Genomic DNA, 57,671 nt, shown 5'->3' on the forward strand with positions numbered 1-57,671 from the left:
TCCTCAAAACAGATAAGAAATGCGGGTTATTAGTTAGGAGGAGTGCATTCGTTACTTATACCTTTGGATACTATCCATTGCCTCAGTTATACGATACCAATGTTGTTAGAGATACTTACCCAAACAATGAGAAAACCCATAAATATGATGATCCCAAGACTCGTCAAGCCTTTTTGCTCAAATACTACAAGACTTTTTCTAGCCAATTACGCAAACGCGGTAGTTACCATCCCCTAAAAACTGAATTTCGCCATGGATGTATGAGTGCTTTAGATGCAGAGCTCGATTACCCACGCCACACTATTTACAATCCTATAAACAATGTAGAATTTTGATGGCTCTGCAAGCACCAACCCTTTTAAGGCACGGGATCAGGCATTCCATACTTGTTATTTTTAGAGGAGTAACTCTCTAACTCCTTATCCCTGTCCTTATAATTAACCATCTTGGTTTTGTTAACACCACTCATTCCGATTTGTATTCCCTTCTGTGGATGTCAGTCACTAACGCAGAGTGCATCGCCATCGTTTTATTTAAAAACAATAGTTGGTTAGTGATTTCTCGCAGATAAGCAAGGGTAAGAATTTTAATCTTCTGATTATAGTCTGCTAGCACTTGGGATTGAGCATCCTTGTCTTTAGCAGCAGCTAAGGCTTCCTGAAACTCTTTGGTAGTTTGATCTAACTCATTAGAGAGCTTGTCTTTAGCGAGTAAAATAGGTTCACAGGTATTAGTGTCTGGATTCTCTTTACAATACTGGATTTGTTGTTTGTTATCATTGGCATTCTTATCTATGACACCTAATTCTGCCTTGAGTTTGTCCAATCTTGCTATTAGGGGCTGGATTTTTTCATTGAGCTGTTGTTCTTGTTTGATTTTCTTTTTGAACTTAGCTACAGCCCTTCTTAGTCTTTCTTGATTGGCTGCTGTATAATCCCCCTCTAAGATTGCCTTAGCCTCTGTGGTGTAGGAGTTATCCATGTCAATTTCATCGCGCACTTCATTGAGACTCTGGCACACCATTAAGCCATAGACCTCCCCGTGATTTCATCCCTCAAATTCTGATAAGTGGAAAAGGTGCTATCATCACTCAAAGCGTGCAACAGAGCTTTAGCGTCTTTGACAAGCATTGTCTCTGCACCTGTGCCTACAATGGCTTTGCTCAAATCAGTTGCCTTGTAGCTTAGTTTGTTAACATCCAGCCACGGACACTCTTTTTGCAGATACTTGTCTCTGAGCTTGTCTCTAGTCAAAGTTCTCTACAGCCTGTTTCAAGTCTTCATAATTAGCCTGAATGCTAGCAATTTGGCTTTTGAACTGATCGAGCAATCTCATAGGATTGGCAATGGTGATCGCAGAACCACTAATAAGGGCGTTTGCCTTGTTCATAAGATCATTGACTTTGTTTAATTGAGCGATTTGCTCTTGGGCTTTAGAAATCATCTCCTCGTATTTTCTAATCCCATCTACCATCTTGCCTATCATCGTGCTCTGTTGGCTATTAGTGGTGGCTAAATGCGCATTCGCTTCTGCATCATAGGTGAGCATACCAGCAGCTAGAGCATTAGAGACAAGAGTGCTAGAGAGAATAAGGGAAAAGAGAGGTTTGTGTGTCCATTGCATTATCTTGGCATTATAGCCTAGCTTTTCTTAGATTGTTGAGCTTGTAAAAGCGTGTCAAACACGCAAGCGACCTTTTTGTTGTGTTCTTGGGTGGTGTGGATATAGACTTTCGTAGAGAGGAGGGATTTATGCCCTAGAGCTCTGCTAGTTAGGACCAAATCCTGTGTTTCTTGATAGATGAGCGTAGCAAAGCTATGCCTAAAGAGGTGTAAGCCCGTGCCGTATGTCTGATAATGCTCAATCTGAGAGCACTTGAAAATCTTAGTAATGAAGTTTTTGAGTTGGCAAGTCCTTTGGGATTGTGTGGCTTTTTTAAAAAGAAACACCCCATTGAAGTATTGTAGTCTCTTGGGGTCATTCATCCAAGCGTGCAAAGCTTGCTCTAAGATGGATTTTCTAATGTAGGCTTTTCTCTCTTGCTTGTTCTTGCCCAGCACGAGAATAGAGTAGTTTTGCTCTTCAGGCTTGATATTTTTGAGCTCCAAATTAAACACTTCACTTTTTCTCAGTCCGCCCAGTATCACAAGCAACAAGATACATTTGTTGCGTTTTTCATAGCTAGAGCGGGGTTGGTATTCTAGTAGTGTTTGGATAAAGTTTCTTAAGTCTTGGGCATTCAAGTGTTTGGGCAAGGTCTGGGTTGTTTGCGCAAAAGCAAGGTTTTTTAGCGGAAAATCAAAGTTGTATCCGCGTTTTCTATCCAAATAGTCAAAGAATTGTCTAAGATACATCACATACTTAGCCATAGAACTGGGTTTTCTGGTCTGGGCTAGTCCAAAGAGAAAGCTAATCACTTGCTCTTCTGTAAGGCTTTTCAAGCTCTTTAGCTTGATGTGGGCTTTGAAGTGTGTGAAAAACAAGAACAAGATGCGCATCATCAATATATGCTTGATTCCTTGATTGTAAAGAGCGTGGCACAGACTCTCTAATGTGCTGATGTGTTGGCATTTCAACATTTCCTCTTGGTAACAGATCACCTTAGCCATATCTTCTAAAGCCTGCACGGGTGTGAAGCTTTTGATCTTGTAATGTAAGAACGCCTTGATATTCTCAAAGAGCTCTCTTTGTGTCTTGCTCAAGCGTAAAGCTGGATTAGTTGTTATTTTTGCCATTTTCATCTCCCTTATGTTGGTTTTATTGTGTTACTCTTCCCAAGTCTATCTTTTAGGGATGGATGGGCGTTCCTGAGTCCCTAAAATTCTCCTTTTGTTTACCCTGTATTAAAAGAGTTCTTTTAATACTCCGCAAGCAACTTTAGTTGCTTATTTTATTCACAAGGAGTTTTTATGGGTAGCATTGGAAGTATGGGTAAACCCATTGAGGGGTTTTTGGTAGCGGCCATCCAGTTCCCCGTCCCCGTGGTTAACAGCCGAGCAGACATTGACAAAAACATTGAAAGCATCATTAGGACCCTGCATGCCACTAAAGCGGGTTATCCGGGCGTAGAGCTCATCATTTTCCCTGAATACAGCACACAGGGTTTGAATACCGCCAAATGGCTGAGTGAAGAATTCTTGCTAGATGTGCCCGGCAAAGAAACCCAAATGTATGCCCAAGCGTGTAAAGAAGCCGGAGTCTTTGGGGTCTTTTCTGTGATGGAGCGCAATCCTGATCCCAACAAAAACCCCTATAACACCGCCATCATCATCAACCCTAAGGGTGAAATTGTGTTGAAATACCGCAAACTCTTCCCTTGGAATCCTATTGAACCTTGGTATCCCGGAGATTTAGGTATGCCTGTGTGCGAAGGACCCGGAGGCTCTAAACTTGCCGTGTGCATCTGCCATGATGGCATGATCCCAGAGTTAGCCAGAGAGGCGGCTTATAAGGGATGCAATGTCTACATCCGCATTTCTGGCTACAGTACTCAAGTCAACGATCAATGGATTTTAACGAATCGCTCCAACGCGTGGCACAATTTGATGTACACCGTGAGTGTGAACTTGGCTGGTTATGACAATGTCTTCTACTACTTTGGAGAGGGGCAAATCTGCAACTTTGATGGCACCACTTTAGTGCAGGGGCATCGCAATCCTTGGGAGATCGTTACAGGCGAAATCTATCCAAAAATGGCGGACAACGCGCGCCTAAGCTGGGGTCTAGAGAATAACATTTACAATCTAGGTCACCGCGGGTATGTAGCAAAACCCGGAGGTGAAAGCGATGCGGGCTTGACTTATATCAAAGATTTGGCTGCGGGCAAATACAAATTGCCTTGGGAAGATCACATGAAAATCAAAGATGGCTCTATCTATGGCTATCCCACCACTGGCGGGCGTTTTGGCAAATAGATTTTAGGGGGGGTTTGGAGGGGTTGCCCCTTGCAGGGGCGTTTTTATCTCAGAGAACACCACACCCTAAACACGCGGGCGCGTTTATCAATCCATGCTAGCATGGAGGCTATTTCTTGGAGAGTGTTTTGTGTGTTGCCAGAATCGAATCTAAATGTGCGCTTGGGGGTGTTTTACATGGCTTTGGGGGCATTGAGCTTTGGTTTGCTCAACGCGCTCATTAAGATGCTAGGTTCTTATTATTCGCCCCTAGAGAATGTCTTTTATCGCTCCTTTTTCATGCTTTTCTTTCTATGGGGGCTTTATTACATCAAACCCTTTTCCTTTAGGGCGCACAAGCCCGGGGGGCTTTTTTTATTGATCTCTAGAGTGTTTGTGGGGCAGGTGGGTATGATCTTGATCTTTTACAATATTGCCAACATGGATTTAGGCAGTGCGATCGCCTTTAGCCAAAGTGGACCCATTTACGCCATTTTCATCGCATGGTGGGTGCTCAAAGAGCGCATCACTTGGCAATTAATGCTTTCTGCCCTCTTGGGGATTTTAGGGGTGGGTTTGGTGGCTGACCCACATACTAGCGGGCTCTCTTGGGGATTGGTGATCTCGGGGGTGCTGAGTGGTTTGATGATGTCTTGTGCCTATGTGAGCTTGAATAAACTCAAAGAGTATTATGATGGGGGGTTTGTGATCGTAGTCTTCTCGGTGTCTTTAACCCTAATGAGTTTGGCTTTGATGGGCTTTGACATTCCCCCCTTTGCCTCAGGTTACCACCCTTTGCGCTTTGAGGGAGTGTGGTGGCACTGGGATTTATGGCTCTTGATTGGCACGGGTTTAAGCGGAGCTTTAGGGCAGTGCTTTATTACTAAAGCCTACATGATCGCCCCTGCTGGGCTGATCTCCCCAGTAGATTACACCCGTTTGTTGTGGGCAGTGCTCTTTGGTATGCTTTTAGGCGATCCGCGCTTGCATGCCCTGCAGATTTTAGGCATGGGGCTCATTGTGCTCTCGGGGATTCTCATCGTCTTAGAGAGTAAAACTAAAGCAAAGGATAAAACATGAACGCACAAGCGTTACGCTTATTGTTAGAAAGCCGTTTTTTAGGCATTGTGGGCTTAAGCCCTGATCCACATAAGGACAGCCACAAGGTCGGGGCGTATTTGCAAGCGCAGGGCTACCATATTGTGCCTATTTATCCTAAGACGGATACACCCATTTTAGGACAAGCCGTCTATGCTACCCTTAAAGAGGCGCAAGCTGCCCAGCCCCTAGATGGGGTGATTGTTTTTAGAAAATCTGCAGCGATCATGCCCCTAGCCCAAGAGTTTTTAACCCTCACGCCCCTACCCAAATTCTTTTGGATGCAATTAGGCATTACAAACGCCCAAGCCCAAGAATTATTACAAGCGCATGGCGTGGCGGTGGTGCAAGATCATTGCGCCCTAGTAGAACACCACAAAGCGCAAGGTTAAACATTCTCCCCTCTAGCACACCCAGCCCCCTTTATAGCCGTCTTTTAGGCTTGCTGGTAGTGGTGAGCCTAATACTGGGGGTGGTTAAGAGTTTAGAGATTTCTATTAGCTATAAAGAAGCCCTACTCTATTTTAGCACGCCTAGTTTTTGGCTTGATGCTCTCTTGTTGGGGGCGTTGCGCGATTTTGTGGGAGTGGTGGGTAAATTCCTTCCTCACGATCTGACTTTGCGTCTACCCAGTCTGCTTTTGCACGCGCTCAATCTCATCTTACTCTACCGGCTAAGTCTCAAACTCCAGCCCAAAAAACCCTACGACCCCCTCTTAAGCGTGTTCACCTTTGCGTTGCTCCCGGGTGTGCAACTAGGCGCGATTCTCTTAGGAAAAGTGAGTTTGCTCTTCACCCTAGCTCTCTCTAGCATGCTCTTATTCCACACGCGCATCTTCTACGCCTTAATCCCTCTGCTCGCGCTCTTTGATCCAAGCTGTGTGGTCTTACTCAGTGCTTTTTTTCTCTACGCGCTCAAACACAAACACCGCCTCAAAGCCGGCTTGTTGGGCGTGGCTTTGGGTTTCAATGTGCTCTATTTTAAACCCGTCTCTGGCATGCCACAAGGCTTTTTCTTACAAACCCTCTTTGTGATGTTTGTGCTCTATTCTCCCTGTTTATGCCTTTACTACCCTTATGCGCTTTACGCACAGGTGATCAAGGCGCGCCAACAAGATAGTTTAGTGGGGATGGTGGGCGCAGTGGGCTTTTGTTTGCCCTTACTCCTATCCTTGCGTCAAGAAATTAACCCACAATTTCTAGCCTATGGCGTGTTGGGGATACCCGTCTTACTCAAGCACGCCCTCTCTAGTATCCGCGTGCACCTCCCCCTCTTTCGCACCCACTATCGTATCCGCTATAGCCTTGTCTTTGGCACTCTGCTTTTAGAAAGCCTGTATTTGTGGGGAGGATACAATCCCTTTGTGCGCACGCACTACATCGCCAAAGAGTTGGCATCAGAACTACAAGCGCGCGGTGTGTATGCGGTGCACACTTTCGCGCCTAAAATGGCACTACGCCTGCGCTTTTATGGTATCCAAGAGGGGGGGAACACCTTCCTTATTGAATCCAACAAACCCGGGGACATCAATATCACCTACAGCCACAAAATAGCCGCAAGTTACAACCTCATCTTCAAACCCTAGTCTTTGGCTAAAAGCGCGTCCATTTGGGCTTCGTAGCTATAGTAGTCCAACATCTCATAGAGTTCCTCCCTGGTTTGCATGCGCGCAATTTGATCGCGCTGTGTGCCCTTGTCTTTGAGGTCTTGGTAAACTTCTAGGGCGGCTTTGTTCATCGCCCTAAAGGCGCTCAAAGGATAGAGTGCCATTTTCACCCCCACGCTTTTAAGCTCCTCAAGGCTAAATAAGGGGGTGCGTCCAAATTCGGTGATATTGGCTAAAATGGGCACTGGCACGGCTTGCACAAAAGCGCGGTATTCCTCCAAACTCTCCAAAGCTTCCGCAAAGATCGCATCTGCGCCTGCGCCCACATAGCTTAGAGCGCGTGTGATAGCAGATTCTAGCCCTTCTTTGGCGCGTGCGTCCGTGCGCGCGATCAAGTAAAAATGCGGGTCTAGAGATCGCGCTTGGTGGGCTGCACCCAAGCGATCGCACATCTCTTGGGTGGACACACATGCTTTATTAGGGCGGTGTCCACAGCGCTTGGCACTCACTTGATCTTCTAAGTGCGCCCCCGCTGCCCCGCTTTTAATGAGTTGGGTGATCGTTCTGGCAATATTGAGGGCATGCCCAAAGCCTGTATCCGCATCCACAATCAAGGGGGTAGGACAGATCGCACAGATGCGCTGCACATCCATGCACACCTCTTGCAAACCCGTGATCCCCAAATCTGGCAAGCCATAGGACGCGTTAGCCACCCCCGCCCCTGAGAGATACAAAGCCCTATGCCCCACCTTGGTGGCTTGCAGAGCTTGGTAAGCGTTGATCGTGCCCACAATTTGCAAGGGCGCGCTCTCCACTAAGGCTTCTCTAAATTTTTTTCCTGCGCTCATGCAATCCCCTAAAAGGCAAAGAGATCGCTAAAGGTGTCAAAGTCCATTTGCAACAACGCCTCCTCGTGAAAGACGATCTCTTCAATCTGGCTTGCGCGTTTGGGGGCGTAAACACCCCTTAAAGCCTGTTTAAATTTTTCATAAAGCAAGGGTAAGCCCTCTTCGCGTCTGAATTTATGCCCGATGGGGTAGTGGATCTCTAGCTTTTGGGTTTTTGTGCCATCCTTGAAAAATACCTGCAGGGCGTTGGCAATAGAGCGCTTGGTGGGGTCTAGGTATTCGCGTGTGTAGCGATCGTCTACCTTAACCTCGCTCAAAGCCCTTAGTGCGTCAATACGCGGATCGGCTGCGCTAGCATCGCTATAAGAATGTTCGTTTAAATCCCCATGCAAGAGCGCGTAAGCGACCATGTATTGGATGCAGTGATCGCGATCGGCATAATTGTGTAGCTCTCCCTCTTTATTGATAATGCGGTGTCCGGATTCTTGAGTGGTGATCTCGATCTTGGCGATGTCCTCTATTCTGTCTTTGAGCTCTGGATGCAATTTGATCGCGCATTCTACAGCGGTTTGGGCATGGAACTCCGCTGGAAAAGAGAGTTTGAAGAGCACATTTTCCATCACATAGCTAGAAAACTCTTGAGGGATGTGCAAGACATCGCCTTTTTCCTGTTGGTTTTTCATAAAGACATCTTGATAACCCCAGTAGTGCGCGCTTAAAGCCGAAGGGTAGCCCATTTCTCCACTGAGTGCCTTGAGAGCTAAATCCACTCCCCGACTACTCGCATCTCCAGCTGCCCATGACTTCCTAGAACCCGCATTGGGCGCGTGGCGATAACAGCGCAAACTCCCTCCATCTACAAAGGCGTTAGAAACCCCATTGCGCACCTCTTCAAAACTCCCCCCTAGCAACCCTGCGCCCACCGCTGTGCTAGCGATGCGCACCAAAAGGACATGATCTAAGCCCTCAATATTAAAACAATTCTCTAAGGCTAAAACCCCTTGGATTTCATGGGCTTTGATCATGGCATTCAAAATTTGCTTGACCTGTAGGGGTTTTTGTCCTTTAGCGCGCTTAGCGCGACTCAAATAATCCCCCAAGCCCCAAATCGCTCCTAGATTGTCTGAGGGGTGTCCCCATTCAGCCGCTAGCCATGTATCGTTGAAATCTAGCCAGCGCACCATGCAACCGATATTAAATGCCGCGCGGATGGGCTCAAGCTGATAAGCGGTCCCGGGGATTTTACTCCCTAGTGGGCGTAGCTGTGCGCCCGGAACACTAGGACCTAGTAATTTGGTGCACTCGGGGTGCTTTAAGGAGAGCAGAGCACAGCCAATCGAGTCGATCAGGCATAGTCTGGCTGTTTGGTAGGCTAATTCAGAAGTGATTTCATAATCCACCACATAGCGCGCGATAGTAGAGAGTAGGTTGTCAAATTCAGGTCTAGTGGTTTGCAAAGTGCCCATGTGTGGCATGTGTATCCTTGATAATGAGATAGCAAATTATAATCTAGGAATCTTAACCCGCAAACAGCGCATGCCCAATGCGCACCATATTCGCCCCGTAAGCGATCGCGCACTCAAAATCCGCACTCATCCCCATAGAGAGAATACTAGGATTGGGTAGTATGTCAAAAATATCTTTGGCTTGAGCAAAAGCGCGCTCTAGGGCTTGGGTGTAACTAAAATTTGGAGTGCTAGGAGGAGTAGGAGCAATAACCATGATGCCCTTTAGGCAGATATGCGGGCAGGTTTGGCTAATATGGGTGTATATTTCTAAGGCTTGTTCTGGGATCACCCCGCTTTTAGTGCCCTCCTTAGAAACATTGACTTGTAAAAGCGCGTTGAGGGTGCTATGGCTACGCGCCTCTATAGCTTGGGCGAGTTCTAGGGAGTCTAGGGCGTGGAATAAAAAGGGTTTGAGGGCTAAGAGTTTGTTAATTTTATTGCGTTGCAAATTGCCTAGCATGTGCCACTCTAGGGGCAAGCTCTCTAGCGCGTTGGATTTTACCTGCAAGTCCTGCACCTTGTTTTCTCCAAAGGCGCGTTGTCCACAGGCATACAGCGCGCGCACCTGTTCAGCGGTGGCGTATTTAGACACGGCGATGAGCTGCACAATATGGTGGCGGTTATAGCTCAAGCGGGCTTTTTCAATGCGCTTGATGATTTGATCTAAGCGTTTGGCAAAATCCATCTGTGTCCTTTAAGTGCTAGGGGAATTATAAATATGGTAGTGCTTGTAAAGCGGATCGTCTAGGGGGGGGATGAGTCCTAAGCGGTGTAATTTTTGCAAAACCTCTAGGGAGCAATCGGTTTCTAGGGGCCATTCTCTAGTATGCCCCTCTAGCGCGCTTTTGTCTGTGGCATCCAAGAACACCAGCCCCCCTTCTATTTTGAGATCGCGCTTGGCATCTAAATTATTGGTGATGCGCCAAAGTAACATATAGGGGTTGTTGAGGTCGTTTTTATGCGCGTCCACAAAGATCATAATACTTAGAGCACTCTGCAGGTCTTTAAGCCCTTCTAGCGTGCTCAATAAGGGGCGCCTCTTTTGCACCCCCACCACACAAAGGGGGTTGGCGGTGTGGGTGCCATATTGTCTTAGAATCAAGGCTTCGGGCAACACCGCTTGCACGCGCTTTAAAAGCGCGCTATCTTCTAAGAGATGCGGGGTTTTAGAGCTGGGTATGCTCGCATCAATGCCCAGTTTCCCCCCAAAGGCAAAGTGAGGACTGGCATGATCTAGCGCATCGCACACCCCCTCGCTTACCACGAGCCTAGAGGGGTCAAAGTGGTTTAAAATATGGGTAAAAATAGCCGGGTAATCCTGCAAACTAGGGGCATTAGGACCTACAAAAATAGCATGCTTGACAAAACTCATCTGCCCCGTGCCCCAAAAGTGGTGCATGATCTGACTGGCGTGTCCGGGGTAACTGGGTGCAATCTGGGCTAAAATGAGATTGTGAAACACCCCATTTTCAGGCATGTGATAATCTAAGAGCCCATAGGTGCTTTTTTGAATCAAGGGCAAAAAAAGCCGTTCGGTCAAATAGCCCATGTATTTGTCTTCTAAGGGAGGTTTACCCACCACGCAGGCTAAATAAATGGGGTTGGGCTTGATTCGCAACGCGCTCACTTCTAGGAGTGGGTAGGGTTCTTGGGGGGTGTAAAAGCCCGTGTGATCTCCAAAGGGACCCTCTAGGCGCATCTGCTTAGGGTCCACCCAGCCCTCAAGGATAATATCCCCATCACGGGGCACACAAATTGGGTTGGTGTGCGAGCGCATAAGAAAAGCGCGCTTACCTCTTAGCAAACCATAGAGCCAGAGTTCAAACATGCCATAGGGCAGGGGTGCTTGCCCACACCAAGTGTAGAGCGGATCGCCTCCGATGACAACACTTACAGGCATTTTACGCCCCGCTTGTTTGTAGGCGTGGAAAAAGTGGTTGCCATCTTTGTGGATTTGCCAGTGCAAGCCTAGATGATTCTTGTCATAGACTTGTAGACGATACAGCCCTAAATTTTTATATGCCCCGTCTAAACTTTGGGTGTAGATCTGCCCCATTGTGATAAAGGGGGCGGCGTCTTTTTCCCAAGTGGTGAGGATGGGTAGATCATAGAGGTTGACTTGATCGCCGGTATAGTTGATGTGATCGGTAGGTTTGTTAGAGATTTTTGGGGAAATGTGATAAAGAGTTGTTAGGGTTTTGAGCGCGTGCCAAATTTCTCTCAAGTTCTTGGGTTTTTGCATATTGAGCAAAGCCTCTAGTTGGGCACAACATGCGCTAATGGGCTTGCCCAAGAGGAGCTCCATGCGCCTAGAAGAGCCAAAGAGATTGGTTAAGACGGGTATACTGAAAGATTTGTTATTTCTGCCATCAATGGGCTTCGTGCATAAGAGGGCTTTGCCCCCTTGGGGTTTTTTAGCTTCTAAATAAGCTAAATGGGGGATTTCTAAATAAATGTCTAGGGGAGTATCTAGGGTCTGTAATTCCCCTAAGCTCTCTAATTGAGCTAAAAATGCGCGCACGCGTTAAATACAAACCAAGCAGGCGTGCAAGCAATGGGGGATTTGCTGGAGCGCGTGCAAAATATCCGCACTAATGGGCGCGTCCACTAAGATCACCGCTAAGGCTTCTTGTTTGTCATTGCGCCCCAATCTGAAATCTGCGATATTGATCCCATGCTTGCCTAAAGTCTGCCCCACATTACCCACCACCCCGGGCACATCGGTATTTTTAAATAAAATCATGTTGCCCTGGGGTTTAATGTCCATTTCAAAGCCGTTTATGTTAGTGATCTTGAGCAAGTCGTCCGCAAAGATCGTCCCACTCACTTGGGTGCTTTGCGTGCGGGTGGTGAGCTGGAGGGTGATTGCGTTAGTGTAGGGGGTGGCGTTGTCTAAAGTGCGTGTGCTAATGGCAATTTGGCGTTCCTGAGCGACAAAGCGCGCGTTGACTTCATTGATTTGATCGCCTAGGGTGGGTTTGAGCAGTCCTAAAAGGGCGAAAGTGAGTAAAGAATCGGCGTATTCGCGCACAGGTCCAGCGACAATGAGCTCGAGCGCGCCAATCGCATCTTTATTGATCTGTGCGGAGAAAAAGCCTAGTTTTTGGGTGAGTTGTAAATACGCCTTGGCATGTGCGGGCATGGGGGTTTTAATAGAGAGATTAAGCGCATTGGGGTAAGCACTCCCTTTTAAGGCTTGAATCACCGCCTTAGCCGCTTCTAGGGCGATTTGTTCTTGGGATTCCAAAGTGTTAGCCCCGATATGCGGAGTGGCATAGACATTCTCTAAATCCAATAAAGGGTTGGCTGTGCTAGGTTCTTTGCTAAAGACATCTAGCCCCAACCAACGCACTTTTTTAGAACGCAACGCTTCCAAGAGCACTTCTTCGTTGTAAAGCCCCCCGCGCGCGCAGTTGATGAGAATCACCCCCTCTTTCATTTTAGCGATCTGAGGCGCGTCGATGATATTGATCGTTTCTTTATTTTTAGGGGTGTGGATGGTGATACAATCACAGGCTAAAATCTCGTTAAAATCTGTGGTGTAGTGCACCCCTAAGTCTGTGGCTTTGGATTTGTGGATATAGGGATCGTAAGCGATCACCTCCATACCAAAGGCGCGCGCGCGCACTCCCACGCGCGAACCGATATTCCCAAAACCGATGATGCCTAACTTCTTGCCCTTGAGTTCTGTGCCATACCAATCTTCGCGCTTCCAAAGCCTCTCAGATTTGAGTTGCGTGTTCGCGCTAGGGAAGCGGCGCACGGCGTTGAGCAAGTGCGCCATGGTGAGTTCTACGGCTGCGATGGTGTTAGCTGTGGGGACATTCATCACCACAATGCCCTTTTTAGAACACAGATTGATATTGACATTATCCACACCCACCCCCGCGCGCACAATAGCCCTGAGCTGATGGGCGTGTTCGAGCATGGGCGCATCAATGGGGGTCATGCTCCGTGTAATGAGCGCGTGGGCGTTTTTAAGCGCGGAGGGCAGGGCATCTTTAGGGGTGTTGGAGTGATCTAGAATCTCTAAATTAGTTTGCGCATTGAGCAAAGCAAGGCCGGCATGGTGGATGGGATCACAGATAACAACTTGGGACATACTCTTCCTTAATTGAGTTGGTAGGGGATTTGGTAGTAGCGCAGATCGTCTAAAAAGGCTTGGCGCAGGGGAGAGTTGGGGAGATAGATGATTAAGGTTGTCGTGCGCCCCTTTTTGTCCGTAGCAAAATCAATGCGCTTTTCTTTTAAAATTTCATGCAGGCAAAAGAATTTATACGAATCCAAGTTACGCACAAATAATTTTTGTGCCTGCTTGTGTTCGCGAAACTCTAGGGTGATTTGGCGCTCCAAAATGGGGTAATCAAAATCCTTGAACTCTGGGGGATTGTGGGTGAGTTTTTCTGGTGGGCGGGGTTGCGCAGGGGAGGTTAGCGAATCTAAAACGCCCTTGGGAGGGTGGGGAGGGGGCGGGGGTTTGATATGGCTGAGATAAAACTGATAGCCTAAATCCAGTGCCACGAAAGCCGCTAGCCCCATAACCCCCAAAGAGACAACTAACCTAAAACGCTTTTTCTTCATCAAAGAGATCAGAATTTGCCAGCAAGTTTATCTCCCAAGGTGATCTTGTCTCTCTTGGCGTTGAAAGCTTGTAATTGCTCGCGTTCCCTTTTGTGTTCCAAACGGCGCACGGAGGCGCGCGCCTTGTGGGCGGTTTTATCCAAAGAAACCAGCACGCTGGTGATCTCCTGACCCATGGTGATCTCTTCTTTTTTAAGGGGAGCTAAATCCTCGGTCTTGATCAAGACATCGATATTGTCCACGCGCACAAAGACCCCAAAATCTTTAACACTCACCACGCTACCTTGGATGGTGTCGTTGATCTTATGTTTCTGGGCAAAAGCCTCGATGGGAGAGGGTTGCTTAAACTTCATATCCAAAGAGATTTTCTCCTCTTCCCTGTTGATACGCGCGATCTTAGTTTGCACCACATCGCCTAGTTTGAAATGATCCTTGCATTTTTGATCGGCTTCCCAAAAGGCATCTTTATTGTGCAAGAGTCCATCCACACCCCCCAAATTGATAAACGCCCCAAAATCCGTGAGGCTCACTACCTTGCCTTCCACAACATCCCCGATTCTGTGCTTGGAAACAAATTCGTTAAAGGGCTTGTCGGAAAGCTGTTTGAGAGAGACACGCAAACGGCGGTTTTTGCTGTCTATTTCGATGATTTTGACATCAATTTCTTGATCCAATTCCAAATAATCTTGGGGGTGCTTGACATCTTTGTTCCAAGAGATTTCTGAGATATGTAAAAAGCCCTCGATGTCATTGCCAATATCCACAAACACCCCGTAACTCTCAATGCTGCTCACCACAACCTTGATGGCATAGCCCACTTTTAATTTGCTTTGGATCTCCTCCCATGGGTCCTCCATTGTAGCTTTAATAGAGAGAGATAGGCGTTTTCTCTCCTCATCATAAGCGATCGCCTTCACCTGCACCTCATCGCCTTCCTTGAAATGCTTTGCTGGATTAGCCGATCCGCGGTGCGTGATCTCGCTGTAATGCACCAAGCCTTCTACCCCATTGACCTCCACAAACACCCCAAATCCCGTAATGCTTTTGACAATACCTTTATGGGCTTCTTGGGAAGCCATCAAGGCTTTTGCGCCCTCGTGCTGTTGCTTGTCATGCACATCAAAAAAACGCTTTCTAGAAACATTGATAGAGCCCGCCTCTGGGTCTATAGAAGTGATACACACTTTAATGTGTTTGCCGATGTGCTTGCCATCGCGCCGTAAAGAAGACTGGGATTTGGAGAGAAAATACTCCGCCCCCTCTTTATCCGCAAGGACATACCCCCCCTTGTTCTCACGCACGATCTTCCCCTCCACAACCTTGTCTTTGTAATGCTCTCCAAGCTGGGCGATCTTAGCTTGCACCTTGTCATAGACAAGGGCGCGTTTATACGACACACTGGGGCGCTCCCCGCGTTGGGAAACATACACCCGAATGGGGCTATCCACACCAAAGAGCAAATTCCCCTGCGCGTCCTTGATCTCCTCTAGACTGAGTCGCCCCTCAGTTTTGCCCCCCACGCTCACCATCGCGTAATTCTCCACTTCATTGATGGAAACGACCACGCCCTCTTTAACCATGCCCCTTTGTTCTACCTCATCCTCCTTGCCCATAGTATCCATATATTGCTTGAACACTTCAGACTCGTCCAAAGATTCCAACTCTTGATTCATCCACAACCTTGCTAAAAAATTCAGGCTATTGTAGCCTTTATTTACTTATAATTACCAAAAAGAGCGCCCATGTCCTTGCCCTTTGTGCGCCCCCATTTTAATACCATCTCCTTAGTGATCACCACTTACAACCAAGAAGCCCGTTTAGCACTGGTGTTAGATTCGATTCTCCAGCTTGTTTTCAAGCCTGATGAAGTGCTGATCGCCGATGATGGAAGCACGCCTAAAACCCGTGCATTATTAGAAAACTATCAGTCTAAATTCCAAGCCCAAGCTTTGCCCTTGACCCATGTATGGCAGGAAGATTTAGGATTTCGCGCCGCCAAGAGTCGCAACAACGCTATCACGCGCGCTAGGGGGGACTACATTGTCATCATTGACACCGATATGATCTTGCACCCCTATTTTATTTATGATCACCTCTACTTTGCGCGCCCTAAAACTTTACTACAAGGGGGGCGCGTGATCTTAAACCCTGTAGAAAGCCAAATAATGCTAGATCGCCATGATCATAGCCTAGCCATGCATAAAAGAAGCTATAAAAACCACCGCCGCTTAAGCCTAGCCAAACTCTTTTATCTCCCCAGTGTGCGCACTTGTAAAACTAATGTTTTGCTCAAGGGGGTCAGGAGCGCGAACATGAGTTTTAGCAAGGCGGATTTTTTAGCCATTGAGGGGTTTAATGAAAATTTTGTAGGCTGGGGTAGGGAGGATAGCGAATTTGTGGCGCGTTTTCTCTTTAATGGTGGGGTGATGAAACGCCTGCGCTTTTGTGCGCTAGCTTACCACATTCACCATAAAGAAAACGATCGCGCCTATTTAGAGAAAAACCATGCGCTTTACTTGCAAACCTTGCAAGAGCGCAAGATAGCTTGGCGTTGAGATAATAATTTTTATTCTTAAGATTATTTTTAGCTGTTTTATAGTAGAATGGGAGGGGAGGTTTATACTACTATAAAAGGAGCTAGCATGAGCGCGAAAACCAAGCAGTATCTCTTTGCTCTTTGGTTTGTCGTGGGATTGAGTGTGACCGGGTCGTTTGTAAAGCACTTTTCTGAGATACGCCATTGGTTGTGGTGGGAGCACATGCTGATTTTATTTGGAATGGTGTGGGTGTTCAGCGTCCCATTCGATTTCTTTAAAATATCCCGCCCCGATAAGATTCCATTGAAACCCATGCTATTGCTTACAGTCCCTGCCATACCCATAACCTTACTAATTAATAGGGCGTTAGGTTGGTGGTGAGTTGTAAAAAAATCTTTATGCAACCATTGGGATAAGCAGGCGGATCATTTTATTCCTTTGCTAAGTGCTTTTGCAACGCCAAGCATAACGCATTATCAGACTTAAACGCCTGTAACTTGTCTTGGGAGTTAAGATACACACAGGGGGCGTTGTCAATGGAGATCAAACGCAAAGACTTTAGGTATTTTTGCAAGGGTTGGGGGTTGTAGGTGCGTTGTTGGAAGATTTGCAAGCAGAGTGCCTTAGCCTCTTTGTTTAAATATTGTGGTTGCAAGCAGGGGGTGGGGTATTTAGGGAGAATCATTTGCATCGCTGTTTTCATGCCATTTATTGCCTTGGCAACCTTATAGACATCAAGGCCACGCACTACAAAAAATAAAGGAACACCAGAAGGGTTTTTTATTTCGTGCACATTGCTAATAACATGCCAATAATCTTCCATGTTGGAAGCGTATTGATTTTTATAATCCCCCAAGAAAGCAAGGGCGCGCGCATCGTAATAAGTTGCCCATAATTGTAAATCTTGTTGCACATCGGCACCCATAGAACTGATGATCTGGGTTTGTAAAAAATTTTCGGGGTCAGAATCTATATCAAAACTAAAGCCGTTATAGTGGCTATTAATGAGAGCGTATTGCGCATTGATGTATTTAAAATCTTTAAAATAGTTCTCCGCGCCTTTAGTCATGTTTAAAATATCTTCTTGAGTTCCCATGTGAAACAAATAATTATCAAGATATGACGTGTCAAACTTGGCTTGCAATGTTTGTAAATAATCTGTGATGTCTAAACCCTGATGATAAGCCCTTAACAAGGGGGTGTAGATCAATTCTATGCCCTTTAAAAATTCTAATGTGCTCTTTTGGGCATTAAAGGGCTTAACACGCTCGGGAGAATCATCTCTACATTCAACATCAGGGATATAGTCGTGCAAAAGGGTAGCGAGGTTAAACATCTCAAGGGCTTTGAGTGCTTGGATCATTTGGGCTTGCTTGGGGGTTTTGGGTTGCAAGGCTTGTAAAAGCGGAATGTGATCAACAAAGGTTTTTAGGTTCTTGACAAGGGCTGGTGCCTCCCTTTGCATGGCAAGCGAATAGACCATGTCATTATCTATGCGATCGCAACGCTCTTTGAAGGCTTGGTAGTAGATTTTAACCATCAAGGCGTGGGCTTGTTGCATTTGCTGGATTAAACTAGGGTTTATAGCCCATAGGGGGCTGATGAGTAGAAGCAGGCTAATTAAACGAATCATTAAAATCCTTGCATTGATATTTGGCATGGATTATAGCACGCTCCAATCTTAATAATTTGGGCTAGATTCCGCGCACAGGGCTTTCAAGCCCCCCATCAAGAGGCTAGTTATGCGCCCCTTAAGCATTTCTTTATTTTTACCCTCCTAACGTTTCATTTCTATAAAAAGGATCACCATGTCTAGCCTTGTGCACTCCGTGCGGGGGGGGGGGGTAACTCTCTCTAACTCTCTTGCTTCTTTAGCCCTTGCTCTAGGGGGGCTTTTATGAAATTCTCTAAATCTTGTTCTTTAATCCTTAGTGGGTGTTTGTTAGCCCCCATGCTTAGTGGGTGTTTGGGAGGGTTATTGGGGAGTGCAAAACCCCAAGAAACGGGGTTAGAAGCCTATGACAAAAAAAGCAACAGGCTAGAAAGGCTGAGGAGGCTAAACGACAACAACAAATAGCACGCACACGAGCAAGCATGTCGCCATTTGGAGTTGAGCCGCCTAGAGAAAGGAGCGCAGACGCACTTTTTAAATACGCCATCCAAGCCTATCAAAACATGATCAAAAATGATTGGCGTGATCCGCATAGTCCAATGGGTTTTCATTCTCGGCTAGACATCTTAGAGCTATTTGAAAATGCCGCTAAAGCGGGCAGTGTGGAAGCGTATCGCTATATGGGGATCTTGTATCTTGGCGGACCCAATGGCGTAGGGCAAAGCTATAAACAAGCCATAGAGTACTTTAAAATTGCCATAGAAAAGGGGAGCGTGGAGGCTCTTGTGAATTTAGGGCAAATGTATTTACTTGGTCCGGGAGGTTCGTGGGGAGGAGGGGGTGTGGCTAAAGACCCTGCTAAAGCGATGGAGTACTTTAAAGAGGCAGCCCAAAAAGGGAGTGCCCTAGGGGCTTATGAGGCAGGGGAGCTTTATGCTAAGGGTCTTGGCGTGCCTAAAAATTTAGCCAAAGCCAGAGAATACTACAAAGAAGCGGCTGATAAGGGCTTGCCCATCGCTCTTAATGCCGTGGGTGAAATGTATGCCAATGCCCAAGGTGTCCCCAAAGACCTAGCCAAAGCCAAAGAATACTTCCAAAAGGCTGGCGATGGAGGGGAGCTTGAGGGGTATTATCATTTAGGCTTAATGTATTTTAAAGGCGATGGGGGGGCTAAAGACTTGGCTAAAGCCCTTGAGTACTTCCAAAAGGCGGCCAATGGGGGCGATGCTAATGCCTGTGCTTATTTAGGGGAGATGTATCTTAAGGGCGAGGGCGTGGCTAAAGACTATGACAAGGCTTTAAAGTATCTTGAAGATGGAGTCAAGGCAACAGATACGGGGGTAGCTGGTAGGGCTTATTGGAATTTAGCGGCCATTTATGCCAAGGGCTTAGGCGTGCTAGTGGATAAAAACCAAGCCCAAACCTACTACAAACAAGCGTGCGATGCAGGCTATGAGCAAGCCTGCACAGCTTTAAGCGAGTAACAAAGGGGGGCAAGGGATGAAAAAAGACTACCTAGAGATTGTCCTAGCCGTGCTCAAAGAGGCAAAAGCCCCCGTGTCCATCTATGAGCTTTACAACAAAGCCCAAGAACTCAAAGAGGCGGGCAAGATTAGCCAAATGTTTAGCATGGCTAAAGAAAAGGCGTATTACCCCGTTTGGCTTGCCCTAAAAAATGAGAAGGATTTGCCCTTTGTGAAAGTCTCTGATGGCCCATAAGCATCGCCCTTAAAGAGTATGCCACTTTCCAAAACCCCCAAGAGCCCCAAAAACCAGAGACGCATCACGAACGCCTATTACACCCCCTAGTGGCCCACTTTGCCCACCACAAATGGGCCGCACACACCAAGACCATTTACCACGAAAAAGCCCTAAAAGGCACAAAGGGCAAGAACTCTTGGCTGTATCCGGACATGGTAGGGGCGAGCTTTGCCTACCAAAACTTCGAGCCCACCTTGCGTAAATTTGTGGAGCATTTTTCTAGCCTGCCTTTAAAACTCTTTTCTTTTGAGCTTAAAAAAGAAATCACTTTAGGCACTTGTAGGGAATACTATTTTCAAGCCATTAGCAACAGCTCATGGGCACACGAGGGCTACTTAGTGGCAGAGAAAATTAACACAGCCGACAACGACTTAATGGAGTTGTTAAAACGCTTGCACGCGAGCTTTGGCATTGGAGTTGTGCTGTTAAATGTGCCAGACATCCCAAAAAGCCAAGTCTTGTTAAACGCCAAATCTAAAGAGAATTTAGACCACGCCATGCTGGGCGAATTGTCCCAAAACAGCCCCGATTTTAAAGACTTTCTAAACGCCTTGACTCTCTACCATGAAGCGATCAAGGCAAACATGAGCGAACAGACCAAATTAAAAGCCTTTGATGGCGTGCTAGACAAGGCGGCTTTGCAACATTACATAGAATTAGAGATTTTGGGGAAAATGCCTAAAGAGGCTTAGGGGGAAACTATGAAAATTAGCCGTGTAGAACAAAAGGGTACAAAAGTACTTGCCTACGATGAAAATGATGAGGAGCTTTTTAAAAAATCCGGAGAGTGTATTTTCTTTGTGGATGATTATGCCCTGATTAGGCGGGGGAATAAAATATGCAAGCTTGACCCTTATGGCTATGTTCTAGACCCTAATTTTGTTTTAACAATCGGTCGTGTGAGGTATAACGATACGGAAGTCAGTGTTTATGATGAGGAGGATCATGAACTCTTTAGCAAACCCGGAGCATATTTGAGTTTCACAAACGATGAAGTGCGTATTAGACAAGAGGATAAAATCAGTGTATTCAACCCTTATGGGGTTTTGATTAGGACAGAAACACCTAGAGTCGAAACACCTAACACTAAAAAATCTATGGGCTGTTTGGGATGGTTGATGCTGATCCTTGTAGGGCTGGCAATCATTATTGGCATTGCTTATTGCTCTGCAAAACAATATACAGAGAACCAAAGCACACGCCATGTTTTCACCAAAGATTACAACCAACGCGCCCAAGCCTTCCACGATGCCATGGATCTTTTCACACGGCAAGACTACAAACAAGCCCTAGAGCGTTTTGAGTGGCTCGCCCAAATCAAATACCGCCCCGCCTTTAGCTCTTATATGGCGGGACAATGCGCCTATAAAGAGAAACGCTACCAAGAAGCCATTAAATTTTACAAACAAAGCCTAGCGATCAAAGAGCAAGCCAGCTACACGAGCATTTTGTTAGAAAATCTCGCCAACGCCTACAAAGCCCTAAAAGACGAGAAACACTACACGCATTACAAGCACCTTTTAGAGCAACAAAAAACGCAAAATTGACACCACAAAGGCGGCTTACCCCCCCACACAATTACCCCTCTAACTTCTCTTTTAAAAGCGCGTTGAGCGCGCTAGGATCCGCACCTTTCATGTTTTTTAAAATCTGCCCTACAAAAAAGCCCAAGAGTTTAGTTTTACCCCCCTTATATTCAGCGACTTTATCAGGGTGCTGGGCTAGCACAGTTTCAATGGCGCGCGATAACTCTTGTGTGTCCTGCACTTGGGCTAAGCCCAGTTTTTCAATGAGGGTATCTACATCACTAGGCTGGCTTGCGCTTTGGCTTAAAAGCGCGTCTAAAATCTCTTTGCCTGCCTTGCCTGAGATTTTTTTGCTATCGATGCGTTGCACTAAAGTGCCTAGAGTTTGCGCGCCCACTTTGCAAGATTCTAACTCTGCGCCCTCCAAACGCCCTAATAATTCTACACATAGCCAAGACACGCTCGCCTTTACACTTGCTCCCATGCCCATCATCTCTTCAAAATACTCTGCAATGGCAACATCGCTCACCAACATAGACGCGTCTTCAGGTTTGACTCCTAGCTCTATGTAGCGCGCTTTTTTGGCATCGGGCAATTCGGGGATCACCTGCTCTAAAAAAGCTTTGGGGATATGCACGCGTCTAAGATCGGGATCGGGAAAGTAGCGATAATCTGCTGAGCCCTCCTTATCGCGCATGGATTGGGTGATCCCCTTAGTGGTGTCAAAAAGCCTAGTTTCTTGCACCACTTCGCTAGCATAAGTGCCCCGCTCAAAGGCTTCGCTTTGGCGTTCAACCTCATATTCAATGGCTTTTTGGATGAATCTAAAGCTATTGAGATTTTTAATTTCTACGCGTGTGTAGAGTTTGCTCTCCCCTTTGGGGCGGATGGAGACATTAGCATCACAGCGAAAATTGCCCTCTTGCATATTGGCATCAGAAATGCCCAAAAAGCGCACAAGCGCGTGGAGTTTTTTCAGATAGCTAATGGCTTCTTGTGCGCTGCGCAAATCCGGGCGGCTGACAATCTCTAGTAAAGGTGTGCCTGCGCGATTCAAATCCACCTTAGAAAACTCTCCTTCATGGATATTCTTCCCTGCGTCCTCTTCTAGGTGGGCGCGCTCAATGCCAATGCGTTTTAGCCCGCTCTCTGTGTCAATATCCAAATACCCCGCGCTCACAATGGGGATTTCAAACTGGGAGATTTGGTAAGCTTTGGGTAAGTCGGGGTAAAAGTAATTCTTGCGCGCAAAGATGGAGTCTTGATTAATGGTGGCATCAATCGCCATCCCAAAGGCGATCGCCTTTTTTAAAGCCGCTTCATTGAGCACGGGCAGAGCCCCGGGCAAGCCTAAACACACCGGGCAGGTGTGGCTATTGGGAGCGTCTTTAAAGCTGGTGGAGCAAGAACAAAAAATCTTGGTCTGGGTGTTGAGTTGGGTATGCACTTCTAGTCCGATTATGGTTTCAAACATCAAAATCCTTTAAACTTAATGCCAAATATTCTTAAGATAATGGCTACCAGCGCGATCACTAGAGCTAACCCCAATAAAATAACCACCGCATGGGCAAAAAAGAGCAGCACTACCACAACAATCACAAGCGCAAGCCCGATTGCAAGCGCAACGATCAAAAAGACTCCCGATTCGATTAGCAGATCAAAAAGCACCGGAAACACGCCCACAAGCCCCCCTAAGATCAAAAGCCCCAGCAAGCAAAGAAGAAAAGTCCCCATCGTAATGAGTGCTCGCTACTTAGGCTCTACGGGAGCCATTTTCTCCTTACGGGCTGCTTTTTGGGCTTGGATTTTGGGATCCATCGTCAAAATGCTAAAACTCAAATCCGCCACCTCTGGGTGGGATTTGATATAGGCGTTGATCTCCTCTAGCTTTAAGTTTTTAATGCGCTCTAACATGATCTTATCGTAGTTGAGAGGCAAACCTAAGTAGAAATTGTGGAATTTGGTGTTCAGGCGTTTGCCTAGAGTTTCATTGGCTAAGGGTTCAGAACCTAGCAAGAATTTCTTAGCCCCCTCCAACTCCTCTTGGGTCATACCCTTGTCTATGAACTCTTTCACCACCTTTTTAACCAGTGCGATACTCTTATCTTGGTTTTCTAGCTTGGTTTGCAAATACCCGGTTGTGCAATTAATAATGCGTGAGAGTTGCACGCGCATGTAAGCACTATAAGCCAAGCCCTCTTTAACGCGGATAGTGTCCATCAAACGCGAGCCAAAGCCACTAGAACCCAACACAAAGCCCATCACTTTGGCTAAGGGCAATTCTTTTTCTAAATCTTTCATGTAAAAGGGCGATCCAAAGTAAATATAGGCTTGTTGGGTGTCCTTGTAGATGATCTTTTCTTGGGCTTTTTGGGCGGTGCCAAAGTGGGGGGTGAAAAAGGGCTTATTGGAGGGCAAAGCCTCTAGCAGGGGCTTGAGTTGTTCTAGGGTTTTGTTCGTGTCCAAATCCCCCCCCATCACAATGATGAGTCGCTCAATGTCTAGCGCGTCCTCAAGGCGTTTTTTGACATCCTCTAGTGAAATGCTTTGGATACTCTTGGGTGTGCCCACAGCCGGGTGGGCTAGGGGAGTGTTAGCAAAGAGGAGTTTGTTGAGCTCAAGCTGGGCGATGTAGTCAAAATTGCTCATCTTGGTGAGCGCGTTGGCGACCATATTCTTTTGCACCTTCTCTAGGGCACTGGGAGTAAGGTTGGGCGAGAGGAGTAGATCGTGCAGATACCCGATCGCCTTTTGTTGGTATTCTTTGAGAAAACCTAGATCGATGTGCAAAGACTCCAATCTAATATCGGTGTCTAGAGTGATCGCCAGCTGTTCTAATTGTTCGGCAAACTTGACACTGCCTAGCTCTTTTGTGCCCTCGTTTAACATCTCTGCGCTGAGTTTAGATAAACCGTATTTGTCCTTATCGCTCAAATTCCCCCCCCCAATAAACATCAAGCGGATCGTCCCCATGGGCAGTAAGTGGTTTTCCTCATAGATCACCGGGATTTTAATCCCCTTGATGCTAAAATACTTAATGCCCTCTCCGGTTTGATCGCGCTTGATGACTCTGTGCGCACTTTGTTCCTGAGTTTGTTTTGTTTGTTCCATCCATGCTCCTATCATGATTAAAGCTAACACCACAATGGCTAGCAACAGTGCGTAACGCACGCCTTTGACTTTCGCGCCCATCAATACCTTTCTAAAATTTCATAGGCAGTGTTACGCTTGGCAGCGCGCCCACCCAAATCGCCCACCAAGGCGATCATCTCCTCTTGGCTCATGCAAAAACTCGTGCCCGCTGCCTTGACGACATTCTCCTCCATCATCACACTCCCTAGATCATTTGCCCCAAAGAGCAAAGCCAACTGCCCGATCATCGCTCCTTGTGTAACCCATGAACTTTGGATATTTTTAATATTATCCAAAAATAGACGGCTACAAGCTAACAAGCGTAAATAACGATTGCTACTTGCTTTTTTAATCTCCGGTCTTTCTTGTTGCAAAGGGGTGAAATTGGGCTGAAAACTCCACAAAATAAAGGCGCGAAACCCTCCGGTTTCATCTTGCAAGTCGCGCACCCTCTGCAAGTGCTCGACCACATCTTCAGGGGTGTCTACACTCCCAAACATCATGGTTGCCGTGCTCTTGATCCCGCATTTGTGCGCCTGCCTATGCACTTCGATCCAAGCATCTGCGCTAAGTTTCTTGGGCGCGATCACCTTGCGCACCCGGTCGCTTAAAATCTCCGCACCCGCCCCCGGGATGGAGCTAAGACCGGCGGCTTTGAGGCGTTCTAAAACCTCCACTAAAGAGAGCCGTGAGATTTTGGCGATATAGTCAATCTCTACGGCTGAAAAACCATGAATGGTGATAGTGGGGAATTTTTTAGCGATGTGAGAAACTAAGCTTTCATAGTAATCAATTTTGAGTTGGGGATGCACCCCGCCCTGAAATAAAATCTGTGTGCCTCCAATGGCTAAGAGCTCCTCGATCTTGGCATCGATGCTCTCAAAGTCCAAAATATAAGCGTCCTTGTCTTTGAGGGTGCGCTTGAAAGCGCAAAACTTGCAATCCACAAAGCAAATATTGGTGTAATTGATATTGCGATCCACAATAAAGGTCGTGGTGTTATCCGGGTGCAGGGCTTGTTTTTTAGCCAAAGCTAAAGCTCCTAGCTCCTTTAGGGGTTTGTGTAACATCCACTCCAAGATCGTAGCCCTGTCTAAGCGTTGCATGCCTCTCCTTTAAAAACGCGTGCCCATAGAAAACTCAAAGCGTTGGGTGAGATCGCCCATGTCTGTGTTGAAATACAAGCCCTTCTTGCTACTCCAGTCGTTGAAAAAGGCGATGGGGAAGATGAGCACCAAGGGACCCATGGGCGAAATCCACTCGATTTGAATCCCGGTGGAGGCGCGCCAAGTGCCATGTTCATAGCCCGCCCCGATCACGCCATAATCTTTAAAACTCACATCGCTAGTGGTCAAAGCGTTGTGCCAAAAGCCTCCCATTTTGCTAGCGGTTTTAAAGGTCAAAAAGCCCCAGTCAAAAAACCATGCCACACGCATTTTAGCCGCTTTGAGTAAGCCATAACTAAGCTCCACAGAGCCGGTGTAGATCCCATCGCCCCCAACCCACATGCCCTCTGCATTTCTGGGCGTGATCGAGCGGTTTCTAAAGCCCCTCACCGTGGTAACGCCCCCTAAGTAGAACACGGAGTTAAGAGGGAGATAATCCTCTGTGTTGTAGCGGAAGATATAGCCCCCTTGGGTTTTGAAACGCGCGATCAAGTCGATCAAAATGTATTTTTGCAGGTGGTGGTAGGCGGCAAATTTGCCATAAATCTTGGCGTTACGCACATTCCCGCCCAAACCATTCCACGAATTGAGCGTATTTGAGGAGGGCAAGCCAGCCATTGTGGTGTAATTGGCAAAGGTGAAGCCATTTTTGGGGAAGTAATAGTCGTCCGTGTTGTCAAAATTGGTGCTCAAGGTGAAAGAACTGGTGGTGGGGGTGTGGTAATCGCGATCCCATAAGCCACGCAAGGGCTGCCCATTGGGTCCAAGGGCTGGTTGCCCATTGGGGTAGCGGATAATGGTGTCCTTGCTGCTATAAAACATTTCATAAAGGGGGCTAGAAAAGCCGATGATCTTGTTGATGCTGTAGTTATAGCCCAAGTTCATGCTAAAGGTGTTGGTGATCATGCGCCCTACAGAGGCACTAAAACCCCCACCTTGCTGGATATAGTTGTAATTGATGATGTATTCAGCAAAGAGACTAATCGAGGAGCTATAACGGCTGTCAAAAATTCTAGGGTTTCGAAGCGTCAAGTTTCCAGAGAACATGCGCCCGCTCCCTCTAATGCCGTAGTTGCGATTCCCGCCCCCTGTAGAGACATTAGCATACAAGCTCATGCTCTGCCCTGTCCCAAAGAGGTTTTTCTCACTCACGCTCCCATTGAGCATGAGCCCCCCATAGCTCCCATAACCCAAGCCAAATTGCAACTGCCCCGTGCGCCCCTCTTCAACATTGACTAACAAGTCCATCAATTGGCTATTGACCCGTCTTTCCTCAATCTTGACCTTAGAGAAAAAGCCCAAACGGCGCAAGGCGTTTTCAGAGTTGGCGACTTTTGTCAGGCTATAACGCTCTTTGGGGTTGAGCCACACCTCACGGCGAATCACCCTATCGCTGGTGCGCTGGTTGCCTGAGATAATGATGTCATTGATATAAACCATATCCCCGGTTTCAATGCGGTAAATCACCTTGACCTTGCCATGTTGTTCGTCTTTATCCAAGTCAGGTTTAACCACCGCAAAGGCATAACCCTTGTCGGCGACCTCGCGCTTGAGTGTTTGGGCATCTGCGCGCATGTTTTCAATATTAAACACCATGCCCTTTTTGATTTTAAGCCCCTTGAGGAGTTTGGGGATGGAAATCACCGGTTTACTAATTTGAATCTCGATGCCAGAAACGCGGTATTGAATCCCCTCTTTGACCTTATAGTAAAGCTTAGCTTTGTGGGTAGCAAAATTGGTGTTCAAAAAAGGTGCAGACACATTCACATCCAAGAAACCATGGCGTAAATAGACATCTTGGATACGCATGGAGTCGTATTCTAGCTCGTTAAGGTGCAATTTCCCGGAGTTCAACCCCCACATCCAGCCCATAAAATCGCGCTGCTTGTTCGCGCTCAAGCTCTCCACAACCCTAGGCTTAAGTTGCTCGCGCCCCTCATAATTAGACTTGGTGATGTAAATGTGGTTACCCCGGTTGACATGGAAGACAATGCGGTAAGCCCCCCCATTGGCTAAGCTCTCTGTTTGCGTCTCAACCACACTCCCATAAAAGCCCTGCTGTTCTAGCGCGGCTTTTAAAATATACTTGGCGTTGTCTAACTTGTTCTCATCATAGGTATCTCCCTTTTTGATCCCCATTTGGGTGTAGAGATTTTCTTTCTCTTTCTCTGTGCCATAGCCCTTGATCTCCACGCCGGCAATGCGGGGCTTTTCTTTGAAGTGGAAGACTAAATCACCGTTTTTAAAGGTGGCATAAACATCTTCAAAGTAGCCCTGGTTGTAAAGAGCTAAGATGGCTTGATCGATTTGTTCTAAGTCTAGAGGATCGTTTTTCTTGAGTTTGACAATCTCGCTAGCGAGCATGTCAGACATGTAAGAGAGATCCTTATACTCTATGCTGGTGATTCTAGCTTCCTCAGCGTCCACAGGCACAAACAACTGCCCCGCGCACACCAAGATCATTGTAAGAAACTTTTTAATGGAACACCCCTGATTTTGCTTGACTAACACGGCTTGGATTATAGCGCATTTGAGCCTTAAGTGCCATAAAAAAACAGCCTAAGTAAACAAAAATTTAACAGATCACCACACTTTGAGGGTATTATATAGACTATCGCGCTCCACTGGTTGGAATTGCGCGTCTTTGATCTGGGCGATCAAGTCCTCTTTGGCGACCCCCTGCGCGCTTTGTGCGCCTCCAGCGGATTGGATTTTTTCTACCCCAATCGTGCCGTCCAAATCGTCTGCGCCAAATTCTTGAGCCACTAAAGCTAAATTCAGCCCCAAAGTCGCCCAATAAGCCTTAATATGGGGGATGTTTTGCAAAACAATGCGCGCAATAGCGATGGTTTTGAGAATCTCCACCGCGCTAGGACTGCGCTTAACTTTGAGAAAATTATTATCTCTTTGGTAAAGCAAGGGAATAAAAGCGTTAAACCCTCCCTTTTTCTCTAAGGCATGGGGACCTTGGGTGGCTTTGAGGCGCAACATGTGATCTAAGCGATCCTGCTTGCTTTCAATATGCCCAAATAACATCGTGGCGTTGCTCATTTTGCCCAACGAATGCCAATATTGGTGGATTTCTAGCCATCTTTTTGAGCCCACCTTACCCCCACAAATGCGCTTTCTAACCCCCTCTGCAAAGATCTCTGCTCCACCCCCGGGCATGCTATCCACCCCCGCCTCTAACATGTCCTCTAAGACCTCTTGGTAGGGCTTTTTAAACTTGGTGCTTAAAAAATGCACCTCAGCGGCTGTCATCGCCTTTAAATGCAAATCAGGCATGCTTGTCTTAATGAGTCTAAAGAGCTCTAAATACCAACTATAAGTGTAATTAGGATTGTGCGCGCTGACTACATGCACCTCTTTAACCCCCGCCTTATAAGCACTCTCAATCTGCTCTAAAATTTCTGTGTGCTCCATTTGGTAAGGGTTGGGGTTTTTACGACTGGCTGAAAAGGCGCAAAACTTACAGCTATCTGCGCAAATATTGCTGGGGTTGAGGTGGCGGTTGGTGTTAAAAAAGACTTGATCTTGATGGTAGTGCGTGCGAATAGTGTGGGCTGCCTCGCCCAACGCATAGAGATCGTAATCATAAAGCTTGGCTAGACTTTCTGCGTCTAAATCCTGTGAATCTAAAGCCTGTGTGAGTAAATCCATTTAGCCTCCAGTTTGATAAAATGCGCGCTCAGAAATTTGGTAAGCCCCGCTCCAAAGATTCTTTTCTGGCTTATTAGCCACCGCCTGCCTGAGTGCCTCTAACATGCGCGCGCGCTCCGTGCTCAAAATTGCCTCTTTAGCATCCACGCTATCTTGGTAATACAAACAAGGGAACAAAGTCCCATCTGCGCTCACGCGCACGCGATTACAACTCTTGCAAAAATCCTCTTTATGGGGAGCGATGATCCCAAATTGGTAGCCATTCTCTAGGGTGTAAATCTGTGCGGGTCCTAGCTCTTTTTGGGGCGTGCCTACGATCTTATAACGCTGGCAAATTATCTCTAAAATCTGCGCCCCGCTCAAGCCTTGCAAGCGCGCGCTCGCATGGGTATTCTCCATAAACTCAATGTAGCGAATCTGCGTGCCCTTTGCTTGGGCAAATTCTAGGAGGTCTAAAATCTCATCGGCATTGATCCCTTTGAGCGCGACCATGTTGAATTTGAGTTTTAAACCCGCTTGCAACGCCGCTTCAATGCCCCTTAATACAGAGGGCAACGCGTCCTTTTTGGAGATTTGCACCACGCGCTTAGGTTTAAGCGAATCTAAAGAGATATTCACCCGGCTTAAACCCGCCTCTTTGAGCGCGTGCGCGTGTTTTTCTAACAAAAAGGCGTTAGTGGTGAGCACCAATAAGACTTTGGGATTATAGGCATGCAATTGCGCAATGAAGGGCACTAAATCCTTGCGCAACAAGGGTTCGCCTCCGGTCAAGCGGATTTTTTCAATCCCCTCATCCATGGCAACTTTGAGAAACTCTAACATGCGATCTAGGGGGATAACTTCTTCATGGGAGCTAAAATCTAGGGGGGTGGTGGGCATACAATAGGCGCATCTAAAATTGCACTGCTTGGTGAGCGAAACTCTTAGGTAAGTGATTTGTCGCCCAAAACCATCAATTAGCATCGCTAGCCTCTTTGTGTAGTTTTTCTTAACATAGCAAATTTGGGCTGAATCAGAGCGAATCAGCCAAACTTTTAATCTAGCATGCTAGGCTAGGGAAATGAAAAACACCCTCCCTTTTGTAATGTTTACTTGGATCACCGATGGGCAGGGGTGGTTTAATGCCAGAAACAAGTTGGAAGAAGCCTATCAAAGTGTGCGCATTTGCAATTTAAGTCAATTGGACAACTTGATAGATGAGTTACACCATGCATAAGCCTATTTTTGTGAGTGAGGATTCTAAATTCACGCTTTATCATCATGATTGCAGGGAGGTTTTGGCATGCATGGAGGGGTGCTTTGATCTCATTTTTGCTGATCCGCCTTATTTTCTCTCTAATGATGGCTTGAGCATTGAGAGTGGCAAAATTGTGAGTGTGAATAAGGGCGCATGGGATCGCGCGGGAGGAATTGATGAAATCCACGCCTTTAATATGGAGTGGATCACTCTAGCCCAGCGCGCGCTCAAGCCCACAGGCACGATTTTCATCAGTGCCACCCAGCATAATCTATTCTCTCTAGGGTTAGCCCTGCAAACTCTAGGCTTTAAACTCTTGAACACCATCACTTGGCATAAGAGCAACCCCCCGCCTAATTTCTCATGCCGCACACTACTACACGCTAGCGAGCAAATTCTATGGGCGCGCAAAAGTCCTAAGCACGCCCATATTTTCAACTACCAACGCATGAAGGAGTTGAATCAAGGTAAGCAAATGCGCGATGTGTGGACTCTCCCTGCCATTGCCCCTTGGGAAAAGCATTTAGGCAAACACCCCACCCAAAAGCCCTTAGGGCTACTCCTGCGTTTGATCTCAATGGCTAGCCATGAGGATAGTTTGGTGGGCGATCCCTTTAGTGGTTCGGGCACCACAGGGATTGCGGCTAACTTGCTTGGGCGATCCTTTATAGGCGTCGAACAAGAAAGAGAATTTATTAATCTCTCTATTGCGCGCAAGAAAGATTTAGACGCGCGTTTTAGCGAATTTGCCAAACGCGCCCAAAAAATGGGAGTGATGGCTTAATGACAAAACTAAAAATCCCCTGTGTGATCCTCACTGGGGGCAAGAGTGCGCGCATGCGCGTGGGGGGACAACAATGCGATAAAGCGTTATTGCCCTTTGGCAATTATCCTAGCCTTTTAGCCTACCAACACGCCAAAATGAGCGCGCTTTTTGAGCGGGTCTATATTAGTTGCAAAGAGTCCTATAACTTACAAGTGTATGCGTCCTACATTTTGGACTGCCGACCCGATTTTAGCCCCCTACTGGGCATTGTGCGCTCTTTGTATGCTCTCCGACAAACGATCTTTGTGATCCCGGTGGACATGCCCCTAGTGTCAGCCCAAAGTATTTTAAAACTCTGCGAACGCGCCCAAGAGGCGGGGGTGGTGTATGCCAAAAGCCCGGAGCGTTTTTACTTGCTGGGGTGTTGGCAGATGAGCATGGCAGATGCGCTAGAGGACACTTTAGAGAGTAATGGTTCGGTTAGTTCTCTTTTGGAGGGAGGTTTAGCTGTAGAGGTGTCGGAGGGTGTAGAGTTTAGCAATTGCAACACCTATAGAGAATACCAACGCGCGTTGAAAATTTTAAATGGCTGAAGAAGAAAAGACCGAACTCCCCTCCGCCAAGAAAATAGAAAAAGCGCGCGAAGAGGGCAATGTCGCTAAAAGTCTGGAGGTGGTGGGGTTTTTAGGGTTGGTGGCGGGTTTTGGGGGGGTGATGGCTTTTTTTAGCATGTGGTTAGATCATTTTGAGAGCATTTTTAGGCAGAGTTTGCGTTGGATCGCCCTAGATTTCACCCCCCACAATCTCCACTTGCTTTCTTTGCAATTGCTCAAAGATATCGCTTGGGTGCTCTTGCCCTTTTTATTTTTGGTGTTTGTGGTGGCGTTTTTGGCTAATGTGGTGCAATTTGGCTTGCTCTTTAGCCCTAAGGCGATTGTGCCTAAGTTTTCTAAGATCAATCCCATCAACGGGCTAAAAAATCTCTTCTCTCTCAAAAAGCTTTTAGATGGTCTGCTCATCAGCGCTAAGGTGTGCTTTGCCTTCATGCTAGGTTTTGTGATCGTGAGTGTGTTCATCGGGGAGTTAGCCAAGATCGCGCGCATTGACATCAGGGATCAGGCGTTGTGGTTTGAACACAAGGCGTTACTTCTCATTGCCAGTTTATTATTCTTATTTCTAGTAGCCTCTTTATTAGACTTTCTGCTCAAACGCCGTCAGTATATCAATTCGCTTAAAATGACTAAGCAGGAAGTCAAGGACGAATACAAACAACAAGAAGGTAACCCCGAGATCAAAGCCAAAATCAAACAGCTTATGCTCAAAAACTCCATGAGTAAGATGATGGCAGCCATCCCTAGCGCGAATGTGGTCGTTACAAACCCCACCCACTACGCGGTCGCGCTCCGCTTTGAGGAAAAAGATGTCGCTCCGGTGGTGGTGGCTAAGGGGATCGAACACTTAGCGATTCGCATTAAGGCGATTGCTAGAGAACATGACATTGAGATCATTGAAAACCCTAAACTCGCACGCGAGCTCTACAAAGAAGTGGATGTAGATGAGGTGATCCCTAAAATGCTCTTTGAGGCGGTAGCGATTGTCTTTGCCCAAGTGGCGCATATCGAGCAGATGAAAAACAAGCGTTAAAGACCTCGGTGTTCTAGCCATTCCAGCATAAGGCGCAAGGCGCGATCTTTATTGGGTTCATCAAAGATTTTATGCCTAGCTTGGGCTAATAACTCTAAGGACACTTGTTTAAAGCCCTGTGCGCGCAAGGCGTGGTAGGATTTGATCACCCCCACCCCAAAGCCCCCGCACACATCTTCTAAACCACTCATGAGCAAAATAGGCAGGTTTTTATCCCCATAAGCATGCGCGCTAAAGACCAAGTGCGCCCCCTCTAACAAACAGGCAAAACTATTAGTGCTGAAAGCAAAACGGCTAGCCTTATCTAGGCTATAAAATTTAAGCACCTTAGCATCCTGACACAGCCACGCCCCCCTAGCCCCCATCGCGCGCACTCTGGGGTGCAGGCTAAAAAAGGTGTTTAGATTCCACTTGAAAGGGCAACCCATCGCGCGCAAGAGTTTTAAAACCCCCACACACAAACCCAAACCCCTAAAGGGAGTGGGTGTGCCTGTGAGAATGAGCGCGTCTAGGGGAGTGTGAGCATGTTGGATTAAACGACGCGCTAGTAGTGAGCCCATGCTATGCCCTAATAACACCAGCTTATACCCCTTGCAAACTCCGCGCACTAGAGCGACAAACTTAGCCAAGTCCAGCACGGCGTGCTCAAAGCCATTTTCGCCCATCTCTCCCCAAGCGATTTCAACACTGTGTTCTAACACGCTCTGCCCGTGCCCTCTGTGATCGAACACAAAGACATCATAACCCAGCGCGCACAACTCAGTGGCTAGCCATATATAGTGTTTGCGGTGTTCTGCCATGCCTGTGGCAATGAGGAGGGCGACACCCTTAGGGCGAGCGGGCACATAGTGATCAAAGTGCAAATCTAGGTAAGTAGGGTGCTTAGAACTCAGGCGTGCGGTGTGGATACGCATAGTGTTTAAGAAAACCTTAGGGCGTGGTAGCGCTTGGGGATCAAATGGGCTTGGGTGTTAAGGGGGGTGGGATAAAAACCATGCCTAAAGCCCAAGTTAAACAAGATGTCTAGGGCTTGGAGTTGTTTAGAGCTCAGTTGGCACGCGCTGGCATTGGCGTAGAGATCAAGATAAGTAGCAAGGTGTTGTGCGCCCACGCGCACTAAGCCGCGTTCTAAAAGCATAGAAGAGAGTAGTTTAGAGTGGGCTAAGGCTAAGTTAATGGCTTGGGTTAACTTCTTCTCTAGCTCGATAGCCTGCACTAGGGGGATGGATCGGCGCAACACCATTCCGCCCAAAGGCAGAGGCAATTCTGATTTAGAGAGCTCACACCACACCTCCCAAATCTCTTTTTCTACCACTAGATCCGGGTGAAAATCTAAAATACTCTCATGGATGAGCACTCCCGCATCTACCTCCCCGCTCAATACCGCCTCTTCGATCTCTAAGAAATTTTTATAGATCACGCGCGCGTGGGGGTAGTGGAGTCTAAAGAGCAGGGCGTTAGTGGTATAACGCCCGCTCAAAGCCACCTTGAAATTTCTCTTTAGTTTGGTGGTTTTTTTGCGCACCAGCTTAGGACCATACCCCTCCCCAAAGCTACTTGCGCACTCCAAAAGCGCGTATTGATCGCTAATGAGGGGATAAAGCCCAAAGGAGATCGCGCTGATGTCGTGCACGCCCTGCAGGGCTTGGGTGTTGAGGGTTTCAATGTCTAGGGCGTGGTGGGTGAAAGGTCTGTTTAAACCAACCCACCCAAAGGCGATTGCATAGAACATGAACACATCATCGGCATCTGGACTATGGGCGATGCTTAACATGGTTCACCTCTGTGTTTTTCAGCGATTCTAACTTACTTTGATAAAGGCTTGCCCACAAAAACTAGAACAATTTTTCCCAAGTGGTGGAAGTGGGGGTATCCATCAAGGCGATGCCCTGTTTGGCTAGTTCCTCTCTAATGCGATCGGCTAGAGCGAAATCTCTAGCCTGTTTGGCTTGGGCGCGCAGAGCGATTTGTTTGCTGATGTGGGCTTTGAGCGCGTCATCTACACCTAGTTGGAAATACACAGCGGGGTCCTTACCCCCCAAACCCAACAGGCTGTCCACAAAAGCCAAATCCTGCAACACCTGTTTGGCGTTTTGTTGGTTGGTTGGCTTGTGGGGGTGGTTGAGTTGGTCGTTGGCAAGGTGCAAATACTCTTCTAACACGCTGAGGGTTTTAGAGATGTTCAAATCATCGCGCATACCCTCCAGTAAGGCGTGGGTGAAGGGGTTGCTTGGGGGGGGCAAATCTAGAGGGGAGGCTAGTTGTAAGGCACGCTTTTTGAGGCGGTAGAGTTTGTCTAGGCGTTTTTTAGCCATGCATAAGTCTTGCTCATTGAAATGCAAAATCGCGCGGTAATGCACCCCCAAGAGGTAATTACGCAGAATTTCGCCATCATAGACTTTTAGTGCGTCCTTGATGTAAAAACTATTACCTAAACTCTTGCTCATCTTTTGCCCGGAGATATTCACAAAACCATTGTGCACCCAATACTTGGCGAGTTCTTGGTTAAAAGCGCAACGGGTTTGGGAGGCTTCGTTTTCATGGTGGGGGAAAAAGAGGTCTGATCCCCCCCCATGGATGTCAATTTGGTAGGCTTGATCGCGGTAAGCCAAATTGGCAAAGATCATCGCTGAACATTCAATATGCCAGCCGGGTCGCCCCTTACCTAAGACACTTTCATAACCCAAATCCTGCGCGCCCTTATAGGCTTTCCACAGCGCGAAGTCCTTTTCATGGCGTTTACTAGGGTTGTCATCTAGGCGACTCACGCTCTCTTGATCTAGACTGTGCGCGCTCAAAGTCCCATAACTCGAATCGCTACTGGTGTCTAAGTAGATGTCCCCATTGCTGGTTTTATAGGCATGCCCTTTGTCTAAAAGGGCTTGGATCATGAGGGCTATGGCTTGCAAATGCGCGCTGGCTTTGGGCTCTAGGTGGGCGCGTTGCACACCCAAAGCCTGCATGTCAGCTAGATAGCTTGCTATGAAGCGCGCGCTCAGAGTGGCGGTGTCTAGTTGCTCTTGCTTGGCTTTAGCGATGATCTTGTCATCAATGTCGGTGAAGTTTTTCACCACCTGCACCCCATAACCGCTTAATTCTAAGGTGCGCTTGAGCAGATCAAAGGCGATCGCGCTTCTAGCATGCCCTAAGTGGGAGTAGTCATAAACGGTGGGACCACAGACATAAATTTTAACCTGCCCCTCTTGAATGGGTGTAAAGCGCACCTTTTGCCTTTGGCGGCTATCGTAAATGTAAATGGGTTGCATGTGTGCCGTTCCTACAGACCTATAAAATCCTATAAAACTTTGCAAAATCCTACAAAGCTAGGATTTCTGCTGTATTCTTAAGTTCATCCATGCCTGCTCTTATCAAAACACAAGGTTTTGCCCTTTGGTTTTGTTGTGTCAAGCGTTGCGCATGCCCGCAAGCGTCAATTGGGCAGGAACTCTGCCTACTAAAGGCGGTGCTTATTTTAGCAAAAATTTTGGTTTTTGTGGCAAAAACAACCACACAAAAAACTCATAGAACTTATGTTATTGGTTTGTGCCCTTAACTAAAGATAATACAGTGTTTGCTTGGCTTGTAGACACCACAAAAAGGCGTATAGCAAAAGAGTTTCTAAGGCAAGTAACCCCGCCAGCCACCCCCCCCATTGCCAAGAAACCATGCCCAAAAAGCGCTTAAATCCAAAAGCTCTAATGTTCAAAAGGCATAGCAACCCCCCGCTAAGACTGCTGGCTAGGGCTAGTCCGCTAGCCTGCAAGTAGCGCATCCCTAAGAGCGCGCTAGCAAACCCAAAGAGTAGAGAATACAAAGTGATCTTAGCCGCTTGGAGTTGCTTGGAGCTAGCATAGAGCCAAAGCGCAAAGATTTTAGAGAGTCCAAAGGGCAAGAGACCTAGCAGATACATTCTAAAGACAGCCGCGCTCTGCAGGGTGTCTTGAGGGCTAAATTGCCCGCGTTCAAACAACAGGGCTACAATGTATTCACTCAGCACCCACCCCCCCACACTGCAAGCTAGTAACATGCAGGTCAAAAAGTGCAAAGCCTGTTGCATGTGCGCTAAAGCCTGTGCGCTTTGGTGGTTTTTGATCGCTTTGGCGATGGTGGGGAAAAGCGCGCTAGAGATGGCGATAGCAAAGAGGGCTAGGGGGAGTTGGAAAACACGATTAGCGTAGTAAAGATAAGAAATGCTCCCCGCACCCAAAAAAGAAGCCAATAGCGTGTCCAAGAAAGCAGAGAGCTGGCTGGCTGAATTGCCTAGCACACTGGGGAAAAATTGTTTGAAAAAACTTTTAAGCTCACTGTTTAGGCTGTGTTTACCGGGCATTTTGGCACGCTTGAATCCATGTTTAAAGCCCAAATAAAAGAGTTTAAAAAACCCCAACACATAAAGGGGGTAAAAATGCGCGCACACTTGGGCTACCCCCCCGCACAACACCCCATAGCTCAAGTAATACACCACTTCTAAGGAAGTCTTGTCCTTGCCTAGGAGCAATCCAGCGATCATACCCGCATTGAGCAAGATCGTGTTGTAGGCGCTCACAAAGAAGTTATTTTTGTATTGCAATAGCGCGCTAAAAAAAGTGCTTAAAAAGACCAAGAGGAGATACCAAAAATTCAAAGCCACGATGTCTTGGGCGAGCGCGATCACGCGGCTATCAAAACCATAGGCTAATAACTTGGTAAAAAAGGGCGCGTTATAACGCACCAGCAAAGACAGCGCGATGAGCAACGCGCTGAAAATCCCTAGCACACTCAAGCTAAAGCTAGCCTTGTGGCGGCTGTGGATAAAGGCGGGCATAAAGCTTTGGCTAAATGCCCCTTCGGCAAAAATACGCCTGAAGAGATTGGGGAATTTGAACGCCACAAAAAAAATATCGCTATAAACCCCACTCCCCAAAATGGACGCGCTCAATAAATCGCGCACAAATCCTGCGATCCTAGAGCACAAAATCCCTGAGCTATTGGTAAAAAAGAATTTTTTTAACACGAGAAACCCCTGCTTAAAAGAGGATTCTAGTCTAAAAAGATTAATCAGTGTGGTGTTTTTTTAGCCAGTATGTATTAAAATACGCGCAGACGACACAAAGGAGTCCGCTTTGGCGAGTGAGTTTTATTCTAAGGTAGTGTTAGATTGCGCTGACATCCAATTGGAGTTGGAGAAGGTGGCGCAAGCGCACGGGATCGATATGGAAGACCTATGGTTTGATCTACTGAAGGTGCACACTTTGGTGCGCACCAATCCTAAAGATGTGTTCAAACTCTTGGAGGAGAGGGAGGTTAAGCGCATTGATGATGATGTGTTTTTCAACGACAAGCAGGTCGAGGTGATCCAACGCTATGACATTTGCATTAGAAAACGCTTGTTTACCTATTTCTTTGAGGTGGAGCTCTCTAAGGAGTGCGATGAACTCTATGTGATCTTTGAAAGCCCCTTTGTGATCGTAGAAGATGAGGGTTTGTTCAAGGAGATCTGTGCGCGCATAGAAACCGCTATGGCGCACCAAAAGATTTTATTGCGCCAGATGGAAGCCCAGCATGCCGGTCTGCACAAGGAGATCGAGCGTTGCATTAAAATGAATCTACAGCCTGAGAAGATCTTACTCAAGCGTGCTCTGTATCGTCCTAACAAGCAGGGCTATGTCAACCTCATCTTAAAACAAGTGTGGGAGGAAAAAAACGCCCAAAAAGCCCCGGCTAACTCCATCTTTGGTGCGGGTGTGGGGGATGCTGTCTTGGAATATGTCAAGCCCATCGCGGGGGCTAGCGGACCTAATCTCTTGGGGCAATTCATCAAAGTCAAGGAAGAAAAACCCATCTTGCCCGTCTTTGAGTGCAATAGCGATGCCTTTGAGCTCAAAGAGAACTCTAAAAAGATGGTGTATTTCTCTAAGATCGCTCAGTATGTGGTATTGGTGGGCAACACGCTCAAGAGTTACACTAAGGATAGTTTTACAGAGATGAAGAGCACTAACACACCCATGTTTTTAGGCGGGGTGCAAAATGGCATGGTGCTCTACATCGGGGCGAAAAACGAGATCGACAACGCCATTGAGAGCAATTTGCGCATTGAGGCTAGGGAGATCCATGTCAAGGGCAATGTGGGTAAAAATGTCAATTTGGTGGCTAAGAAGGTGATCGTGGAGGGGCAGTTGCACAACGATAGCAGTGTGGAAGCCGATGAAATTTTTGTCAATAATAACAAGGGCACTTGTCAGGGCAATAAAGTCATTTGCAAGTATGCCGATAGGGGCACAATCATCGCGCAAACCTGCGAGATAGACGCGGGCAGTGGGGCGCAAGTCTTTGCTAGAGAGATTAGCATGCAACAACTCAAGTCCAATAACACCTTTTATTTTTCGGGCAAATGCACGGTGGATCACATCGATGGGAGCGAAAACACCTTTTGTTTTTCCGCCTTTGCCGATCCACAAAGCAAGCGCATTTTAGAAGAAACCAAAGCTGAAATGGAAATCTACAAGGAAAAAGCCCAGAAGGTGATGACCCAATACCAAAAACTCAACTTCTTTTTGCAACAAAAGCAGGCTACTATTGATCGAATCAAGAGCGCGGATGCGGCTACTAGAAAACTCTTGATGGAGGAAGAATCTGTCCAGCGCACCTATTATGACTTCATGGACTGCCTGCGCCGCATCAAGATTTTACGCCTCTATGTGCTCAAACTCCAAGAACTCAATCGAGGGTTTGTGGATCGCTTGGTGTCTTTGGAGTCGAACATGCGCGATACACGCTTGTTTGCCAAGGGCGCGTGGACGGCGTTTAACACGATCACATGCAATCGCTTCTACACCGGACGCTCCAACCAGAGCCTGCAAACAGAAAGCGGTGAAATGGTGGATTTTAAATTAGATGGGATCTCTTTGGTGCGCGCCAAAAGGCAGGTAAGCTTTGAGGATGGCGCGTGATTGTAGGGCTTGTGGGGCGCATAGAGAGTATAGAGCCCGCGTTTATCACTGTGAATGTAAGCGGGGTGGTTTATGGGGTGCATGTGAGTTTGCGCGCCAGCGCGCTATTGCAAGTAGATCAAGAAACGCGCTTGTTTACAACCCCCGTATTCAAAGAGGACGCGCACCATCTCTATGGGTTTTTAGCCCCTGAGGAGCGCGCGCTATTTGAACGCCTGCTTAAGATCAATGGGGTGGGGGCTAGGATCGCCTTGAGTGTGCTCTCTTTGTACAGCGCGCAGGAATTTAGTGCCTTGTTGAAAGCCCATGATCTCAAGGGTTTACAAAGGGTGCCCGGGGTGGGGGGCAAGCTCGCTGGCAAGATCATGCTAGATGTGGAGGGGTATTTAAACACGACCCCAAGCCCCCGCAGCACAGAGGCCACATTGGCTTTAGAAAGTTTGGGTTTTAAGAGCGCTTTGGTGCATAAGGTCTGTGCGGCTTTGCCCGCAGGGCTTAACACCCAAGAGATTATCAAACAAGCGTTGCAACAGTTGAGGTAGATATGCAGACATGGCATGCGCGATCATGGCGTAATTTTCCCATTTTACAACAACCCGCCTACCCCGATTTAGAGGCGTTAGAAGCGGTGGAAAAAACCCTAAGAAGTTACCCGCCCCTAGTCTTTGCTAAGGAAATCCGCACTCTAAAAGAGGCGCTCAAAGAGGCTAGCAGGGGCAGGGCATTTTTATTACAGGGGGGGGATTGTGCAGAGAGCTTTGAAGCCTTTAGCGCAGATGGAATCAGGGATTTGTTCAAGGTGATCTTGCAAATGAGTGTGGTCTTAGCCTTTGGAGGGCGTTGTCCGGTCATTAAGGTGGGCAGGATCGCCGGGCAGTTTGCCAAGCCCAGAAGTCAAGAGAGTGAGCGCATTGAGGGGGTGGAAGTGCCCATTTATCGTGGCGATATGGTCAATAGCATGGACGCATGCGCGCGCCAAGCCGATCCACAAAGGCTATTGCAAGGTTACCACCAAAGCGCGGCTACCTTGAATTTATTGCGCGCTTTTGCTAAGGGGGGGTTGGCGGATTTGGCTGAGATTCAGCGCTGGAATTTGGACTTTGTGAAGAATAACGATTTTGGGCGGCAATACGAAGCCCTAGCCATGCAAATCACGCAAGCCCTAGATTTCATGCAGGCTTGCGGGGTGGCTAACCTACCCACTCTCAAAGAAACCGACTTTTACACCAGCCATGAAGCCCTCTTGCTCCACTACGAGGAAGCTCTAACCCGCCAAGATAGCCTCACTTCCAAATGGTATGGCTGTTCGGCGCACATGCTTTGGATTGGGGAGCGCACTAGGGGCTTGGATCAAGCCCATGTAGAGTTTTTAAGAGGGGTGGATAATCCCATTGGGGTTAAGATTGGTCCTAATAGCACCTTAGAACAACTCTTAGGGCTTTGTAAAACACTCAACCCCTACAACCAGCCCGGGCGCTTGAGTTTCATCGTGCGCATGGGCGCACAGTTGCGCGCCAAATTCCCGCCCCTTTTAAAGGGTATCTTAGAAGCGCGCCAAGAAGTCGTGTGGGTGTGCGATCCTATGCATGGCAACACGATCAAGACCAAGAGGGGGGTTAAAACGCGTTCGTTCGCGCACATCTTGCAGGAAGTCAAGGAATTTTTTGCCATCCAACACGCGCTAGGCAGCTGTGTGGGGGGGATTCATTTGGAGATGACTGGGTGCAATGTAACCGAGTGTATCGGGGGTTCGCAAGCCATCACAGAAGACGCTCTAGAGTCCAATTACCACACCCAGTGCGATCCTAGACTCAACGCCACCCAAGCCCTTGAATTGGCGTTCTTGCTAGCCGACATGCTAAAAAGCAATAGCCAAGTGGCGCGCCATTAGGAATTTTGGCTACAATAGAAATTATTACATTAAAGGATTTGGTATGCGTTGGTTGTTATGGGCTGGAGTGGTGGTGCTGTTTTTCAATGCGTGCGCGGAAACTAAGGCGCAGATCCTAGAGGACGAGAAAGATTACAAGCCCTCAGAGAAGACGATCTGGCAACCCGAGCAAAAATAGCCCTAAGGGGCGGGGTCTAGCAAGCTAGCTTGCTGGGCGTTGGCGCAATCGCGCTTAAAAGTCTTGGTCATCACATTGATCTTGAGTGTGGAGTGGAACGCCTCTTGACAACGCCTTAGCATTCTGGCGCGCTCTTGGGGGTGGGCGCGGTAGTGCTCCACAGAATGGGGTAAACTCATGTGGAATTCCATGGGGGGCAGGCGTTCGCTCTTATCCCCCATACATTCATCGCTACAATAACCACTTTGGGCATGCGCGCCCACTAAGATCAAACCTAAAAGCATCATCCATCGCATTGTCATCCTTTCAACTATTCTAAACTCAAGCGCTTAACCAGCAACCAACGACTCCCCAAGTAAAGCGCGATCACCTTGCTACTCTCTAAAAGCCAAAACCACACCATCGCGCGTGTTTCCAAAAAGGGGAGGCTTAGGTAAAACTCCAAATACCCATAATCTAGACTTTGTTGGTAGAATTGGTAAAGCCAGCGCGTGGGGATGTCTAGGATCACGCTCAAAAGCACAAAGAGGACTAAGCCCGTGAGCTTGGGTAAGAACTTGAGTTTAAAGGCGTGCAAACAAGATAGCACTAATAAAATCTTCAAATACAGTAGGGCAAAGAACAGCAATAAAATCAAGGCATGTTTACCAAAGCGCACGCAGTTTTGGCTAATCGCGCTCAAAAAGGCGCTCAAGAAATTTGGACCATTGTTGAGCGCAAAGGAGAGGGCAAGGGCTAAGAGCAAAAAAAGTAAGCCTAAGACAATCCAAAAGAGATTGATAGCTAATTTGGGGAGTAAGATTTGATCCACGCTCAAGGGCAAACTCCAAGTCAGATACGCCTCTTTGCCAAAGAGTTTTTCAACGATGGATCGCAAAAACGCCAAAGCCAAACACAGGACTAAAATACAGCTCCCCAAAAACACCAGCACCCCGCCCAAGAGTTCTAAAGCCAGCCAATCCGCGCTCACCAACACCATGCAAGCGCACAGAAACGCTTGTGTACCCACAATGCTAGGGTAACTCTCTAAAAAATCGTGCTTGAAAACGCGCTTCATTGCATGCACTCTTTATAAAGGGATTCTAGATCAATCTCTCGATCCTTGATGGAGTGGCAAGCCACCAAACACCCCTGCTTTAAAAACAAGGCGATGTCTAAATGCGCTTGGACATCGTGCACTAAATGCGTGGAGAGTAAAACACTAGCCTGCGCGCATTGCTCCAAGATAAGGGTTAAAATCTGCGTGCGCGCGATGGGGTCTACCCCACTCAAGGGCTCATCAAAGAGGAATAGTTGGGCTTTGCGCGCCAAGATAAATAAGAGTTGGAATTTCTCCTGTGTGCCTTTAGAAAGTGCTTTGAAGGGCTTTTTAAGGGGGATTTCAAAGCGATTCAAAAGGGCTAAAGCGCATTGGGAATCAAAATCTTCAAAGAAGTCGCTAAAAAAAACCAACATCTCTTGCGCGCTGGCATGGGGGGGGATGTAGCTGTATTCAGGGAGGTAAGCCACATGGCGCTTACTCTCCATCCCCACGCTTTGCTTGGCGATCAACACCTGCCCCTCATAGCGCACACACACCCCCGCTAGGATTTTGAGCAAAGTGCTCTTACCCGCCCCATTGGGTCCTAAAAGCCCGATCACCTTGCCCGCAGGGAGTTCTACACTCACCTGGTTGAGGGCTAGGTGTTTACCATAGGATTTGCTGAGATTATTAAGCGTGATCATCAGTAAGAAAACTTCGTAAAGAGCACCAGCGAGGAGTTGCCAATATTGCTCACCACTTTAGAGGAGTAAGAATAGACATAACCAATGCCCGCATCTAGGATCATCTTTTTATACTGCCACACCTTGTAATTTGTCATGAGCGAATACTCTTGGTAAATCCCATAGGCTAACATCAAATCCACCCTAACTTTGCTGGTTTTCATGCCCCCAAAGAGATAGCCCGTATAAGTGTCATTAGCAAAATAGATCGCGGGCACGCCCACGGAGTTGATCCCCCTTCCATAGAATTTACTCTTGTCATCAAAAGACCAAAAAAAGCCCCTCTGCCCGGAGGCAGGCACACCATAAAAGCCCAAACCGAAATTAAAGATTTTATACACAAAGGTTTGATCTATCCAAAACAACCCCCCTTGGGCTTCCTGCTTGATCCCTCCGGTGGCACCGTATTGGTAGATGCCATGCACAATGGTGTAAGACTTGAAATTTTTAGGTAAATCGCGCTGGTATTGCACCTTGAAACCTAATTGGAACAAAGAACCCAAGGCTGGTCCAGGGAGTTTGGTGTCTGCTAGCAAGAAGGGGGAAATTTGCACACCCTTGTCGTTGTTATAATCCATGCCAAAAGCCACGACTTCGCCCCCTACATACTTTTTCTTAGACACCGGATCGTAGGAGGCTAGCGCGTTGATGCTTGTGGCGATCCTTGGACCTTGTAAGTCATTGCCTTGGTAGCCATTATAGAGCATGGAATCCATGAAAATGCCCCAGTATTTGAAATCGTTGCGGTGGATAAACAAGCTCCCACCCTGAATATTGCCCTGAATCCAATCAAAGTCTACAAAATTCGTGTTGAAACGCCCCATGGCAAATTTGAGCCGTTGGGTGTCAAATTTGACATACGCGTCCGAAATATCCCCCATACTCAAATAAGGGCGCATATTGCTCTCCACACTCCCCAAGACATTCCCCACGCTCACAATGGGTTGGAAACGCTTGTTACGGCTATAGACATTCCACGCCCCAATCGCCCCAATCCCAAAAGCCCAGCCATTGTTAAAAGAAAAATTCGTCCCCACGCGCGCATCAAAGCCCACATAACTATGCGGGCGGTGCTCAAAGCCTTGGTTGTAGATCATCCCCAAATACCCAAAAGGGTCCATCACAATCTCGGCTCCTAGCAAGGGTAGACATCCCATTACAGCGGCTTGAAAAAAACGCTTCAAGTTCAACAAGACAAATCCCAAATCTATCGAGATGTCCCTATTATACCCAAAAGATGAAAGAGTTTAAGGGTTTTAAAGTTAGAATGCGCCCTAAGTCCTCGATTCTAACACAAGGCGCAATGGATGAGCTTTAAAGAGAAAATTGCACTGATGTTAGTTGTGGTGTTGGTGTTGAGTTTCATGACCTTTGGCATGTTTGTAGAACGCTTTACTAACAAAATCGTGGTGGAGAACACTCAGGAACACTTGCTTGAAATTGTCAAAGCTAATGCTAATTGGATTGTCGCATGGAATCAAAACACCCGTAGACTCTTTGATGCGGGCGCGCAAGAGATTCGCGCGCATTGGGAAAGCCCTAAATTAGACACCAAAGCTTTGGATCGAACTCTCAAGTATGTCGCAACCACTTTAGACGCGCTGAACACCTATGTGGGGACAGAAGATGGCGCGATGTATTCTAGCTTAATGGCTACCCCAAAGGGTTATGATCCTAGAGTGCGCGATTGGTATAAGAATGTGCGCGCGCAACAAAAGACCGTCGTTTCTGAAATTTACAAAGACGCTTACACCAGCAAGCTCATTATTAGCTACTCCACGCCCCTAATAATCAAGGGGAAGTTTTTGGGTGTGATTAGCACCGACATCGATTTAGACTTCTTTGAAATGCATGTGGAGCGCATCAAATTTGGCAATGGCGGAGGGTTGGACTTGATCGATAGTAGCGGGCTGGTGCTAGGCTCTAATAAACTCAAAGCCGGGATCGATCTAGCCGATGAGAGTTCGTTTTTAAAAGAGATCGCGCCCAAAATTTTAAACACCCAAGAAGGGATGATCCGTAGCGATAAAGAGCACCACAAATTTTTATTAGTCTACACCACGGTGCCGGGTTATAATTGGAAAGTGGTCGCGCGTATCCCCACCCAAGTGGCGTTTAAAAGCATTGTGCGCTTGCGCGCCTTGATGCTTGTGATCTCGCTGATGGCGCTTTTCATCACCTTGAGTGTGATGATCTCTTGGATTTACTACCTCATGCGCCCCTTAGATCGCTTGAAACGCTTGAGTGTGGATCTCACAACGGGGAATCGCGACTTAACCAAACGCCTGCCCTGCAAAGAACAGACTAAACGCAATGAGATCGTGGCGATCACGCGCAATATCAACGCTTTCATAGAGCAAATGCAAAGCGTGGTGCGCCACTTCAAAGAGATTAGCGATCAGCGCACGGGGGTTTCGAGCGCTCTTATGGAGAGCACAACCAATGTCCACACCAGTGCCAACCGTGCGATTGTAGTGGTAGAAAAGGCGGTTGAGCGTAGCCAGCACAATATAGACACGATCTTAGAACATGTGAGCAATGTGGAGGACAATAACCAAAAACTCAACCAAACCGGCGCGTATTTGGGCAGCGCGCACGATCAAATGAGAGAACTCAACACGCGCCTAGAACACAACGCCAGCCAGAGTGTGGAATTTGCCCACAGGCTAGAACAAACCGCCAAGGGCACAGAGAGCATTAAGGAAGTCTTAACCATCATTGACGACATTGCCGCGCAGACGAATTTACTCGCGCTCAACGCCGCCATTGAAGCCGCACGCGCGGGCGAACATGGGCGCGGCTTTGCGGTGGTCGCTGATGAGGTTAGAAAATTAGCCGAAAAAACCCAAAGCAGTTTGGTGAGCATCGATACAACCATCAATGAAATGGTGCAAGGAGTGCAAGACATTAACCACCATTTGGGGCAAAACGCTAAGGAACTCAGCCAAACTTCAGATCTAGCCACCAGTGTGCAACATGTGATGCAACAAAGTGTGCGAGGGATTGAAGAGGTGATCGCGCGCGCGCGCCAAGACACGCAGAGTTTACAAGAGGTCGTGCAGGATAGCCATGACATCAGCCAAGAAGTCAAAGAACTTAGCACCCTTGCGCACGCAGAGCAAAAGGACATTGAAAACATGCGCACTAACCAAACTTCCCTAGACGGTCTCTACAGCGCGCTGGGCACAGAAATCGATCAATTCAAGGTTTAATATGTGGAAAAAAATTCTCATCACTTTACTTTGCTCTACCCTCCCCGCACATGCCCTAGACTATTTCCAAGCCCTCGATCAAGTCAAGTCGTGGTCTGAGGATTTTGTGCGTGGGCTTAAGCACTCCCAAGAGGGGAGCTACACTCTTTATTCTAAAGCTACGGGGAACAGCTTTGTGGTGGGCAAGCAAAATTACATGCTACTCTATGTCATCAATGCCACCAAAGATCACACCCGCCCCTCTGTGGTGTGCACGGGGATTCTCTTTAAAGAGACACTCTACAAGGGTTTTTGTTTGCAAGGTTATGAAAAATTGAGCATGGAAAACACGCAGGATTCTCTACTCATCAAATTGATCCAAACCCCGCAACACACCCCCACGGCTAACACCCACGCCCAAACCCTTTTGGCTTTTAAGGACATTAGGGGCACTTTTTATCTCACCCGTTACGCTAAACAGGCTTTAGATAGCACCCTTTTTCCTAGCGCAGCCCCCAAGACTTTCTATGAACAAGAGAACACGACTTACGCGATGGGCGATGTCAACGACCAACTCTTAAAGAAATTGCAAAACCAGCCAAGCAACCCCACTAGCGCCTCTAGTCCATGCTCCAATACGCCTAACTCTAGCGATTTTAGCCCCTGTGCCCCCAAGTATAAAACTAAAAGAGAGGATTTGCTCTCTTTTAGCGCGGATAACGATCACTACAGCTTTAGCAAACGCACCACCTACTTAGATGACCCCAAGAATCCTAGCTCTGTCTGTGTGCTGACTCGCCACAATGGCAAATTACTCAGCCGCACCCTTTGTATCCAACAAGGGCAGGTGGACCTAGCCTACAAATTCCCCTACCTGACCTTTGAGATGGGGCGATACGACACTTCTGCAGACAATATCTACACCAAGCTCTATGTAACTTTTAAGCTGGTGGAAGGCACTTTCTACCTGCACCAATTCAGCCAACAATTCTTTAGAGTGGGGAGTAATGGAGATAGGCAGGTGGTGCGCACTTTAATTTTTTACCGCCAAAGCAGGGACGATCCTAAAAAGCGTCATCTCCTCTCTTTAGATAGCTTAGAGCCGGGCTTTACGCAAAAATTGCAAGCGCAGTGCTTTGATAGGGGATATTGCATAGACTAACAAGCGGGGGGTTTGGGACAAAGTCAAAAAGATCGCCTAGCGCAGACCCCCCCCCCAGATAACTCAGTGCAAGCTATCCTCACTTTGCATGCTGTGGATCAATTTGTCGATGACGCGTCTTTGTGCGGAGCTGAAGGTGTATTGTAATTGCACGAGCTCTTTAATGCGATCTAGCACCTTAGTGTCCACCACAAAAAGAGCGACCACTCTATCATAGGAGGAGAGGGTAAAAAAGGTCTTCTCTTTGAAAATCTCTGGGGTGTCGATCGCCTTGTCAATGCAAAGAAGTAAAACACTCTTCAAATTATCCGATTTGAGGTGTTTCCTGTCCAAAGCCCAACTGAACTTTTGGTAGATGAAGAAAGCGACCATGCGCCTTGCGTTAAAATACGCGCTCTCTCTAGCCTCTTCCCCACTGGTGGTGGTGTTATTCAACCCATAGCCCATCAAAAAGTGCTTGGATTTGATCTTGGGAGTTTCAGAGGGGATGGGGTTGACAGATTCCCAGAGCACATCAGGACTCTCATCAGGTTTGGGCGGAGGGGTGCGTTGGGATAGCTGTTTGTCTAAATCCTGCATTTTCTTAGCGTTGGCTTCTACAAGAGTGCTAAGTTGCGCGAGCGTGGCTTGTAAGGGTGCTAACTCTTGCTTGATGGGATCGATCTTGGGCTTTTGAGGCTCTTGGGGTTTTTGCTCCTCTTGGCTTGTTTGGGCTTTTTTATCGTGTTTATGGCGTTTTTGCTCTGCCTTGAGCCTTTTAATCTCCGCTTTTTCTTTGACCTCGGTGGGGACATCGGCGCCTTGATATACACTGCACGCGCCCAACAACACACATAAAGACAACGCCCCCCACAAATACTTCTGTTTCAAGCTAGCTCCTTCACAAACGCGCATTATAACAAAACCCGCTAGACTTTAAACTTATTGAGCTCATAGTCAAAGACATCGGCGGTCTTACTCAAAGAGATGCTTGCCTGTGCGACTGCTTGCACGCTCTCTTGATTAGAAGTGCTCAACGCCCCGATCTTTTGGATTTCGCTCATGATGTCTTTAGTGAGTTGGGCGACCTGTTTAAAGGCTTGCGCGTCTTGGATGGTGGTGTTGATGATGCCTTGAATCCCCTGCACATTGCCATCCACCACTTCTTGCAAATTGTGGGCAGCTTGGGAAACCTTGACGATCTCTTGGGCGTTGCTATGCAAATCTTTACTGATGTTATCTACGCTTTGTACCACGCCTGTGATGGTGGAGTCGATCTCATTGAGGCTAGATTGAGTCTTCTCGGCTAATTTGCGCACCTCATCGGCGACCACCGCAAAACCCCGTCCGTGTTCGCCCGCCCGTGCGGCTTCAATGGCAGCGTTTAAAGCCAATAAATTAGTTTGATCGGCGATGTCGGCGATGATGGTGAGCACTTTTTTGATCTCTTGGGTGTCATGGGAGGCGCGCTCTAATCTATTGGAGTATTCCACGCCCAAGTGGGCGTTATTGCTCAAATTCTTGCTAAAGTCTTCAATTTGGCTACGCACTTCCCCTAAGGTGTGGCTGGTATTCACTAGATTGTCGCTATTGTTGGCTGCGTTGTCAGCCCCGCTTAAAATATGGCTTACCACGCTTTCTCCATCGCGCACCACCACTTGGATGCGTTCTTGCTCCTCTTTGGCGTTGTTAGAAACCGCCGTGGAGCTATCTTGCAAAGTGCGCGCGATCTGGGTGTTTTGCGCGCTATTGTTTTTGATCGTGGAGATGACGCTGTGGGTTTTTTCTAAAAAGGCGTTGATACTCTTAGAGATGGTGGCGATTTCATCCTTACCTTTGACCACAACCCTTTCGGTCAAATCGCCCTCTTTAGACAAAAGCGCTTGGATGAGTTTTGTCAAGGTGATGAGGGGTTTGAAGAGAATATGCACGATCACAAAGAACAATGCCAAACAAAGCACCAAAGCCACAATAGAAACAAGCAAAATCGTGTGTTGGATGATATACAAATCCTTGAGCGCGAAGTCCTTATCACACACGGCTAAGATTTTCCAAGTAAAGCCGGGCACGGTGGTATAAACATAATACTTCTGCACCCCATCTACCGCGCTTTCAATCACGCCACTCTTATTGGCTAGCATTTGTTGGAAAATGCCTTTTTTCTCGGGAAACACATCCAAGAAACGCTTGCCCTGTTCTAGAGGTCCAGAGCCTAGAATAAAACTTTGCTGGTCTAAAAAATAAATGCGTTTTTGATCCATAGAATGTTCTCTAGCTGCATCTTCTACATAGGTCAAAGGGATGTCTGAGCCAAGCACCCCCTTAAACACCCCATTTTGGTAGAGCGCAATGCTATAAGAGACCACAAGGCGGTTGGTGAAGAGATCCACATAGGGGTGGCTCACCACTAACTTTCTACTAGCCTTAGCCTCCTTATACCAATCCCGCACGCGTGGATCGTAACCCGTGGGGATTTTGCCCACTAGTTTGATGATACTCCCATCTTCAAACCCGATATGGATGTCTGTAGAATCCATGCCATATTGCACATAATTCAACACGCTATGGATGGTTTTGGTGTCGTGTAAATCCATTTTTTCTAGTTGTGTGGCGGTTTTGAGAAGGGCGGTTTTGATCGCATCGTCCCAGCCTTTCAAAGAGTAAGAGAGCATCTCTACGGCTTCTTGTAAATCTTGTTGCGCTGAGAAGGTCATTCTGGAGTAGAGTCTATAACTCAGAATGCCCGCAATGGTAGCAAAACTCACCAATAATAACGCCGCAAAGGTGAGAGAAATCTTGGTTTTAAAGCTCATGGTGTAACCTTTTCTTGGTAGCAGTGCTACGATAAACCTGAAGAGATAATACCGACCGCCAATGCTAGCATAATTCTAGGCATTTTTAGCCAATGATTCTCAATCGCATCCAATCTTTGGGACACAAAGGGCGTAACTAAGGTGTCTTGGAGCTTAAGAAGTTCTTCTCTAACCACTCCCCCCCCTCAAACTCTTTAACCCAGCTTTCTATCACGCGCGCTAATCTCTCTTTTTGGGGAGCGGCTAGGTATAACACCTCACTACTGGGCAAAAGGGCTTTAGCGCGCGCTTCATCTAATAAGACGATTTTATGAAAACGCCTAGCATTTAGCGCATTGCTATCGCTGCTCAAATAATCCATGATGCAACTTTGCGGGTCTAAGGCTTTGATCTCAATATCTATACCTCCAAGCTTACGATCAAAACGGCTATGACAAGGCTTTAAAATATTTTCAAAAAGCAATGGATATGGGGAGCACAGAAGCGTATTTAAAGGCAGCAGACATGGGGGAGCCTGCAGCTTACAATAATTTGGCGATCATGTATGCACATGGCAAAGGTGTCAAGCCCGACAAAGAAAAAGCGCGCCAATACTACAAAAAGGCTTGTGCTATGGGTGTAAGTAGTTCTTGTCAAGCCCTAAAGAGGCTAAAGCACAAAAGCACAAGAACTAAGCCCTGTTTAGAAAGGAGAGAAAATGACAAGTGTGGCTAAGGATATACTTAATTAAGGTAATCTTAATCATTCTGTGTTGTTTGGCAAGTGTCTTTGCCCCTCTCTATCCCCAATAGCCCACAATTCCACCACCCCTAAACCCCCCATGATCAAATCCCTATCCCTCTTTATCATTTCCTTATCAAAATTGCGTTTCTGGCTAAAATACTTTAATAAATCATTGAGTAAATCCGCTAGAGGCTTGTCCTCCTCTTGGCGTGGGGTTAGGCGCACTTCTTGAATAGCAGAGATTTTATAGCCTAGTATCTTGTTGACAATCATCTTGTAAATATTTTCTACAATGGGGGTCTGTCCGCGTTCTAAGATAATGTGCAGCACATCGGGGGGTAATTGGTTGCCATGGTAGTAGGCTAGAGCCTGCTTAAACTCCTGCATAGAAGTTAAGCACGCCTGAAAATCTAACTTATTAGATGAAGCGCGCGCTAAGGCTTTATTGCCCAGTAGCGAGGTGCTCTATCTAGCCGCCCCCAAAAAGAGAGATTAGCGCGCGTGATAGAAAGCTGGGTTAAAGAGTTTGAGGGGGGGGAGTGGGTGTGGAATAGGTATTTATGGAATGAACAAGCGGGCATTTACAAATTTGAGCCCAAGCCCTTTAAAAATGGTTTGCACCCCTTCATTGTCGCCAAGTTCTACATAGATGAGAAGAATCGCTATTATGGGCTTTTTAGAGACATCAAACCCATGCAAGATTACATCAACTTTGCCGAGAACAGAATGGGGAATATGATGGGGAGTTTTAAGGCGATGTTTGAAGAGCTACTAGGGGTCGCAAAATTTCTTGTGATCGTGGGGGGCGGGTTGCTCCCGGCACATCTTGGCATAATCCGATTGGGGGCGTAGTCCCGGAGATAAATCTCTCTTGTCTTGTCCGCTTTGTAGGCTTTCCATGGTTTGGAAAGTTTAGGGTTATTTTTAGGGCTAGAATGTTCATGCAAAACACCACAATCACACACGCTTCGCTTTAAATGTATAGCAAATTACCTAATGCTGACCAAGGACTAGCAAAATTTTTGGGGCGCGGGGTTTGGGGAAGCTGGAGGGTCCTTTATTATTGTGGATTACACCTACAATTTTATTTAAAAGATTCAAAAATGCGCTAAATAGTTGCTTTTTGCATAGAGGGTAAGCCCACAACAATTTCAAAAAGAAAAATTTCAGGGTGCATGATGGCTAAAATCCGCAAATATTCCTGGAATAAATGGGCGCGGGTCTCCATTTGCCTTTTGCCTAGTGTTGAATAACTTTGGCATGGCGGTCCACCCAATAAAAGCCCAACTCCCCTGCTCTACAAAAGACAGCGGCTACCCTGAATTGTATGGAGCATGAAAACCATGAAATACAATGCGCCCCCATATCTCTAATAATAAGTTCTACCTTGCCACCAAACATAGGACAAACCAATGGCGAAAAACCAGTGCCATTAAACCGCGACAATGGGGCAAGAAACCCCCAATTAGCGACTTCTGTGTGAGACGATCAGGGTTTCTTGGTATTACGCCATCCTAGCGTTTCAAGCTATTGACCGTTTGGAGCATGTTATCTGCCGTTTGGATTGTTTTAGAATTGGCTTCATAGGCGCGCTGGGCGGTGATTAGATCGGTCATCTCCTCTACAAGGCGCACATTACTAAGCTCTAAAAAGCCTTGGCGTAATTGCCCGTAACCATCTCCATTAGGGTTACCCACAATGGCAGGACCACTAGCAGAGGTCACCGCTAACAGATTATCGCCCAAAGCGTGCAAGCCGGCCGGGTTAATAAAATTAGCCAAAGTGATCTGCCCAATCACATTAGAAGTGCTGGCATTGCCCTGAGTCACACTCACCGTGCCATCTACCCCGATACTAATTTGGGTGGTGTCTTGGGGGAAGGTGATTTGGGGGATGAGCAAATACCCCTCCGTAGTAACCATATTGCCCTGATCGTCGATCTTAAAATTGCCCGCACGCGTATAGGCGATCGAGCCATCGGGCATTTGAATCTGAAAAAAGCCCTTGCCGGTGATGGCAATGTCTAGGTTATTCTCCGTCTCTTTGGGGCTACCTTGAGAAAACATCTTGGTAACACTAGAAGTGCGCACCCCTAAGCCCACTTCAATCCCATTGGGGGATTTGGTGGTGTCTGAAGTAGAAGTCCCCGCATATTGCAAGGCTTGGTAAAAGAGATCGTTAAAATCCGCGCGTTGTTTTTTAAAGCCCACGGTATTGACATTGGCGATATTGTTAGAAGTGGTGTCAATATGGGTTTGTTGCCCTAACATCCCGGTAGTCGCACTATAAAGAGATCGCAACATGGTTAGCCTTTATGTGAGATTGATCCCCCATTATAGCCTAAATAATCTAATCCCCCCAAAAATCTAAAAAGTATAGCTCAAGTAGGCTGTAACAGAGCGCCCCGGGCCGGGTTGCAAGCCTGCTGGGCTGGAGCCAATCCCGGTAAAGAAATACTTCATGTTGAAGATATTATTGACCTGCAAGCTCCCCACCACCTTATGCCGTCCGCTTTCCCAAAAGATTTGGCTAACTTCCATATTCCACACCCAATACCAAGGCAAGAGTCCTTCATGTTGGGTCATACACCATGCGGTGCACTGCCCCCCAGCCCCATTAACGACCCCATTAATGGCATTGCTATAAAATTGCTTCCCATAATAACCCCCCGCTGCGCTATTGCCAATCCCACTATAAGCCCGGCTATAAAAGTAGCTAGAGAGCCCAAAGGTGGTTTTGGCATAAGTGTAGCGCGCATCTAGGATAAATTGGTAGGGGCTCACAAAGGGGAAGTGGTGGTTGTAGCTAGTCCCGGGTAAAATATCGCCATTCAAGTCCGTTAGCCTAAAATGGCTAGTAACACGGGTATCAATGTAGTTAAAGGCGGCATGGAATTGCAAGCCCTTAATGGGTCTGTAATATATCTCTAATTCCACGCCCTGAGAGTAGCCATCCACTGGTTGGACCTGACAATTCCCTGCTCCCATTGTGCAAGGGAGTTTAACGGCAAATTGCCCGGTAGCAAAATTGCGCGCCCAAATCCTAAAGAAATCGGCATTAAAACTAAATTTGTCTTTATAGGTGTAGCGCGCACCCACTTCCACAGAGTCAAAATGCTGGGTAAAATACTCTGCCCCGCCATAACTCAACACATCTAATTGGGGGGGGACAAAAGAGCGTTGGTAGTTAAAGTAAGTGAGCAAAGTGTTATTGCCTTGCACGGGGATAAAGCCGATATTGAGCGAGGGCATCCAGTTGTTCATGTGCTTGATCTTGGCTAGATCGGCTTTTGTAAATCCTGCTGCCCAATTAGAGGCATTCTCATTGTTATACTGCACGAAAGCATAGCGCAACCCGGGCACGATGAAAAAACGCCCATCCCAAGTTTCAATGCGATCGCTCAAATACACCGCCGTGTAATTGTTGCGCCAGTTATTCCAGTTATGATATTTGCCATGCTTAATGTGGGGTTTCCAGCCGCTCATCACATTTGCCCCTTCACACAAAACCCCCGCCCCCACTCCGCTAGTTTTGGTTGCGCACTCATTGATATTAAAGTATTGGCGTTGCAAAAAGGCGGTGGTCATGAAGCGCAAACCGGTGATAAAGGTTTGCTTGACTTTACCGGTATTGACCACAAAGGTAACCTTGGGTTCAAAGGCGTTATTGATGGAGCGCACGGGGTTTTCTATCTCCGTCCAGCCAGCATAATTAGTGGCGTAGTAAGGCACAGCGGCACTATAGCCGGGCAAGCCTGCCGCCGCACAGGTTGCAGAGGTGTAACAAGTAACCATGTTCGCGCTGTTATAACTAGAGCTCACTTGGAAATCTCTGGTCATAAACTGCCCGTAATAGGTGAAAGTAAAGGTCCCCCCCACCTTTTCTAAATCCCCAAAGCGATTTTCATACACGATCCCAAAGCGTTGCGATCGCCCGCCTTTGGCATTGAAAGGGCGCAGATTAGCAAAGCGGTTAATCTTATAGTCTTGTTCGCTTAAGGATCCAGGCTGGGCGATGTTGAATTTATAATACTGGTAGTAGGCTTTGATGCCATTGTTTTCGTTAATGTCATAGACCCCATCTAGCCAGTAGTTTTGGATATTAGTCGGGCTATTATCCCTAAAGCCCTGCCCCATCACCCAGTTAGCCTGCGCTTGCACCCCAAAGTGCTTATTAATCATCCCCCCACTTCTAACATAGGTGTTGTAGAGTAGGTTATTACTCAGAGATTTAAGAAAAGAGGAATTGTTATTATTGGGGCTATTAAAACCCGCAAAAGAGGAATCACCGGCATGCGTGTTAGCAAAGCCCGCATTTCTAGCCTTAGCCCAAAAAGTCATTCTTTCAGCCGCTTGGTTTTCCCATTTACGAGGAATGGGCTTGGTGATGATATTGACAATGCCCCCGTAAGTGTTAGGTCCATATTGCACACTCCCCCCACCCTTGATCACATCAATGCGATCGATGGCTTGGAAAGTTACTGGGAAGATGTCTAGCTCAATGTGCGAATAGGGAGCCATATACACAGGGATGCCATTAACCAGCATAAGAGTTGCGTTACTATGCCCTGAGCCCCCCGCCCCAAAGCCACGCACTTGGATGGTGGGCATTGCCCCCACACCGGTGGCATTGCGCACCTGCATGCCCGGGACATTTTGCAAGGCTTCTTCAATGCTTTGGTTAGCTTGTTGGGTGAGGGCTTTATTAGAGATCACCGTGCGGCTACCGGTGTATTTTTTCACCTCCTCATCTTGCCAGCTTTTAGGCGCAGTGATCCCGCTATAACCTAAATTAACTTGCCCTGAGTAGTCGGTTCTATCCTTTTGCCCTGAAGTGGAAACCTTGCCTAAAGTGTAGGTCTTATCCTTAGCTAGTAAGGCATCTCCACAAACTAAACTCGCCCCCAAGGCCAAGAGTAACTTCTTATCCATAGCGAACCTTTATACCTAAAATCAAAGACCAAACCCTGCGGTGTGCATTCTCATTAAAAACACCCCGCTTGAATTAGTGCATTCTAGCTTATCAATCTTATTTTTTACTTAATAATCTTATTTTTATATTATTTCTGTAGTCTATTTTATGATTAAAATATTATAATAGAGTATAGCCATTGTTTGGTTTAGTGATCACCATCAAACGCCTCTAGCTCTCATGCCTTCAATACCACGCTTAAGGCCCCGATATTTTCTACTAAACGGCTCTCTTTAGTCGTGTCAAAGAGTAGGATCACGCCCTGTTGGGTGTGTAAAATCCACGAAAGGGCGGGCGATTTGGGCGGGTATGGCGTTTTTGCATTGGGCTGTGTCTTTTAAAAGCCCCACAAGTACATAATGTTTAGCTAAATTCTCTAGGCTAAATTTGAACACAACACTTCTAAAATCCTCTTTAGCAAAGGTGCTATTTTTGCCAAACTTATCCCCAAAAAGCCCTTACCTAAAGGCGAAAAGCCCACAAAGACAATATGGTGCGCCCCACAAAAACCTAAAATCTCTTGTTCTGGCGCACGCCACGCAATGCTCACTTTGCAGCACACTTAAAGGACAAATGGCATGCGCTTTTTTAAACTCTCTAACCACGCTTGCTCATCTCCCATGCCTTGATTTTGCCATCCTTATGAGTATTTGTACTGTGTTTGCGACCTCCTCTATGGGCGTGTCAGGATCGACTCTGCGTTGGTAGTAAAGATCTAAGCCCTCGACCCCTATCGTTTTAAGCTGTGTGTTTCTACATAGCCAAACTTAGCCCATACAGGCTAAAGGGCTGACTTGAAATTGCCCTAATTTGTGGTGTTGGATTGCTCCTTAATTTAATGGAGTTTGGTTGTAAAACCTGACACCTAGTGTTTGTCAAGAGGGTGCTAGCCAAAGATTTTAGGGCTCAATCCCTATTAAGACTAGAGGCACAGCCGGGGTGTTGCGCCCCTGTCTGTAGAGATTATACACTTCACTTTCATAATAGGCAATCCCACTTGACATTTGCGTACACATCGCTTTAGTGGGGATGATTTCAATCCCCACATCAATGGCATTCGCCACATAGAACGCCATATGTTTCACAAAGAGATCGTAAGCCACAAAAGCGTATTTGCCAAATTGCACTTCTATAGCGATACGCTCTTTTAAAAAGTCGGTTTGGTTATAAGAAAAAAGCTACCTGCCCTTGTGATTCTATGACACTCTTTTGCATCTCAGGGTTTAGATACATAGTTTCAAAGGCTAGAGATTGGTCGGGCGTTAAATAATAACTTTGCCTATTTTCTAGCCAACCCAAAGCGTTGAATGCCAGTTTAAAAGCCTTATTGATCTCTACAGGCGAAAATAGATGAACGCCTATTCTGCCCTTTTCTTGGGAAGTTTTCGTCTGGCATGCGTAGGCGTTTATATTTACAATCACTCCCATAATCTCTTGCCACAAATTAGAATGATGCACCTGTAAAAACTCCCACCCATTGAGGTGGGAGTGCCAA

Annotated in this window: 54 protein-coding genes and 6 pseudogenes (1 of these 60 running past the window's edge); 23 read left to right on the forward strand and 37 right to left on the reverse strand. The window is 47.1% G+C overall.

Going from position 1 to position 57,671, the window contains the following annotated elements:
* The coding region (locus EAO37_RS09390; protein WP_205589744.1) for a hypothetical protein at nt 1-335 on the forward strand (335 nt) is incomplete at its 5' end.
* A gap of 130 nt (nt 336-465) precedes the next feature.
* On the opposite strand, the gene EAO37_RS09395 is transcribed toward EAO37_RS09390, so the two are convergent.
* Genes EAO37_RS09395 through EAO37_RS05200 form a run of 4 tightly spaced genes read right to left on the reverse strand, consistent with a single transcriptional unit; the run spans nt 466 to nt 2,735 of the window.
* Entirely contained in the window at nt 466-1,023 is a 558-nt protein-coding gene (locus EAO37_RS09395) for a hypothetical protein (RefSeq protein ID WP_205589745.1), read from the reverse strand.
* Nucleotides 1,023-1,253 carry a hypothetical protein gene (locus EAO37_RS09400; protein WP_205589746.1) on the reverse strand — a complete coding sequence of 77 codons (231 nt, stop codon included), beginning with the start codon at nt 1,251-1,253 and terminating at the stop codon, nt 1,023-1,025. The genes EAO37_RS09395 and EAO37_RS09400 overlap by 1 nt, the downstream gene beginning before the upstream one ends.
* Nucleotides 1,246-1,623 carry a hypothetical protein gene (locus EAO37_RS09405; protein ID WP_205589747.1) on the reverse strand — a complete coding sequence of 126 codons (378 nt, stop codon included), beginning with the start codon at nt 1,621-1,623 and terminating at the stop codon, nt 1,246-1,248. The genes EAO37_RS09400 and EAO37_RS09405 overlap by 8 nt, the downstream gene beginning before the upstream one ends.
* A gap of 17 nt (nt 1,624-1,640) precedes the next feature.
* Entirely contained in the window at nt 1,641-2,735 is a 1,095-nt protein-coding gene (locus EAO37_RS05200) for a tyrosine-type recombinase/integrase (protein ID WP_205589748.1), read from the reverse strand.
* Nucleotides 2,736-2,909: 174 nt separating this feature from the next.
* Here EAO37_RS05200 and EAO37_RS05205 point away from each other — a divergent pair, with 174 nt between their 5' ends.
* The 4 genes from EAO37_RS05205 to EAO37_RS05220 are packed head-to-tail and all read left to right on the forward strand — an operon-like array spanning nt 2,910 to nt 6,576.
* Nucleotides 2,910-3,914 carry a formamidase gene (locus EAO37_RS05205; RefSeq protein ID WP_120946269.1) on the forward strand — a complete coding sequence of 335 codons (1,005 nt, stop codon included), beginning with the start codon at nt 2,910-2,912 and terminating at the stop codon, nt 3,912-3,914.
* 30 nt (nt 3,915-3,944) lie between these two features.
* Nucleotides 3,945-4,973 carry a DMT family transporter gene (locus tag EAO37_RS05210; RefSeq protein ID WP_240451734.1) on the forward strand — a complete coding sequence of 343 codons (1,029 nt, stop codon included), beginning with the start codon at nt 3,945-3,947 and terminating at the stop codon, nt 4,971-4,973.
* Nucleotides 4,970-5,383, forward strand: a complete 414-nt coding sequence (locus EAO37_RS05215; protein ID WP_120952046.1) for a CoA-binding protein — start codon at nt 4,970-4,972, stop codon at nt 5,381-5,383. The genes EAO37_RS05210 and EAO37_RS05215 overlap by 4 nt, the downstream gene beginning before the upstream one ends.
* A complete protein-coding gene (locus tag EAO37_RS05220; protein WP_205589749.1) occupies nt 5,347-6,576 on the forward strand; it encodes a hypothetical protein in 1,230 nt (409 codons plus the stop codon). The genes EAO37_RS05215 and EAO37_RS05220 overlap by 37 nt, the downstream gene beginning before the upstream one ends.
* On the opposite strand, the gene prpB is transcribed toward EAO37_RS05220, so the two are convergent.
* From prpB to EAO37_RS05255, 7 genes are all read right to left on the reverse strand, one after another.
* Entirely contained in the window at nt 6,573-7,445 is an 873-nt protein-coding gene (prpB, locus tag EAO37_RS05225; RefSeq protein ID WP_120952048.1) for a methylisocitrate lyase, read from the reverse strand. The two genes, EAO37_RS05220 and prpB, sit on opposite strands and share 4 nt — an antisense overlap.
* Nucleotides 7,446-7,453: 8 nt before the next feature.
* Complete coding sequence (gene prpD, locus EAO37_RS05230) at nt 7,454-8,920, reverse strand: 2-methylcitrate dehydratase (protein WP_120952051.1); 1,467 nt, start codon at nt 8,918-8,920, stop codon at nt 7,454-7,456.
* Between the two features lie 43 nt (nt 8,921-8,963).
* Nucleotides 8,964-9,638, reverse strand: coding sequence for a YggS family pyridoxal phosphate-dependent enzyme (locus EAO37_RS05235; RefSeq protein ID WP_120952054.1), 675 nt, complete (start codon nt 9,636-9,638; stop codon nt 8,964-8,966).
* A 9-nt stretch (nt 9,639-9,647) separates the two neighbouring features.
* Nucleotides 9,648-11,474 carry a menaquinone biosynthesis decarboxylase gene (locus EAO37_RS05240; RefSeq protein WP_120952057.1) on the reverse strand — a complete coding sequence of 609 codons (1,827 nt, stop codon included), beginning with the start codon at nt 11,472-11,474 and terminating at the stop codon, nt 9,648-9,650.
* A 3-nt stretch (nt 11,475-11,477) separates the two neighbouring features.
* Nucleotides 11,478-13,055, reverse strand: a complete 1,578-nt coding sequence (gene serA, locus EAO37_RS05245) for a phosphoglycerate dehydrogenase (RefSeq protein ID WP_120952060.1) — start codon at nt 13,053-13,055, stop codon at nt 11,478-11,480.
* Nucleotides 13,056-13,063: 8 nt separating this feature from the next.
* Complete coding sequence (locus EAO37_RS05250; protein WP_162982266.1) at nt 13,064-13,474, reverse strand: hypothetical protein; 411 nt, start codon at nt 13,472-13,474, stop codon at nt 13,064-13,066.
* A gap of 68 nt (nt 13,475-13,542) precedes the next feature.
* Nucleotides 13,543-15,207: a 30S ribosomal protein S1 gene (locus tag EAO37_RS05255; RefSeq protein WP_205589750.1), complete on the reverse strand. Its 1,665-nt coding sequence runs from the start codon at nt 15,205-15,207 to the stop codon at nt 13,543-13,545.
* 69 nt (nt 15,208-15,276) lie between these two features.
* Between EAO37_RS05255 and EAO37_RS05260 the strand changes: the two genes are divergently transcribed.
* A complete protein-coding gene (locus EAO37_RS05260; protein ID WP_120952066.1) occupies nt 15,277-16,089 on the forward strand; it encodes a glycosyltransferase family 2 protein in 813 nt (270 codons plus the stop codon).
* A gap of 87 nt (nt 16,090-16,176) precedes the next feature.
* Complete coding sequence (locus EAO37_RS05265) at nt 16,177-16,452, forward strand: hypothetical protein (protein WP_120952069.1); 276 nt, start codon at nt 16,177-16,179, stop codon at nt 16,450-16,452.
* A 49-nt stretch (nt 16,453-16,501) separates the two neighbouring features.
* Here EAO37_RS05265 and EAO37_RS09610 read toward each other — a convergent pair whose 3' ends face one another.
* Nucleotides 16,502-17,704 (reverse strand): hypothetical protein, encoded by a 1,203-nt coding sequence (locus tag EAO37_RS09610; protein ID WP_240451735.1) that lies wholly within the window; start codon nt 17,702-17,704, stop codon nt 16,502-16,504.
* Nucleotides 17,705-18,246: 542 nt separating this feature from the next.
* On the opposite strand from EAO37_RS09610, the gene EAO37_RS05280 reads away from it, so the two are divergent.
* The 4 genes from EAO37_RS05280 (at nt 18,247) to EAO37_RS05290 (ending at nt 20,991) form a co-directional block, all read left to right on the forward strand.
* Entirely contained in the window at nt 18,247-19,167 is a 921-nt protein-coding gene (locus EAO37_RS05280) for a tetratricopeptide repeat protein (RefSeq protein WP_162982965.1), read from the forward strand.
* 16 nt (nt 19,168-19,183) lie between these two features.
* Nucleotides 19,184-19,402, forward strand: coding sequence for a hypothetical protein (locus EAO37_RS09615; protein WP_240451736.1), 219 nt, complete (start codon nt 19,184-19,186; stop codon nt 19,400-19,402).
* An 89-nt stretch (nt 19,403-19,491) separates the two neighbouring features.
* Entirely contained in the window at nt 19,492-20,136 is a 645-nt protein-coding gene (locus tag EAO37_RS05285) for a hypothetical protein (protein ID WP_240451737.1), read from the forward strand.
* A gap of 9 nt (nt 20,137-20,145) precedes the next feature.
* A complete protein-coding gene (locus EAO37_RS05290; RefSeq protein WP_120952079.1) occupies nt 20,146-20,991 on the forward strand; it encodes a tetratricopeptide repeat protein in 846 nt (281 codons plus the stop codon).
* 31 nt (nt 20,992-21,022) lie between these two features.
* Here the strand turns inward: EAO37_RS05290 and gatB are convergent, their stop codons facing one another.
* The 7 genes from gatB to moaA all read right to left on the reverse strand — a co-directional run bounded on the left by gatB (nt 21,023) and on the right by moaA (nt 29,891).
* The gene (gene gatB / locus EAO37_RS05295; RefSeq protein ID WP_205589751.1) at nt 21,023-22,450 is read right to left on the reverse strand and encodes an Asp-tRNA(Asn)/Glu-tRNA(Gln) amidotransferase subunit GatB; all 1,428 of its coding nucleotides are present in this window, start codon (nt 22,448-22,450) and stop codon (nt 21,023-21,025) included.
* Nucleotides 22,444-22,704 carry a hypothetical protein gene (locus EAO37_RS05300; protein WP_162982176.1) on the reverse strand — a complete coding sequence of 87 codons (261 nt, stop codon included), beginning with the start codon at nt 22,702-22,704 and terminating at the stop codon, nt 22,444-22,446. Before EAO37_RS05300 ends, gatB begins: the two co-directional genes overlap by 7 nt.
* 15 nt (nt 22,705-22,719) lie before the next feature.
* Complete coding sequence (locus EAO37_RS05305) at nt 22,720-23,943, reverse strand: pitrilysin family protein (protein WP_120944547.1); 1,224 nt, start codon at nt 23,941-23,943, stop codon at nt 22,720-22,722.
* 218 nt (nt 23,944-24,161) lie between these two features.
* Nucleotides 24,162-25,208 carry a dehypoxanthine futalosine cyclase gene (locus EAO37_RS05310; protein ID WP_120944525.1) on the reverse strand — a complete coding sequence of 349 codons (1,047 nt, stop codon included), beginning with the start codon at nt 25,206-25,208 and terminating at the stop codon, nt 24,162-24,164.
* A 9-nt stretch (nt 25,209-25,217) separates the two neighbouring features.
* On the reverse strand, nt 25,218-27,731 hold the full coding sequence (gene bamA / locus EAO37_RS05315) for an outer membrane protein assembly factor BamA (protein WP_205589480.1): 2,514 nt from the start codon (nt 27,729-27,731) through the stop codon (nt 25,218-25,220).
* A gap of 120 nt (nt 27,732-27,851) precedes the next feature.
* Nucleotides 27,852-28,928, reverse strand: coding sequence for an aminofutalosine synthase MqnE (mqnE, locus tag EAO37_RS05320; RefSeq protein WP_120952085.1), 1,077 nt, complete (start codon nt 28,926-28,928; stop codon nt 27,852-27,854).
* Entirely contained in the window at nt 28,929-29,891 is a 963-nt protein-coding gene (moaA, locus tag EAO37_RS05325; RefSeq protein ID WP_120952088.1) for a GTP 3',8-cyclase MoaA, read from the reverse strand.
* A 97-nt stretch (nt 29,892-29,988) separates the two neighbouring features.
* Between moaA and EAO37_RS05330 the strand changes: the two genes are divergently transcribed.
* Genes EAO37_RS05330 through flhB form a run of 4 tightly spaced genes read left to right on the forward strand, consistent with a single transcriptional unit; the run spans nt 29,989 to nt 32,575 of the window.
* Nucleotides 29,989-30,144, forward strand: coding sequence for a DpnII family type II restriction endonuclease (locus EAO37_RS05330; protein WP_120952091.1), 156 nt, complete (start codon nt 29,989-29,991; stop codon nt 30,142-30,144).
* Nucleotides 30,125-30,949, forward strand: coding sequence for a site-specific DNA-methyltransferase (locus tag EAO37_RS05335; protein WP_240451738.1), 825 nt, complete (start codon nt 30,125-30,127; stop codon nt 30,947-30,949). Before EAO37_RS05330 ends, EAO37_RS05335 begins: the two co-directional genes overlap by 20 nt.
* Nucleotides 30,949-31,524, forward strand: coding sequence for an NTP transferase domain-containing protein (locus EAO37_RS05340; protein WP_120952097.1), 576 nt, complete (start codon nt 30,949-30,951; stop codon nt 31,522-31,524). Before EAO37_RS05335 ends, EAO37_RS05340 begins: the two co-directional genes overlap by 1 nt.
* Nucleotides 31,517-32,575 carry a flagellar biosynthesis protein FlhB gene (flhB, locus tag EAO37_RS05345; RefSeq protein ID WP_120952100.1) on the forward strand — a complete coding sequence of 353 codons (1,059 nt, stop codon included), beginning with the start codon at nt 31,517-31,519 and terminating at the stop codon, nt 32,573-32,575. Before EAO37_RS05340 ends, flhB begins: the two co-directional genes overlap by 8 nt.
* Here the strand turns inward: flhB and EAO37_RS05350 are convergent.
* The 4 genes from EAO37_RS05350 to murJ form a co-directional block, all read right to left on the reverse strand.
* Nucleotides 32,572-33,489, reverse strand: coding sequence for an alpha/beta hydrolase (locus EAO37_RS05350; protein ID WP_120952103.1), 918 nt, complete (start codon nt 33,487-33,489; stop codon nt 32,572-32,574). The two genes, flhB and EAO37_RS05350, sit on opposite strands and share 4 nt — an antisense overlap.
* A gap of 5 nt (nt 33,490-33,494) precedes the next feature.
* Nucleotides 33,495-34,349, reverse strand: a complete 855-nt coding sequence (locus tag EAO37_RS05355; RefSeq protein ID WP_120952106.1) for an MqnA/MqnD/SBP family protein — start codon at nt 34,347-34,349, stop codon at nt 33,495-33,497.
* A 61-nt stretch (nt 34,350-34,410) separates the two neighbouring features.
* Complete coding sequence (gene cysS, locus EAO37_RS05360; protein WP_162982968.1) at nt 34,411-35,832, reverse strand: cysteine--tRNA ligase; 1,422 nt, start codon at nt 35,830-35,832, stop codon at nt 34,411-34,413.
* 296 nt (nt 35,833-36,128) lie between these two features.
* The gene (murJ, locus tag EAO37_RS05370; protein ID WP_120952115.1) at nt 36,129-37,568 is read right to left on the reverse strand and encodes a murein biosynthesis integral membrane protein MurJ; all 1,440 of its coding nucleotides are present in this window, start codon (nt 37,566-37,568) and stop codon (nt 36,129-36,131) included.
* A 109-nt stretch (nt 37,569-37,677) separates the two neighbouring features.
* Between murJ and EAO37_RS05375 the strand changes: the two genes are divergently transcribed.
* The 4 genes from EAO37_RS05375 to EAO37_RS09820 are packed head-to-tail and all read left to right on the forward strand — an operon-like array spanning nt 37,678 to nt 41,573.
* A complete protein-coding gene (locus EAO37_RS05375) occupies nt 37,678-39,504 on the forward strand; it encodes a DUF342 domain-containing protein (protein WP_120952118.1) in 1,827 nt (608 codons plus the stop codon).
* Complete coding sequence (ruvA, locus tag EAO37_RS05380; RefSeq protein WP_120952121.1) at nt 39,501-40,046, forward strand: Holliday junction branch migration protein RuvA; 546 nt, start codon at nt 39,501-39,503, stop codon at nt 40,044-40,046. The genes EAO37_RS05375 and ruvA overlap by 4 nt, the downstream gene beginning before the upstream one ends.
* A 2-nt stretch (nt 40,047-40,048) precedes the next feature.
* Nucleotides 40,049-41,395: a 3-deoxy-7-phosphoheptulonate synthase class II gene (locus tag EAO37_RS05385; protein ID WP_120944501.1), complete on the forward strand. Its 1,347-nt coding sequence runs from the start codon at nt 40,049-40,051 to the stop codon at nt 41,393-41,395.
* A gap of 43 nt (nt 41,396-41,438) precedes the next feature.
* Nucleotides 41,439-41,573 (forward strand): hypothetical protein, encoded by a 135-nt coding sequence (locus EAO37_RS09820; RefSeq protein WP_268877446.1) that lies wholly within the window; start codon nt 41,439-41,441, stop codon nt 41,571-41,573.
* Between the two features lie 2 nt (nt 41,574-41,575).
* Here the strand turns inward: EAO37_RS09820 and EAO37_RS05390 are convergent, their stop codons facing one another.
* The 4 genes from EAO37_RS05390 to EAO37_RS05405 are packed head-to-tail and all read right to left on the reverse strand — an operon-like array spanning nt 41,576 to nt 44,494.
* Nucleotides 41,576-41,869: a hypothetical protein gene (locus EAO37_RS05390; protein WP_120944499.1), complete on the reverse strand. Its 294-nt coding sequence runs from the start codon at nt 41,867-41,869 to the stop codon at nt 41,576-41,578.
* Nucleotides 41,870-41,883: 14 nt separating this feature from the next.
* On the reverse strand, nt 41,884-42,630 hold the full coding sequence (locus tag EAO37_RS05395; protein WP_120944497.1) for a hypothetical protein: 747 nt from the start codon (nt 42,628-42,630) through the stop codon (nt 41,884-41,886).
* Nucleotides 42,627-43,298 (reverse strand): ABC transporter ATP-binding protein, encoded by a 672-nt coding sequence (locus EAO37_RS05400; RefSeq protein ID WP_120952124.1) that lies wholly within the window; start codon nt 43,296-43,298, stop codon nt 42,627-42,629. Before EAO37_RS05400 ends, EAO37_RS05395 begins: the two co-directional genes overlap by 4 nt.
* A complete protein-coding gene (locus EAO37_RS05405) occupies nt 43,298-44,494 on the reverse strand; it encodes a hypothetical protein (RefSeq protein ID WP_235852994.1) in 1,197 nt (398 codons plus the stop codon). Before EAO37_RS05405 ends, EAO37_RS05400 begins: the two co-directional genes overlap by 1 nt.
* Nucleotides 44,495-44,644: 150 nt before the next feature.
* On the opposite strand from EAO37_RS05405, the gene EAO37_RS05410 reads away from it, so the two are divergent.
* A complete protein-coding gene (locus tag EAO37_RS05410; RefSeq protein ID WP_120944493.1) occupies nt 44,645-46,549 on the forward strand; it encodes a methyl-accepting chemotaxis protein in 1,905 nt (634 codons plus the stop codon).
* A gap of 1 nt (nt 46,550) precedes the next feature.
* Nucleotides 46,551-47,690: a hypothetical protein gene (locus EAO37_RS05415; protein ID WP_120944491.1), complete on the forward strand. Its 1,140-nt coding sequence runs from the start codon at nt 46,551-46,553 to the stop codon at nt 47,688-47,690.
* Between the two features lie 63 nt (nt 47,691-47,753).
* Here EAO37_RS05415 and EAO37_RS09620 read toward each other — a convergent pair whose 3' ends face one another.
* From EAO37_RS09620 to EAO37_RS05430, 3 genes are all read right to left on the reverse strand, one after another.
* A complete protein-coding gene (locus tag EAO37_RS09620; RefSeq protein ID WP_235852993.1) occupies nt 47,754-48,560 on the reverse strand; it encodes a hypothetical protein in 807 nt (268 codons plus the stop codon).
* A gap of 38 nt (nt 48,561-48,598) precedes the next feature.
* The gene (locus EAO37_RS05425) at nt 48,599-50,482 is read right to left on the reverse strand and encodes a methyl-accepting chemotaxis protein (RefSeq protein WP_120944489.1); all 1,884 of its coding nucleotides are present in this window, start codon (nt 50,480-50,482) and stop codon (nt 48,599-48,601) included.
* Nucleotides 50,483-50,618: 136 nt separating this feature from the next.
* On the reverse strand, nt 50,619-50,843 hold the full coding sequence (locus EAO37_RS05430; protein ID WP_162982175.1) for a hypothetical protein: 225 nt from the start codon (nt 50,841-50,843) through the stop codon (nt 50,619-50,621).
* A gap of 107 nt (nt 50,844-50,950) precedes the next feature.
* Here EAO37_RS05430 and EAO37_RS05435 point away from each other — a divergent pair, with 107 nt between their 5' ends.
* On the forward strand, nt 50,951-51,196 hold the full coding sequence (locus EAO37_RS05435) for an SEL1-like repeat protein (protein ID WP_240451739.1): 246 nt from the start codon (nt 50,951-50,953) through the stop codon (nt 51,194-51,196).
* Between the two features lie 60 nt (nt 51,197-51,256).
* Here EAO37_RS05435 and EAO37_RS05440 read toward each other — a convergent pair.
* Nucleotides 51,257-51,592 (reverse strand): annotated as a pseudogene (locus EAO37_RS05440) (portal protein); the annotation flags it as partial.
* Nucleotides 51,593-51,650: 58 nt separating this feature from the next.
* Between EAO37_RS05440 and EAO37_RS05445 the strand changes: the two are divergent.
* A pseudogene (locus tag EAO37_RS05445) lies at nt 51,651-51,997 on the forward strand (portal protein); the annotation flags it as partial.
* Here the strand turns inward: EAO37_RS05445 and EAO37_RS09625 are convergent.
* The 6 genes and pseudogenes from EAO37_RS09625 to EAO37_RS05470 form a co-directional block, all read right to left on the reverse strand.
* Nucleotides 51,970-52,152, reverse strand: a pseudogene (locus EAO37_RS09625) (DNA cytosine methyltransferase); the annotation flags it as partial. The pseudogenes EAO37_RS05445 and EAO37_RS09625 sit on opposite strands and share 28 nt — an antisense overlap.
* A 163-nt stretch (nt 52,153-52,315) precedes the next feature.
* Nucleotides 52,316-52,487 (reverse strand): annotated as a pseudogene (locus EAO37_RS09245) (DNA cytosine methyltransferase); the annotation flags it as partial.
* 232 nt (nt 52,488-52,719) lie between these two features.
* Complete coding sequence (flgG, locus tag EAO37_RS05455) at nt 52,720-53,508, reverse strand: flagellar basal-body rod protein FlgG (RefSeq protein WP_120946266.1); 789 nt, start codon at nt 53,506-53,508, stop codon at nt 52,720-52,722.
* 63 nt (nt 53,509-53,571) lie between these two features.
* Nucleotides 53,572-56,136 (reverse strand): TonB-dependent receptor family protein, encoded by a 2,565-nt coding sequence (locus EAO37_RS05460; protein WP_120952130.1) that lies wholly within the window; start codon nt 56,134-56,136, stop codon nt 53,572-53,574.
* Nucleotides 56,137-56,369: 233 nt separating this feature from the next.
* Nucleotides 56,370-56,919, reverse strand: a pseudogene (locus EAO37_RS09630) (aldo/keto reductase); the annotation flags it as partial.
* Nucleotides 56,920-57,075: 156 nt separating this feature from the next.
* Nucleotides 57,076-57,671, reverse strand: a pseudogene (locus tag EAO37_RS05470) (BglII/BstYI family type II restriction endonuclease) (it continues 14 nt past the right edge of the window).

This window comes from Helicobacter sp. L8, from assembly GCF_003660355.1.
Lineage (GTDB): Bacteria > Campylobacterota > Campylobacteria > Campylobacterales > Helicobacteraceae > Helicobacter > Helicobacter labacensis.

Coding starts and splice junctions, on each gene's coding strand:
- EAO37_RS05460 (WP_120952130.1), bottom strand. CDS start 56,136: ATGGATAAGAAGTTACTCTTGGCCTTGGGGGCGAGTTTAGTTTGTGGA.
- EAO37_RS05205 (WP_120946269.1), top strand. CDS start 2,910: ATGGGTAGCATTGGAAGTATGGGTAAACCCATTGAGGGGTTTTTGGTA.
- EAO37_RS05300 (WP_162982176.1), bottom strand. CDS start 22,704: ATGGGGACTTTTCTTCTTTGCTTGCTGGGGCTTTTGATCTTAGGGGGG.
- EAO37_RS05340 (WP_120952097.1), top strand. CDS start 30,949: ATGACAAAACTAAAAATCCCCTGTGTGATCCTCACTGGGGGCAAGAGT.
- EAO37_RS05385 (WP_120944501.1), top strand. CDS start 40,049: ATGCAGACATGGCATGCGCGATCATGGCGTAATTTTCCCATTTTACAA.
- flhB (WP_120952100.1), top strand. CDS start 31,517: ATGGCTGAAGAAGAAAAGACCGAACTCCCCTCCGCCAAGAAAATAGAA.
- serA (WP_120952060.1), bottom strand. CDS start 13,055: ATGTCCCAAGTTGTTATCTGTGATCCCATCCACCATGCCGGCCTTGCT.
- EAO37_RS05255 (WP_205589750.1), bottom strand. CDS start 15,207: ATGAATCAAGAGTTGGAATCTTTGGACGAGTCTGAAGTGTTCAAGCAA.
- prpD (WP_120952051.1), bottom strand. CDS start 8,920: ATGCCACACATGGGCACTTTGCAAACCACTAGACCTGAATTTGACAAC.
- prpB (WP_120952048.1), bottom strand. CDS start 7,445: ATGAGCGCAGGAAAAAAATTTAGAGAAGCCTTAGTGGAGAGCGCGCCC.
- EAO37_RS05265 (WP_120952069.1), top strand. CDS start 16,177: ATGAGCGCGAAAACCAAGCAGTATCTCTTTGCTCTTTGGTTTGTCGTG.
- EAO37_RS05235 (WP_120952054.1), bottom strand. CDS start 9,638: ATGGATTTTGCCAAACGCTTAGATCAAATCATCAAGCGCATTGAAAAA.
- EAO37_RS05290 (WP_120952079.1), top strand. CDS start 20,146: ATGAAAATTAGCCGTGTAGAACAAAAGGGTACAAAAGTACTTGCCTAC.
- EAO37_RS05425 (WP_120944489.1), bottom strand. CDS start 50,482: ATGAGCTTTAAAACCAAGATTTCTCTCACCTTTGCGGCGTTATTATTG.
- EAO37_RS05435 (WP_240451739.1), top strand. CDS start 50,951: ATGGGGAGCACAGAAGCGTATTTAAAGGCAGCAGACATGGGGGAGCCT.
- flgG (WP_120946266.1), bottom strand. CDS start 53,508: ATGTTGCGATCTCTTTATAGTGCGACTACCGGGATGTTAGGGCAACAA.
- EAO37_RS05350 (WP_120952103.1), bottom strand. CDS start 33,489: ATGCGTATCCACACCGCACGCCTGAGTTCTAAGCACCCTACTTACCTA.
- EAO37_RS05430 (WP_162982175.1), bottom strand. CDS start 50,843: ATGGATTATTTGAGCAGCGATAGCAATGCGCTAAATGCTAGGCGTTTT.
- EAO37_RS05390 (WP_120944499.1), bottom strand. CDS start 41,869: ATGCGATGGATGATGCTTTTAGGTTTGATCTTAGTGGGCGCGCATGCC.
- EAO37_RS05395 (WP_120944497.1), bottom strand. CDS start 42,630: ATGAAGCGCGTTTTCAAGCACGATTTTTTAGAGAGTTACCCTAGCATT.
- EAO37_RS05405 (WP_235852994.1), bottom strand. CDS start 44,494: ATGGGATGTCTACCCTTGCTAGGAGCCGAGATTGTGATGGACCCTTTT.
- EAO37_RS09615 (WP_240451736.1), top strand. CDS start 19,184: ATGAAAAAAGACTACCTAGAGATTGTCCTAGCCGTGCTCAAAGAGGCA.
- mqnE (WP_120952085.1), bottom strand. CDS start 28,928: ATGGATTTACTCACACAGGCTTTAGATTCACAGGATTTAGACGCAGAA.
- EAO37_RS05335 (WP_240451738.1), top strand. CDS start 30,125: ATGAGTTACACCATGCATAAGCCTATTTTTGTGAGTGAGGATTCTAAA.
- EAO37_RS05215 (WP_120952046.1), top strand. CDS start 4,970: ATGAACGCACAAGCGTTACGCTTATTGTTAGAAAGCCGTTTTTTAGGC.
- EAO37_RS09405 (WP_205589747.1), bottom strand. CDS start 1,623: ATGCAATGGACACACAAACCTCTCTTTTCCCTTATTCTCTCTAGCACT.
- EAO37_RS09820 (WP_268877446.1), top strand. CDS start 41,439: ATGCGTTGGTTGTTATGGGCTGGAGTGGTGGTGCTGTTTTTCAATGCG.
- EAO37_RS05200 (WP_205589748.1), bottom strand. CDS start 2,735: ATGGCAAAAATAACAACTAATCCAGCTTTACGCTTGAGCAAGACACAA.
- EAO37_RS05305 (WP_120944547.1), bottom strand. CDS start 23,943: ATGGGGACGATCCGCTTGATGTTTATTGGGGGGGGGAATTTGAGCGAT.
- EAO37_RS05280 (WP_162982965.1), top strand. CDS start 18,247: ATGATCAAAAATGATTGGCGTGATCCGCATAGTCCAATGGGTTTTCAT.
- EAO37_RS05415 (WP_120944491.1), top strand. CDS start 46,551: ATGTGGAAAAAAATTCTCATCACTTTACTTTGCTCTACCCTCCCCGCA.
- EAO37_RS05330 (WP_120952091.1), top strand. CDS start 29,989: ATGAAAAACACCCTCCCTTTTGTAATGTTTACTTGGATCACCGATGGG.
- moaA (WP_120952088.1), bottom strand. CDS start 29,891: ATGCTAATTGATGGTTTTGGGCGACAAATCACTTACCTAAGAGTTTCG.
- EAO37_RS05260 (WP_120952066.1), top strand. CDS start 15,277: ATGTCCTTGCCCTTTGTGCGCCCCCATTTTAATACCATCTCCTTAGTG.
- EAO37_RS05410 (WP_120944493.1), top strand. CDS start 44,645: ATGAGCTTTAAAGAGAAAATTGCACTGATGTTAGTTGTGGTGTTGGTG.
- EAO37_RS05310 (WP_120944525.1), bottom strand. CDS start 25,208: ATGCAACGCTTAGACAGGGCTACGATCTTGGAGTGGATGTTACACAAA.
- EAO37_RS09610 (WP_240451735.1), bottom strand. CDS start 17,704: ATGATTCGTTTAATTAGCCTGCTTCTACTCATCAGCCCCCTATGGGCT.
- EAO37_RS09395 (WP_205589745.1), bottom strand. CDS start 1,023: ATGGTGTGCCAGAGTCTCAATGAAGTGCGCGATGAAATTGACATGGAT.
- EAO37_RS05355 (WP_120952106.1), bottom strand. CDS start 34,349: ATGTTAAGCATCGCCCATAGTCCAGATGCCGATGATGTGTTCATGTTC.
- bamA (WP_205589480.1), bottom strand. CDS start 27,731: ATGATCTTGGTGTGCGCGGGGCAGTTGTTTGTGCCTGTGGACGCTGAG.
- EAO37_RS05400 (WP_120952124.1), bottom strand. CDS start 43,298: ATGATCACGCTTAATAATCTCAGCAAATCCTATGGTAAACACCTAGCC.